At 65.9% G+C, this 57,671-nt stretch carries 32 protein-coding genes (2 of these 32 cut by a window edge); 18 read left to right on the top strand and 14 right to left on the bottom strand.

The window, feature by feature from the left end:
- The 4 genes from JW958_12170 to JW958_12155 all read right to left on the bottom strand — a co-directional run.
- Positions 1-408 carry the 5' portion of a DNA cytosine methyltransferase gene (locus JW958_12170; protein MBN1827010.1) on the bottom strand. 717 nt of this gene lie to the left of the window's left edge, so 408 of the gene's 1,125 nt are visible here — the first part of the coding sequence; the start codon lies at positions 406-408; its stop codon lies off the left edge, out of view.
- 306 nt (positions 409-714) lie between these two features.
- Positions 715-2,907 carry a hypothetical protein gene (locus JW958_12165; GenBank protein ID MBN1827009.1) on the bottom strand — a complete coding sequence of 731 codons (2,193 nt, stop codon included), beginning with the start codon at positions 2,905-2,907 and terminating at the stop codon, positions 715-717.
- A gap of 165 nt (positions 2,908-3,072) precedes the next feature.
- The gene (locus JW958_12160; protein ID MBN1827008.1) at positions 3,073-4,728 is read right to left on the bottom strand and encodes a glycoside hydrolase family 30 protein; all 1,656 of its coding nucleotides are present in this window, start codon (positions 4,726-4,728) and stop codon (positions 3,073-3,075) included.
- 160 nt (positions 4,729-4,888) lie between these two features.
- Positions 4,889-5,863, bottom strand: a complete 975-nt coding sequence (locus JW958_12155) for a T9SS type A sorting domain-containing protein (protein ID MBN1827007.1) — start codon at positions 5,861-5,863, stop codon at positions 4,889-4,891.
- Positions 5,864-6,523: 660 nt separating this feature from the next.
- On the opposite strand from JW958_12155, the gene JW958_12150 reads away from it, so the two are divergent.
- Both JW958_12150 and JW958_12145 read left to right on the top strand, forming a co-directional pair.
- Positions 6,524-8,419 (top strand): family 16 glycosylhydrolase, encoded by a 1,896-nt coding sequence (locus JW958_12150; GenBank protein MBN1827006.1) that lies wholly within the window; start codon positions 6,524-6,526, stop codon positions 8,417-8,419.
- Between the two features lie 53 nt (positions 8,420-8,472).
- Positions 8,473-10,113 (top strand): T9SS type A sorting domain-containing protein, encoded by a 1,641-nt coding sequence (locus JW958_12145; protein MBN1827005.1) that lies wholly within the window; start codon positions 8,473-8,475, stop codon positions 10,111-10,113.
- Between the two features lie 18 nt (positions 10,114-10,131).
- Here the strand turns inward: JW958_12145 and JW958_12140 are convergent, their stop codons facing one another.
- A complete protein-coding gene (locus JW958_12140) occupies positions 10,132-13,677 on the bottom strand; it encodes a hypothetical protein (GenBank protein ID MBN1827004.1) in 3,546 nt (1,181 codons plus the stop codon).
- Positions 13,667-14,731, bottom strand: coding sequence for a hypothetical protein (locus tag JW958_12135; GenBank protein MBN1827003.1), 1,065 nt, complete (start codon positions 14,729-14,731; stop codon positions 13,667-13,669). Before JW958_12135 ends, JW958_12140 begins: the two co-directional genes overlap by 11 nt.
- 620 nt (positions 14,732-15,351) lie before the next feature.
- Between JW958_12135 and JW958_12130 the strand changes: the two genes are divergently transcribed.
- Both JW958_12130 and JW958_12125 read left to right on the top strand, forming a co-directional pair.
- The gene (locus JW958_12130) at positions 15,352-16,716 is read left to right on the top strand and encodes a beta-glucosidase (GenBank protein ID MBN1827002.1); all 1,365 of its coding nucleotides are present in this window, start codon (positions 15,352-15,354) and stop codon (positions 16,714-16,716) included.
- A 20-nt stretch (positions 16,717-16,736) separates the two neighbouring features.
- Positions 16,737-19,922: a glycosidase gene (locus tag JW958_12125; GenBank protein MBN1827001.1), complete on the top strand. Its 3,186-nt coding sequence runs from the start codon at positions 16,737-16,739 to the stop codon at positions 19,920-19,922.
- An 83-nt stretch (positions 19,923-20,005) separates the two neighbouring features.
- Here JW958_12125 and JW958_12120 read toward each other — a convergent pair whose 3' ends face one another.
- The 4 genes from JW958_12120 to JW958_12105 all read right to left on the bottom strand — a co-directional run bounded on the left by JW958_12120 (position 20,006) and on the right by JW958_12105 (position 25,030).
- Entirely contained in the window at positions 20,006-21,487 is a 1,482-nt protein-coding gene (locus JW958_12120) for an MFS transporter (protein MBN1827000.1), read from the bottom strand.
- Between the two features lie 63 nt (positions 21,488-21,550).
- Positions 21,551-22,360: a glycoside hydrolase family 16 protein gene (locus tag JW958_12115; GenBank protein MBN1826999.1), complete on the bottom strand. Its 810-nt coding sequence runs from the start codon at positions 22,358-22,360 to the stop codon at positions 21,551-21,553.
- Complete coding sequence (locus JW958_12110) at positions 22,357-23,628, bottom strand: ROK family transcriptional regulator (GenBank protein MBN1826998.1); 1,272 nt, start codon at positions 23,626-23,628, stop codon at positions 22,357-22,359. The genes JW958_12115 and JW958_12110 overlap by 4 nt, the downstream gene beginning before the upstream one ends.
- A 34-nt stretch (positions 23,629-23,662) precedes the next feature.
- A complete protein-coding gene (locus JW958_12105) occupies positions 23,663-25,030 on the bottom strand; it encodes a hypothetical protein (protein ID MBN1826997.1) in 1,368 nt (455 codons plus the stop codon).
- 490 nt (positions 25,031-25,520) lie between these two features.
- Here JW958_12105 and JW958_12100 point away from each other — a divergent pair, with 490 nt between their 5' ends.
- From JW958_12100 to JW958_12085, 4 genes are all read left to right on the top strand, one after another.
- Entirely contained in the window at positions 25,521-26,219 is a 699-nt protein-coding gene (locus JW958_12100) for a hypothetical protein (protein MBN1826996.1), read from the top strand.
- A gap of 76 nt (positions 26,220-26,295) precedes the next feature.
- The gene (locus JW958_12095; GenBank protein MBN1826995.1) at positions 26,296-26,913 is read left to right on the top strand and encodes a hypothetical protein; all 618 of its coding nucleotides are present in this window, start codon (positions 26,296-26,298) and stop codon (positions 26,911-26,913) included.
- 73 nt (positions 26,914-26,986) lie between these two features.
- Complete coding sequence (locus tag JW958_12090) at positions 26,987-28,783, top strand: family 16 glycosylhydrolase (protein ID MBN1826994.1); 1,797 nt, start codon at positions 26,987-26,989, stop codon at positions 28,781-28,783.
- Positions 28,784-29,282: 499 nt separating this feature from the next.
- Positions 29,283-30,347, top strand: a complete 1,065-nt coding sequence (locus tag JW958_12085; protein MBN1826993.1) for a hypothetical protein — start codon at positions 29,283-29,285, stop codon at positions 30,345-30,347.
- Between the two features lie 134 nt (positions 30,348-30,481).
- Here JW958_12085 and JW958_12080 read toward each other — a convergent pair whose 3' ends face one another.
- Positions 30,482-32,566, bottom strand: a complete 2,085-nt coding sequence (locus JW958_12080) for a glycoside hydrolase family 97 protein (protein ID MBN1826992.1) — start codon at positions 32,564-32,566, stop codon at positions 30,482-30,484.
- Between the two features lie 150 nt (positions 32,567-32,716).
- On the opposite strand from JW958_12080, the gene JW958_12075 reads away from it, so the two are divergent.
- Positions 32,717-33,424 (top strand): isoamylase early set domain-containing protein, encoded by a 708-nt coding sequence (locus JW958_12075; GenBank protein MBN1826991.1) that lies wholly within the window; start codon positions 32,717-32,719, stop codon positions 33,422-33,424.
- A 177-nt stretch (positions 33,425-33,601) separates the two neighbouring features.
- Entirely contained in the window at positions 33,602-38,779 is a 5,178-nt protein-coding gene (locus JW958_12070) for a right-handed parallel beta-helix repeat-containing protein (protein MBN1826990.1), read from the top strand.
- Positions 38,780-38,808: 29 nt separating this feature from the next.
- Here the strand turns inward: JW958_12070 and JW958_12065 are convergent, their stop codons facing one another.
- A complete protein-coding gene (locus JW958_12065; protein ID MBN1826989.1) occupies positions 38,809-45,420 on the bottom strand; it encodes an RHS repeat-associated core domain-containing protein in 6,612 nt (2,203 codons plus the stop codon).
- Positions 45,417-47,603 carry a hypothetical protein gene (locus JW958_12060; protein ID MBN1826988.1) on the bottom strand — a complete coding sequence of 729 codons (2,187 nt, stop codon included), beginning with the start codon at positions 47,601-47,603 and terminating at the stop codon, positions 45,417-45,419. The genes JW958_12065 and JW958_12060 overlap by 4 nt, the downstream gene beginning before the upstream one ends.
- A 356-nt stretch (positions 47,604-47,959) precedes the next feature.
- On the opposite strand from JW958_12060, the gene JW958_12055 reads away from it, so the two are divergent.
- Entirely contained in the window at positions 47,960-49,396 is a 1,437-nt protein-coding gene (locus JW958_12055; GenBank protein ID MBN1826987.1) for a glutamine synthetase, read from the top strand.
- 99 nt (positions 49,397-49,495) lie between these two features.
- Here JW958_12055 and JW958_12050 read toward each other — a convergent pair whose 3' ends face one another.
- Positions 49,496-50,755, bottom strand: a complete 1,260-nt coding sequence (locus tag JW958_12050; protein MBN1826986.1) for a hypothetical protein — start codon at positions 50,753-50,755, stop codon at positions 49,496-49,498.
- 288 nt (positions 50,756-51,043) lie between these two features.
- On the opposite strand from JW958_12050, the gene JW958_12045 reads away from it, so the two are divergent.
- The 7 genes from JW958_12045 to JW958_12015 all read left to right on the top strand — a co-directional run.
- A complete protein-coding gene (locus tag JW958_12045; protein MBN1826985.1) occupies positions 51,044-51,739 on the top strand; it encodes a YggS family pyridoxal phosphate-dependent enzyme in 696 nt (231 codons plus the stop codon).
- A 36-nt stretch (positions 51,740-51,775) separates the two neighbouring features.
- Positions 51,776-52,375, top strand: a complete 600-nt coding sequence (locus JW958_12040; protein ID MBN1826984.1) for a YggT family protein — start codon at positions 51,776-51,778, stop codon at positions 52,373-52,375.
- 118 nt (positions 52,376-52,493) lie between these two features.
- Positions 52,494-53,156: a DivIVA domain-containing protein gene (locus JW958_12035; GenBank protein MBN1826983.1), complete on the top strand. Its 663-nt coding sequence runs from the start codon at positions 52,494-52,496 to the stop codon at positions 53,154-53,156.
- 61 nt (positions 53,157-53,217) lie between these two features.
- Entirely contained in the window at positions 53,218-56,382 is a 3,165-nt protein-coding gene (locus tag JW958_12030; GenBank protein MBN1826982.1) for an isoleucine--tRNA ligase, read from the top strand.
- A gap of 15 nt (positions 56,383-56,397) precedes the next feature.
- The gene (locus JW958_12025; protein ID MBN1826981.1) at positions 56,398-56,772 is read left to right on the top strand and encodes a TraR/DksA C4-type zinc finger protein; all 375 of its coding nucleotides are present in this window, start codon (positions 56,398-56,400) and stop codon (positions 56,770-56,772) included.
- A 29-nt stretch (positions 56,773-56,801) separates the two neighbouring features.
- Complete coding sequence (lspA, locus tag JW958_12020) at positions 56,802-57,293, top strand: signal peptidase II (protein MBN1826980.1); 492 nt, start codon at positions 56,802-56,804, stop codon at positions 57,291-57,293.
- Positions 57,241-57,671 carry the beginning of an RluA family pseudouridine synthase gene (locus JW958_12015; protein MBN1826979.1) on the top strand. It continues 616 nt past the right edge of the window, so the window shows 431 of its 1,047 coding nt (coding positions 1-431); the start codon lies at positions 57,241-57,243; its stop codon lies beyond the right edge, outside the window. Before lspA ends, JW958_12015 begins: the two co-directional genes overlap by 53 nt.

Genomic DNA, 57,671 nt, shown 5'->3' with positions numbered 1-57,671 from the left:
TGCGGAAAGGAGACCGATTACATTTTCAGCTACAACCATGGGGGGACGGCGCTGCATCTCATCCATCACACGTAGCCAGTGCCAAACAAGGCCGCTGCGCGCTTTATCGATCCCCCCCAGCTTCCCCGCCAAGGACAAATCCTGGCATGGAAAGCTTGCCCAAGAAAGATCAGCTTCCGGCAGATTAGAGCCTCGCACCTTCTCAATGGGACTTAGCTCGAATCCTTCGCGAGGGTGGTTTGCTAAGTAGACTCTTGCCTTTTTGGGACAAATATCGTTAGCCCATACGACGTCGAAGGATAAACGCAATCCTTCGGTCGCAAGACCAGCTCCAGCAAAGAAGTCGAGAGCCCTAGGCAATTTTACTGATCTCCGAGTTTCGAGCCTTTCCTTCGCAGTGATACACATCATCCCCACATCCCTTCTCTCCCAGACTGCGAGCCGACTACTTCACCCGCTGCAGTGTAACTCTAACAAGGAAGACCATCAATACGGTCTTCCTCATAGGCTCCGTCACCCGCTCTTCTTAAATCTCGATGACTTTTTCAGCTTCGGGGTAGATTCTTTCCGCCACATGGTGACTCTTCACATTATTTCGTAAAGGTTTAGTCAACCTCCACTAGACTCGATCGAGTACCAGATCCCCTCTCCTTTACTCTATGCGAAGATTACGAAAGAAATCATACGATATCATTCCCATCCTCCATCCGCCAGCTAGCGCGAATCGACGTAGACCTTGAGGTACGCGTTGGCGCCGCAGTCGTACGAAATCAGATTCTGCGTGTACAGTGCGTTGGTCTCTCGCCAGGTCACGCTCGCCCCGCAGGTGGAACTCCCGCTCGTGGAATAGGCGTACCGGCCCGAGGTCGGATCGATTCCGTCGTAGGAAAGGCCGCTATAATCGACGGTGTACTGGATGGTGACCGTGCCGAATCCCCAGCTGCTTTCATAGGACATCGTGTTGGACAGGTGGACGTTGATGCTGGCCGGGTTGTCGATGTAGGTGATCCGCACGTTTCCGGAGAACGTCCGTCCCAGGCTCTCGTAGGAGTAATTCCCGGAAAAAAGGCCGTTGCTGAAACTCCCGACTGCGCCGTTGAAATGGAGGGCCTCTTCCAGGTTCGCGGTGGTGGGACCGGTCTGGTCGCTTCTCTGGAACCGGGCGGTATCGAGGTAGAATTCCATGCTGCCGTTCAGAACGTCGGAGCCGGTCAACTCGATCAGAAGTTCCACGTCGTTCTTGCCCTGGTAGTTGGAGGCGGCGTCGTGCGTGCTGTTGGATACCAGGACCACCAGATCATATCCGGCGTCGAAGAGCGGCTTGGCGTCGGCCAGCGCCACCTGCCCGCTCCCTCCGGGGAACGCCTCGCCGACCATGGTGATCTCCGTCCCCTGCTTGTATTTGCAGACCAGGATCCCGCAATTCGCCGGATCATCGACGGTGAAGGAGAGGGGGGCGGTCGACAGCGTGCTCAGATCCCCCGGGAGGATCTTGAACAGTCTTCCCGAAAGGTCGTGGTACTCCAGCGTCGCGGGGATCACGTTGTTCGACGGATCGACGGTGAAGGTCGTGAAATTCGTCCATTCATCAAGGAATCGGAAATTCACCTGATTATCGTAATAGTGACCCAGCACGTAGGCGCCCAACACGCCGTGCCAGAACTGCGGGACCGGTTCGTTCAGGACCGAGAGGACCGCATCGACCGGATCGACCGCCTGCGAAGGCAAGACACCCGCCTGGATCTCTTCGAAGATGCTGCGGATCGCCTGCTGGCCGTACGCCTCGACGACGCCTTTCAGGATGACCGAGAGACCGTATCCGGTCCGCGCGTGGCTCCTGCCCGCGTATTGCCATCCGTCGAACGGGTACATCTCTCTTCCGTTGATGCTGTGAGGAACGTAGTTCGGCAGATTCGAGAATTTCTCCATGATCCATACGGAAGCCGCTTCCTTGAGCCACTTCTGTTCGATCTCGATATTGGGAGAAGAAAACTCGTACAGATTCTGGACCAGATGGAAGAACTCGTGCCCGCAGACGGCCCGCATTTTCGGATCGTCGTTCAGGATGCCGAGATCGATCTGGAAACTCCCGACCGGGATGTATTTCCGCAGCTCCTGGTCGGTCACGAGAGGATCGTTCTTCACCTTCGAGATCCTGTAGAAATAGGCGCCGTTGAACCGGGAGGAGGGTTTGGCCAGAACGGTCGGGGGGTCGGCGGCCCAGTCCCTTCCGGTCAGATCGTATCCCATCGCCGCGCAGGAATCGTAGGCCTCTTCGAAATGCTCGCCCATCTTCGCGCCCTGGGCGCTGTAGGCGAGAGGATAGCTCAGAATGAAATGCCCATTCGCCGAAGGCTCCTCCATGTAGCCGCCGAGAATGATGAAAAAGAACGTCTCGCCGGCGGATTGGGCCTCTTCCTTGCCGATCGCCTTCCCGGCGGCATCGGCGGGAAGCTCGTAAAGCAGATAGCCCGACGAGTCGGCAGCCTGGTCGGTATGGAAGGACGCGTGCACGCTGTCTTCGGTGGTGGCGTTCAGGATCCGTCCGACGGCGATGAGCGTGTCCCCCTCGATGGGGCCGCGGTATTTCAGCCGGAGCCGGATCGGTTCGTCGATGGTGCCGGGCAGACCGTCGATCCGATACATGGAGGAGATCCCGTACTCGCCGAAGTCCTCCTCCTCGTCCTCGACGGAGACACGGATCGTGTTCTCTTCGCGGAAGGCGCCGGCCGGCACGATGACCCGGATGCTGTCCAGGTCGAGTTCGCCCCCCGCCACCCCGATGGTCTTGCTCCCCAGAAGGTCGTCGCTCACCTCCGCGGGATCGTCATCTTTTTCCGGACTGAAGAGGTCGCAGGAGAAGAGAAGCAGGATCGGGAGCAGAGCGAGTACGCGAAGGAGCTTCATGATGTCTCCCTTGGAGAGTGGATGCCGGCAGCCGTTTCACGGGGGGGTACCTTCAATCTTCGCAAAGGGAGCCGGCATACATTCGTCTCGAACCGGCCCCTGTATAGATACCTCATACTATAGCTGTTGGATGGAATTGTAAGCAACACGGTCATATCTTTCTTTTCAGTCCATTCTTGGAGTGGGAGCCTCCAGAGGAACCCGCACGGTCTGGACCGAGTTGGCGGGGATGGTGATCGCCGCGTACCGGCCGGCGATTTGCAGGTGGTAGGGAATCGCATCCTTCGTGGTGTTCAGCACCTGCACGCTGAGAAGGCCGTCGCCGTTCACGGTGGCGCAGGCGCGCAGGGCGTCCGGGTCCAGGCCGTCCGTCTCGCGCTTCGTCCAAACCGCTTTGTCCCCGGGACGGATGGTCCGGCCGAACTGCGCCAGCACGTAATAGACGGGCGTGTAGTAGATCTCCCCGGTTTCCGTGTCGATCATGATCGGAGCGCCGCAGAAATTGCCCGCGTGGTTGGGACCGCCTTCCCGGTCCAGGACGATGTTCCAGTCCACCCAGCCGGCGACCCAGTGATCGAGGCAGACGATGATGTCCCGCGCGTAACGATGGACCGGCGTGTAGGCGGGATGATCCGCCGCGCCCGGTCCGGCCCAGCTCGCCGTGTACGCCCAGTCCGTCGCGCCGGCGTTCCACCAAAACGCGTCGTTGCCGAACCAGCCCGATTCCTTGTACCCGGCCGGATCGCCGATCCCGCCGGGGGCGTCGGTGCCCAGGTTGTCGATGCACCCCTCCGTATGGAGAATGACCCGGTCCGGGTGCCCGGTGTGCACTCGTTCCAAGGCGTCTTCGTATACCCGGAATGTGCTCGAATACCAGTGCACGGCCACGCCGAACACGTACCCGGCGGAACGCGGATCGCCGAAAATCGCTTCCGCCCACCGCACCAAACCGTCCCGATTCTGATCGTAGACGAGCAGCTTCACGCCGGCGTGCCGGCTTTCCCGGAGGCGGGGTCCCAGGTGGTGTCGGATGAAGTCGCTCTGCGATTCCGGCGAGAAATTCATGCTCTCCCAGTGTCCGCCGTTGCCGTGGGGTTCGTTCACCGGCGTGATCGCCCAGATGTCCACCCCTTCTCTCTCGTAGGCGGCGAGGTACTTCAGGAGATAATCGGCATAGGTCGAAACGTACCGAGGCTTCAGCGAACCCCCGGTCCCCTGCCAGTCGTTTTCCGGGGACCCCGGGATGGTCCAGGTCTCGATGTCCTTCATCCACGGGGGCGCCGTCCAGGCGGAGGCGATGATCCGCAGCTCGCCGTCCCTCTGTTCCCGCTTGATCGCGAGAGCCTCCCGGATCATGGGGAGGAGGTCGTAGCGGGAATCCTTGACACCTGGATAGTCCGCCCGGTCGAATCCGGCGAGGTCCGGGGCGATGGTGAAAGCCGACAGATCTCGATCGTCCGGTTCCGCGGCGTAGGAGTACTCGCCCTCCACCGTGAAATCGCATGACCCGATGTGGGTCCGGGTCAGAGTGAAATCGGCGCCCGACTCTCCGAAGATCCTCCGCATCACCTCCCGCCGGCTCTCCGGCTCCAGATGCGCCAGAACGAACGCGGAGGATTCCGTGAAGGAGGTGCCGATCCCGTAGATGGTCTGTTTGGTGCTGTCCGGGTAGACGGTGATCACGGTGCCGGAAGCGTCGCCCTTCCTAAAGGCCGCGTTCTCCATGGGGCTGATCTTGTCCCCTCCTTCGGAGGTGAGGAGGATCTCGCTCGTCGCGGCCGGTGCGGGGCCGGATTCCTTCGCGCCCGCGAAGGTCCCCATCACGGCCGCGCCCAACAGAACCGTCGTCAGGCGATGGATCGGGGCCGCCGAGCGATGGGATCGAAAAGAACGTCCCGGGCGTCTTGGACGCCCGGGACCACGGGAAGGGAAACAGATTTCGCATAGATGCGGCACGGGACTCTCTGTATCTCTCGATCTCCTACTTCACCAGCATCATCCGTCGGGTCAATCGATCGGTCGGGGTCTCCAGAACGTACAGGTACAATCCGCTGGAAGCGGATTCGCCCCGATCGGTCGTCCCATCCCAAGTCACGGAATGCTCACCGGCGCCGAGTTCTCCGTCGTGCAGCGTGGCGACCCGCCGGCCCGAGATGTCGAAAACGGCGATCTCGACGGCGCCCGCCCTCGTAATAGCAAAATCGATGCGGGTCGTCGGATTGAACGGATTCGGGCAGTTCTGGCTCATCCTCGATCGGGCGACGGTGGCGCCTTCCGGGACGTCGACCGTTTCGCCGCGGATCTCGATGTTGTCGTAAAATATGCCCGACGGTTCGTAAAGCGTGGCCAGGTTCATGAAGCCGAACTGCAGGAGCTGGCCGGCGAGACTCGCGTCGATCCCGATGCGGAGGCCGTAGCGCTGCCACTCGACGGGAATGGACGTCATGTCCACGGTGATGAAGTTGGTCAGGGCGTATCCGGAACCGGGGTCGAGCGTCTTGATGAACGCCGCCGCGGTCGAGCTTCCCGTGATGTTGCCCAGCTTGGCGTCGAACTCGAAGAACCAGCAGGTGCCCACGTCGCCGGCTTCGATCGTGTACTCCCGGTAGACGTTCGACTCGACGAGGTTGCCGCCGGCGTGATCGGTGTTCTCGTAATCACTGAACACGACGAGTTGCTGGGCTTCCTGGCTGGGGCCGCCCTCTCCGGTCACGATCTGGCAGAACGCGGCGTTGTGGTTGGGCGCCGCGAAGGGGCCGTATCCGTAGAGGTAGGACGTGTCCGGATCGAACACATTTCCATAGACCAGCCAGCCGTCATCGCCCAGCGCGTCGGGATCCGTCTGGATCAAACCCTCGAAGCTCTGGCCGTAGGACGTCACCGCGGCGCCGGCGGTGGAAACCATACAGCACAGCATCATGACCGTAAGGAATGCGGTCGCTCGAGCCAGCATCATGTTCACCTCCCGTTTCAGAATCCGATTCGTTTTCCGCCGACGATTCTCGACAGGCTCTTTTCGTAGAAGACCGTCTCCCCCGGATCGTTCTCGCGGAATCGATCCGGAGAAAGGACATTTCCCTTCCGTATCGCCTCGTGTATCTCCGGTCGTCGAACTCTCCGTCTATACGGAGTCTCGATTCGGCGCCCCGGAATGGATTCCCGGGCTCCCATATGGTGTATTTTCTGACGACCCACAACGAGTATACACTATGTTCGCTTTCCGAACAAACATATTTTTCCATCTTGTAACATATTGTTAATTAGTAGGTTGTACGCTAATCCGTCGGCGGGACCCTCTCTTTCTGACGGAGAGGGGGATGTGTCGCGCTTCCGATGCCGGTGCCGAACCGGCCGGTTCACGACCCGGAACGCGCGGTTCCAAAGGGAGGGGAGTGTGCCGACAATCTCGACTTCGCGATTCCCCGGACTAGGAGCGATATTAGATTAACAAATTGGATTGCAAAAAGTTCGCGGCTTTCGCCGTGGCGGGTATCCAATTATTTTCTTTGTACGGACGACGTACAAAGTGTATAATACAAATACAAAAAAACAGTCGTATGATTCGGCCCTGTTTCCACTTTTGTCGTTCACGCCCCACAGCCGGGAGCAGAACCAGATGGATTGCCAGAAAACCTTCTCACTCGTTGGAGGGCTCGTGCTCGCGATCATCGCGGGGATGAGCTTCGCGACTCCCGCCGCTGCGGCTTTCTCTCTCGTCTGGTCGGACGAGTTCGACGGTACCTCTTTGAATACCGCCGACTGGACCATCGACATCGGCGACGGATGTCCCGACCTGTGCGGTTGGGGAAACAACGAGCTTCAGTATTACCGGGCGGAGAACGTCGAGGTTTCCGGCGGGAACCTGATCCTCACGGCGCGCGATCAGTACTACGGCGGCCGATACTTCACCTCGGGCAAGGTCCACACACGGGACAAACGCTCCTTCCTCTACGGGAGGATCGAGATGAGGGCCAAGATCCCCACGGGAGGCGGCATGTGGCCCGCGTTCTGGATGATGCCGCAGGACGACGCCTACGGCGGATGGGCGGCGAGCGGCGAGATCGACATCATGGAGTCCGTGAACGCCACGACCTCGATCGGCGGAACGATTCACTTCGGCGGGAGCTATCCGGACAACACCTATTCGAGCGGATCCTATTCGCCCGGGGGGATCAACTTCGCCGACGAGTTCCACGTCTACGCCGTCGAGTGGGAGCCGGACGAGATCCGCTGGTACGTGGACGACGCGCTCTTTTCGACGAAGACGAGCTCCCAGTGGTATTCCGACGGCGCCCCCGGTGATCCAAACGCGCCCTTCGATCAGGATTTCTACATCATCATGAACGCCGCGGTCGGCGGCAACATGACCGGTTGCACGAGCACGAGCTGCGTTACGGCGGATCTCCCCCAGCAGTACCTCATCGACTACGTCCGCGTGTACCAGGAAACGGGGAACCTCGCTCCCACCGTCGCCGTCACCTACCCCACCGAGGGGGACAACCCGCCGGCGGGGGATATCACGATCGAGGCGGCCGCCTCCGACACGGACGGCGCCGTCGCGAAGGTGGAGTTCTACGAGGATCTGACCTATCTGGGCGAAGACACGACCGCTCCCTACACCCTGCTCTGGCCTTCCGTCCCGAGCGGGTGTTACACGATCAGCGCCAGGGCGATCGATGACGAGGGCGCCTACAGCATCGACGCCGCCGACGTGACCGTCGGCGCCGGGTGCGGCCAGGCTCCTTACCTCGGCGTTCCTTTCGCGCTCCCCACGCGGATCGAGGCGGAGGACTACGATGACGGGGGAGAGGCGGTCGCCTACCACGACCTGGACGCGGGGAACCAGGGGAGCGCCTATCGCACCTCGGAGGACGTCGACGTCCAATCATGCTCCGACGCGGGCGGCGGGTACAACGTGGGATGGCTCCGGGAAGGAGAATGGCTGGAGTACACCGTCGACGTTCCGGGCGCGGGCGAATACGAGATCGATGTCCGCGTGGCGTCCTATTCCGCCGGAGGCGAATTCCGCATCGAGTTCGACGGCGTCGACAAGACGGGCGCCGTCACCGTGCCGGTCACGGGCGGTTGGCAGACGTGGACGACCGTCTCCACGACGGCGACGCTCGAACCGGGCGTGCAGGTCATGCGGTTCATTCCCACGGTCGAGGGATTCAACCTCAACTACATCGAGTTCCGGGCGCCGACCGCGGTCGCGGCTCCTTCGCCGCCGCGGGCGTTCGCGCTGCACCCCAATACTCCCAATCCCTTCAACCCGTCGACGACCATCGCCTACGATCTGGCCCGGCCGTCCGCGGTCGATCTGGCGGTCTACGACGTGGCGGGACGGAAGGTACGGACCCTCGTTTCCGCGGGAAACCTTTCCGCCGGTCGTCACGAGGTCGTTTGGAACGGCCGCGGCGACGACGGTCGAGACGTCGCATCAGGGGTGTACTTCTGCCGGCTCCTTGCCGGAGGGTACTCGGAGACCCGGAGGCTCTTGCTGCTCCGTTAACTTGGCCGATCGTTGGTTCTCCGGTAGAATAGAAGTGTAAGGATTTCGCCTCGGTGTCGGCGCAAACGGCGGAGAAAGTGGTCTCCATGTCCGGATATCGCGCGTCTCTCTTCTTCTTGCCGCTTCTCTTTCTCGGTTCGTGGGAACCCGCCTTCGGCCAGTGCATCTTCTCCAATCCCAGTTTCGAAATCGGCGGTTCGGGGGGAGCCGTTTTCGGGGGATGGAATCAGTTCGGCGTGGTCGGCTCCTCGCCGAACGCGACCCACGGCTTCGCGGCGGCCCGCGTGACCGGACCGGACCTGGGCGGGTGGGACGTCTCCGGGTATTGGCAGGCGATGGACTCGGCCCCCGGCGACCGGTGGAACGTGTCGGTGCGGGTCTGGCACGAAGCCGGCCATCCGCTCCGCGGCCTCTCCACGGCGCTCGTGAACGTCGAGTGGCGCGATGCGGGCGGCTCGCTGATCGACTACGAATCCTACGCTCCCATCGACTCGTCGGCCACGGCCGGCGAGGTGCGGTATTTCGCCGTCACCAGCGGGCCCGCCCCGTCCGGCACCGTCGAAGCCCGCCTCCTCCTCGGCGTCCTCCAGAGCCCCGCCGATCCGGCGCCGGACGTCTATTTCGATCAGGCGACCTTCGACGAGATCGGCCCCCCGTCGATCGACGACATCCAATGGGACCATTTCCCCGGCGGCCGGACCGTCGACTTCAGCGGATATGTTTGGCGTGTCAAGGGTCCGGGATACTACGGGCCGGGACCGAGCGTTTTCTCCGATGATTCGAGTTCCGTCTGGACGGACGGGAACGGCCGTCTCCATCTGACCATCCGAAACGACGGCGGATCCTGGACCAGCACCGAGGTCGCCCTCGAGGACACCCTCGGATACGGCGACTACATCTTCACCACCGCCGGCTCGATCGACACGCTCGACGAACGCGCCGTGCTCGGTATGTTTCTCTGGCAGTACGGGCCGTGCTGGGATCCCGCCTACCTCTGGTGGAACCCCTACAACGAGGTCGACGTGGAGATCAGCCGGTGGGGAAATCCCTCGAACGACGTCGCCCAATTCGTGGCGCAGCCCTACGACTGGCCGGGAAACCTCAGCCGCTTCGACGCCACTTGGGGCGCCGGGGAACTCGCGAGCTTCGCCTTCCGCTGGCTCCCGGACCGGGTCGAGTGCCGGAGCTGGCGGGGCGGTCCGTCGGATGAAACGCCGCCCAACCTGATCCACTCCTGGATCTACGAGGGTCCCCACATCCCGCGCCCCGAGCAGCCCCGCGTGCACATCAACTTCTGGCAGTACGAGGGACCGCCCGGAACGGATCAGGAAGTGGTCCTTGATGCCTTTACCTTCGTTCCCGCCGGCGTGATCACCGGCGTGGTCGAGGAACCTGCGGTTTCTCCGCCCCGTCTTCCCGCGGCCCGGCTCTTCCCGGCGCGGCCGAATCCCTTCAACCCGAGCACGGCGATTCGTTTCGTGATGGAAAGAAGCGGTTTCGCCGAGATCGATGTCTTCGATACCGCCGGCCGGCGCGTGATCCGTCTCGTGAGCGGTGTTTTCCCCGCCGGGACGCATGAAGCGACGTGGGACGGCCGGGATTCGGAGGGGAAGAACGCCGCGTCCGGCGTCTATCTGTACAGACTCCGGACGGACGACGTGGTGGAGACCGGTCGGATGGTATTGGTGAGATAGCGCCGGGACGGTACGGACCTACGATCGGCCGCGGTACAAGCGGGAGCCGGGGACGCGGACTCGAACCTCGCGGATCGTCCCCCGGCGGCCGAGGAAGGCCCGGCTCGATTCCCGATCCATTCTGTTTCCCGCGAACTTCTCGGAGGAGCCATCGTCGAAGAGAACCCGGACCGACCCCTCGCCCTCGACCCTCTCGTACACTACGGGAACGCTGCAGAAGGTGAACGCCAGGGAGCCTTCGGCGAGATCGATCGTTCCCCGATTCCCTTGAACGTCGAAGTATTCGAAGGCGGCGGGCCGCTCGAGAAACTCGTCCGGACGGAGCAGAACGGGATCGAATCGGACCGTCCCCTCCTCGACGCGCACGCCCAGCTCGCCGAGCCGGGTGAGGATCTCCTCCTTCACCTGGCCGGTCATCCCCGGCTGCTTCGCCCCTCCCCCGGGCGGTGTGTGGGAATAGGGATCGGTGGGAAAGGCGCCGTACTCGACGACCGATTTCTCGAATCCGAGACCGCGTCGGACGCGATAGTACAGTGTCGCGAGGGCATCCCGGACCGGTTCGGGTGACGATTCGCGCTCCGCCCGGAAATACGTCTCCTGCACGGCGAGGAGGAGTTTCGCGACCATGTGCCAGTAGATGCAGCCCAGTCCCTCGTAGGCGTACATCGTCCCCGAGCGGCCCGTGTAGGAGTGATGGAGGAAAACGTCCTCGAACAGCTCCACGATCCTGTCCCTGTCGCGCGCGACCTCCGCCGCCGCGCCCTCCCCTTCCGCGAGCGAGTCCACCGCCTTCCCGACGTCTTCCGCGTTCCGGAAATCGCCGTGGAAACGGACCACGCCGTCCTCGTCCCGCGCGACAATCGTCCCGTCCCCTCGATCGAGGAGATCCCGCAGGAGCGGGATCGATCGGACCGCTCCTTCGGGAACCCGGTTCTTCTCGAGAAATCCGGGCAGTTTCCTTTCGGGATAGAGGAGGAAGCTCTTCTGATCCGGCCGGTAGAGGGAGCTCCGGAAGAGGTTCTCGAGAATCTCGATCCCCTCGGTCGGATCGGGCAAGCCCGAGCTGAGCGCGGCCACCTGTCCTTCGAGCATCACCGGCAGATGCCGGATACCCGCTTCTCTTCCGTCCGTTGAGAGGTCAAGGAGGTTGTAGGAGTGATAGAGACCGTCCTCCCGGCGGTTCGCCCGCATCGCCCGGTCCAGGAAGTATCGGGCCGTCCGGAGTAGGTTGATCGTTTCCGAAACGGAGAGATACCTCTTCCCGGAAAAGCCGTTTTCGTAGACATCGCGCCGATACTCGGAAAAGGCGTTTCCGAGGCCGTCCATGATCCTCTTCCGGTCGCCGTCGAAGATGCCCTTTCCGTCGAGGAGCCGGTTCTCCCGCACGAGCACTCCGCGGATCTGGCGGAACCAACCGGCCACCTCCGTCGATACCGTCACGGTTTCCGCCGACACCCCGGCGAGGATCCCCTCGAGGAACGCGACGTAGCGGCGGAGATAGGCGGTCGTGACGACCGAGAGTCCGTCGCCGACGAGGGCGTTGTTCGCGTCGTTCCACTCCGGACGCTGGGTGTTCATCCAGACGCCCCCGTCGGGTACGAAGTTGGAGAGCTTCGAGAGGAGCGGGACGAGCAGCTTCTCGAAGAGGTTGACGTGATGGACGGCGCCGTCCGGGCCTGTCAGGAGCCTGCCGTCCGCTCCGCGCGATCGGACCCGCTTCTCGATGCGGGACGCGAGCGCCGCGTCGTAATCGATGGTCGCCCGTGGATCGTGGAGGATCTCCTCGTACGGACGGATACGGTAGGGGACGTCCGCGTAGCTGAAGATGTCCCGCTCCAGGAGCGATTCGAGGGTGCCGGGCGAGTAGCGCGTCGCCGCCTCGAGAAACTTGAGGAGATAAATGATCTGGTGATCCCCCCAGTATCCGATGTGGGCCCACGGATCGTCCGGGTCCGCCGTTTCCCAGTCGATGCCTTCCCGTGTGATCCGGTACGGATTGAACCCGTCCACAGTCGAGGCGTTCACGAACTTCGCGATGACCCCGGGGAGAAACTCGGGGAAGGAGGCGCAGAGGGCTTCCCAGTTCTGGAAGATGTCCCGCCAGTTCCCCTCGTAACGGAGGGAACGGTCGCCGTCCCGGTTCCGGACCCGGATCGAAAACTGGTTCCACGGCCGGCTCGGGTCGCCGTGCCGCCGCCCGAAATGGAGAGGGAGGTATTCGTGGCAGAGCCTCTCCACGTCCGGATCCCCCGTCTTCTCCGCTTCGCGGAGAAGATCGGAAAAGGTGATTCCCTCGGGGAGAGAGCGGAGGAAGGCGGCGCTCCGGCCGGCGGCCTCGCGGTTCCGGGTGCGGAAGAAATCGGCGAGGTCGTCCACCGGTATCTCGTGATTCCTCGTGAACACGCCCCCCCGCATGTTGTTGAAGAGGACGTTCGCGAAGTGGTGGGCCGTCGTTTCGGCGCGCCCGGTGAGCTGAATTCCGTCGGCGCTCCCCACGTTGCGGCACAGGTTTTCCTCGGCCTTCCCGATCTCCTCCTCGATCTTCCCGCCGAGACCGTTTTCACGGAGGATCCGGTTCCGGATTTCGACGATCCGCGCGTGGCTCCGGCCGGCGTCCACGGCTAGATGCCACGTTTCGGACGCCCCCGGCTCCAGTTCGAGGAACCCGGTCAGGATGTAGTTCCCGCGGTGACCGTTCCGAACGGTCTCCTCCGGAAGGGTCTCGCCGCGGCGGAACGCGGTGAACGCTTCCTCCGAGAGATGGGCGCGGAAATCCTCGAGCCCGCGGCGCCAGACCGTGTTCGCCCGGAGCACCTCCGCCGCCTCCGGGCGGTCGACGATTCCCGCGGTGAGGGAGTAGATTGCGAGACCCGACCGGGGGTCCAACTCGGATTTTTTGTATGCGTCCACGAGAACGCTGGAATGTTGAAACATCGTGTGATGAGCGCCGTAGGGAAGGATGTTCCTGAGACCGTCGAGCAGCTCGACGCGGATCGCCGCGGATCCGATGTTCTCGATCGTCGCCGTGCGGATCCATCCGAACGCGTCGCACGCCGCCCACCGATACCGGAAGACCAGACCGATCCCGGGCTGGATCTCCTCGAAGAGGAGCTTGTTCCCGACGAAGTTCTTGTACAGGTTCCGGTGAACCGGGAACTCGTCCGGCGTTCGCTCGTCGAACGGCCGCCACGTGAGCGGAGCCTTCTCTTCCCGAAACAGGCGGATGATCGTGATCGGCCCGGTGTGATGGGCGGAGTCGTGGAGCTTGTCGACGGTCTCGTAGGGAAAGACGCTCCCCTCGGGATCCACCCGACCCGCCGTGAGTCCTCCCCCGGAGGTGACGAACATCCAAAGATCGGTGTCGCTCGCGAGGGTCATGAGAAAGGGGGGCATCCGATGGAATGCGCCGATCCGGTAGTAGAGTTCTCCCTCCCGCTCCACGAAACAGCCGGAGGGAGTCTCGGGGGAGAGGGGGGCGGCGGCGTCCCGCGCTTTTCCCGCCGCCGTTTCGGCGAGGTGGCGGTACCAGGGACCCTTCGGGCGATGGAGGGGTTCAGGATTCATCGGCCACCGCCTTCTTCGGAGTCCGATCGGCCCGGTACACGCCCCAGTGCTTCTCCACTTCCTCCGGATACTCGCCGCCTTTCCAGTTCTCGTCGAACGCCTCGAAGAGGAAGAAGGGAATCCCCTCTTTCTCCGACCACGCGGTGAGATTTCGGATGAAGACCTTCTGCTCTCGCTCGCCCGTCTTCCCTTTGATGAGCCGGGCCTGCTCCCCCTCGTCGTGCTTCGCCGTCGCCCATCCCGTCTCGCCGAGAAGGATCTCCCGGTCCGGGTGGGCCGCCCGGATCTCCTCGAGGATCCCGCGCAGCCAGTCGACGGCGTCCTCGAGGAGCACGCCGTTCCAGAGCGGATGGGCGTAACAGTTGATGAAGTCGATCTCCTCCGCCATGGCTCTGCTTTCCGGCTTGTTCCAGTAGTTGTAGTCGTCCGCGGTGGTGACGGGGACTTCCGCCCGCGCCCGCGCCTCACGGATGTAACGGATCAGGATCTCCGCGGGCGATCGATGGGAGGACCAGAAGACCTGGGTCTCGTTCCCGACGCAGAGGGAAGTGACGATCTCCGGGTAGGCGGCGGCGAGACGGATCCCCGATTCCATTCCCCGGCGGTTCGCCCCGGCCGCGGCGGGATCCCTCTCGAGGAGGACACCCTTCTCGTCCAGCCTCTCCTCGGGGGCGACCCAGATCCCGAGCATCACCTCCAGGTCGAGCCCTTCCTCTCGAATGAGTTCGAGCACGGTCTCCGCCGGAGGCGCCGATCCGTAGAGCCGGATCATCCGCCAGTGACGGGCGAGGATGCCAAGATCCTCCCTGATCTGCTCGCGGGAGGGGGCCGCCCCTCCGGGACGCTGCCCGTCACGGTGGGGGCCGTAGCAGACGGCTTTTCCGAGCAAGAGATCTCCCCGCTCGGCGACGAAAGGTCTCACGACGAAGGGCTCCTCCCGCACGGGCTCAGTGGGCCGTGTTTCGGCCGCGCCCGCTTCCGCCCGGATCCCGGGCGTCCAGGCGGCGACGGAAAGAAAGGAGAATAGCAGGGAGAGGAGGATGCTTGATCTCAAGATGTCTTTCCTTCCGGTCTTCCCGCGGAGGGCGTTCCGTTCCTCGGAGGTTTCAAAACCGGGAATCGGTGCGACCTGTCCGCGGCGGCGCCACACTGCTTTCCCGTCCGACCGGGAAGCCGGGACCGCATGTGTCTCCAAAAACACGTAGGCGGATTCCCGAGCCGATCGAGCGGCGGTAGCCCGTTATTCCGTCTCGGGCCATGGCGCGTGCTTTTTCTCCGCTTCCCCCATCCCGTCTGATGTTTACTTCTTTCCGACTCTCGCCGGGGAAGCGGCCCACGATGGCCGCCCGAGCCGATCGGAAGACCGCCCTCTACCGCGAAGACGGCCTATCCTGAATCGGATTAAGTGCTTCCGAATGATCGCCGGGGGTTCCGCGACCGCTCCGGCGGGGCTCTTCGGTCGAATCGAGGGTTCGGACCTTCGAATGTCGGTCCGACCCGAAAGGGGTTTCAATGATCCCTTGACAGAACTGCCTCTATGATACACTATGTTCGGGAACCGAACAAAGAGTTTTTTGACGGAGGAGTACTTTTAAGCACCGGAGGTTCGGATATGTTCCGGGACCGCGGTCACGGCCCGGCGGGTCATCCGGAGCGACCGGCGGCGGTCCGGTCATGAGCCGCCGTTCCTTCCCCGAGGGGTTTCTCTGGGGGGTCGCCACGTCGGCCCAGCAGATCGAGGGCTCGCCGAGCGCCGGTGGTCGGGGGGAGTCGATCTGGGACGTTTTCGCGTCCGTCCCCGGAAACATCGAGGACGGATCGAACCCCGGGACTGCGTGCGATCACTACCGGCGTTGGCGGGAGGATCTGGAGCTGATGAAGCGGCTCGGCATCGGCGCCTACCGCTTCTCCGTCTCCTGGCCCCGCGTCTTTCCCGACGGAGGGGGAACGCCGAACCCCGCCGGTCTCGATTTCTACGAAGCGCTGGTCGACGGATTACTTGAAGAGGGAATCGTCCCCTTCCTCACGCTGAACCATTGGGATCTTCCCCGGGCCCTGCAGGATCGGGGGGGCTGGCCGGAGCGGAGCACCGTGGGGGCGTTCGTCGATTACGCCGCCGCCGTCGCCGAACGGCTCGGCGATAGGGTCCGCCACTGGACCACCCACAACGAACCGTGGTGCGTCGCCACGCTCGGCTACGAGGAAGGAGCGCACGCGCCGGGCCGGCGGAATCCGGAGGAGGCGCTCCGGACCGCCCATCATCTGCTCCTCTCCCACGGGCGGGCGGCCGCCGCGATCCGGCGGATCGTTCCGGAGACGGAGGTCGGCATCGTTCTCAATCTCTCGCCCGCCTGGCCCGAGACGGAGAGCGAAAGGGACCGGGACGCGGCGCGCTGGTTCGACGGATTCTTCAATCGTTGGTATCTCGATCCCCTCTTCCGGGGGCGCTACCCGGAGGACGCGATCGCCGACCGCGTCGCCCGCGGCCACCTGCCCCCCGGCGGACTCCCCTTTCTCCGGGAGGGGGATCTCGAGGAGATCCATAGTCCCCTCGATTTTCTGGGCGTCAATTACTACAGTCGAACCATGCTGCGGGCCGACGAGAACGGCCGGCCGGTCGGATTCGCCGGCGCGCCGGAGGAGGAACTCGACCTGATGGGGTGGGAGGTCTTTCCCCGGGGTCTCCACGACATCCTCCTCCGCGTGCACCGCGAATACGGGCCGCCGGCGGTCTATATCACCGAGAACGGAACGGCCCTCCCGGACGAACCGGACGGGGAGGGATGGATCCGGGACGAGCGGCGCGTCGATTACATGAGGCGCCACCTGGCGGAGGCGCACCGGGCGATCGAGGCGGGCGTCCCCCTGCGGGGATATTTCGCCTGGACGCTCATGGATAATTTCGAGTGGGGCCACGGCTACACGAAACGCTTCGGCCTCTTTCATGTCGATTTCCGTACGGGCGAGAGAACGGCGAAAGAGAGCGCCCGGTGGTATCGGGACGTGGCGGCCGCGAACGCGGTCGACGGTCGCGACTGATCATCCCTGAGGAGGTACCCGTGAACAGGAATCGTAGAATCCGGGTCGCCGCGTTCCCGCTGGCGGCCGCCCTGATGTTGTTTCTCTTTTTAGGCCCCGCCTCTCCCGCCTTCGCCGCCGACCCGTCGGGCGGGACCTCGGTTCGCGTGGTGTCCGACTACGAGGGGCAACGGCTCCTGGTGGAGGGCGAGGAGATGATGGTCTTCGGCATGAACTGGGGGTACATGCCGATCGGCGAGAATTACAATTACAGTCTCTGGAATCAGCCGGACGACGTGATCGAGGCGGCCCTCGCCCGGGAGATGCCCCTTCTCCGGGAGATGGGGGTGAACGCGATCCGCCAGTACGCCGGGATTCCGCCCCGCTGGGTGCGCTTCATCTACGAGCGCTACGGCATCTACACCGTCGTCAATCCCCTGGTGGCGCGGTACGGCTACACCCTGGACGGCGTCTGGATTCCGATGGTGGACTATTCGGACGCGCGTCTCCGCGCCGCCGTGAAGGCGGACATCCGCGCGCTGGTGGAGGAGTTCCGCGGCGTTCCCGGCGTGCTGATGTGGCTCCTCGGAAACGAGAACAACTACGGGCTCTCCTGGAGTTCCTTCGAGATCGAGGCGCTTCCCGCGGGGGAGAGGGACGCCGCGCGCGCGCGCTACCTCTATTCGCTCATGGGGGAGATCGTGGACGAGATCAAGCGTCTCGATCCGCACCGTCCCGTGGCGATGGCGAACGGCGACGTGCAATACATCGACATCATCGCCGAGGAATGCGAAAACCTGGACGTCTTCGGCACCAACGTCTACCGGGGAATCTCGTCGCGCGACCTCTTCGACGTGGTCAAGAAGAAGATGAACATCCCGGTGATGTACACCGAGTTCGGCGCCGACGCCTACAACGCGAAGGAGATGCGCGAGGACCAGGAGATGCAGGCGCGCTATCTCATCGGCCAGTGGGAGGAGATCTACGAGCAATCCTCGGGGAAGGGGCGCGCGGGGAACGCGATCGGCGGTTTCATCTTCCAGTGGAGCGACGGCTGGTGGAAGTACGGTCAGGAGGACCGTCTCGACATTCACGACACCCACGCGTCCTGGCCGAACGGCGGGTACGTCGAGGACTACGTGGAAGGCGAGAACAACATGAACGAGGAGTGGTGGGGGATCACGGCCAAGGGCCCGTCCGACCACCGGGGCCTCTACGAAGTCTATCCGCGGGCGGCCTACTACGCGTTGCGGCGCGCCTTCGCGCTCGATCCCTATGACCCCGGCACCGACCTCGGGAAGATCCGGGCCCACTTCGGCGGCATCCACCCGGCGGCGGCGGCGCTGGAGGCGCGCGGAGACGGGGCGGCCCTCCTCGCCGAGAAGCGCGAGTGGGTCCACCTCTCCGGCTTCCGCGCGGAGTTCGAGACCTACAACACCGGCGGCGAGCGGACGAGCACGCCGCCGAGTTCCGCGACCCCCGGGACGAGCTACCCCGCCTTCCGCGGATTCGACCAGCTGCAGTCCTTCTACGCGGAGTTCGAGGCCCGTCCCGCGGAGAACGTGACCGGCATGTTCTCGGTCAACATCCTCGGAAACGTGCCGGACAATCCGATCGACGAGATCTTCTACGAGAACCGCGGGCGCTCCCGGACGGTCGCGTCGGAGGACGGGGAACTGGATGTGGGCTCCCTGGAGAGGGTCAAGGTGTACCAGGCGTCGATGAGCTGGGACGACCGCCACTTCCTCCTGGACGGCTTCTACCGGACCGGGCACCTGCACTGGCAGTTCGAGGGGGACTTCTTCGGCCTCTACCGGAACGCCTATTACGGGAAAAACATCGACACCTATAACGGCATGGCGCCGGTCGGTTTCGAGCTCGCCGCCAAGGGGAGCCTCGAGGGGCTGAAGGTCGCCTACGGTCCCCAGCTCTGGTGGGGCGCCAACCCGGCGGTCCTCGTCAAGTACCGGCGCAACGTCGGTCCCCTGGACGCGACGGTGGTCTACCACGAGGACATCGCGAAGAACGAGTCCGCCACCTCCTCCATCGCCGTCCCCCTGCCGGAGACGCGGAAGCTCTCGCTCCAGTTCGCGACGAGTCTCGGCCCCTTCGGCGTCGAGGCGGGCGGGCTCTGGTCGGGGAACACCAAGGTGGGGGAGCAGTTCCAGATCGCCGAGGAGACGGCGACGGGCTACCGGGTTCTGCGCGACGAGGTGGTCGACTCGGACACCTACGGCGGCAAGGTGAAGCTCACCCTGGAGAGGGGGCGGTGGCACTGGTACGCGCAGAGCGCCTACATGGGGGTCGTCGCCGACGCGGGGCCGACGGAGACGATCACCTTCACCGGTTGGGGCTTGAAGGATTCCGGTTCGGGGAACCAGTCGAACTTCCTGACCGGTCTCGCGGTGAACATGGGGAACTTCCAGATCGGGCCGAACATCCTCGTCCAGAAACCGATCGTGGGACCGATACCGGGGGACGTTCCCGCCCCGGGCCGGCCGCGCAACGTGCGGGACGATCCCTTCGCGGTGCTGGGGAACCGGGAGATGTTCGGCGCCGAGCTGATGATCGCCTACGATCCGACCCCCGCCACATGGGCGTGGGCGTGGGACAACGTCGTCCGGGAGGACGCGCGGTTCGCCGCGAGTCTCGGGATCGTCTACCGCGACATGAAGACCACCCGCGACGCGACCATCTACATCGCCGAGGACGGCGTCACGCAGTACGCGCACGCCGGCGCGCCGCCGGCTCAGGAGCTCTGGGAGACCCAGCTAGGGATCATCTCCAAGATCTCGCCGCGCACCCGATTGGCCGTCGGGATCTACGCAGGCACGGCGGAGCCGAACGGCTGGGATCCGGACGGCGAGGATTCGACGCTGAACCGCGTCATTCACCGTTACGGGATCGGCGCCCGTCTCGATCACGGACCGTTGGCGTACGTCGCGTACGTCCGGATCGACGACTTCGGTCCCTATGACTACCACCACGACTTCAACCTGACCTATCCGCTCCAGCTCATGGGCGATCTGTCCTACAACCTCGGCGCGCCGGCATGGTTCGACCTTCCCAATACCCGTGTCGGGATTCGGGGAACGTGGCGCTCCTTGAACGTGCATTCCAACCGCTACTGCCCCGGCCTGGACGCGGAAGGGGAGTGCGATCCGACCATCGACGCGGACGACGGGAGCGAGTGGGAGATCCGGACCTACGTGCACCTCTCCATTTGACGCGAACATTCGCGGCGTAAAAGAAGCCGGGGCCGGTCGAAACCGGTCCCGGCTTTTCCTCGCCCGAGAGGGCGCCGGCGCTCCTATTCGGCGGCGTCCGGTTCCCCGGCCGGCGCGACCCGGCCCCGCCGGCGCTCCAGTTCCATGCGCACCTCGTAGGCCTTCTCCTCGGTGATCGGGAATGTCGTCACCACCCAGATGGCGATCGCCGATGTCACCATGGGGATGCCCGCGTCGAAGAGGCGCAGGAGAATGATGGTCCGCGCCGCCTGCGCCCCCTCGTAGGCCACGTCGAACCCGGTCGCGTTCAGCAGGTAGCCGCCCCCGGCCAGCGCCGCGGAGAGGCCCAGCTTCACGGTCCACCAGAAGATGGACCCGAACATCCCCTCGCGGCGCTGATGGGTCTTCAGCTCGTCCGTGTCCACCACGTCGGCGACCATCGAGGGCATCAGCGTGAAGAGTCCGCCGAGGCCGAAGGCCATGAGCGGCGCCGGCACGATCACCAGCCAGGGATGGTTCGGGTTGTAGCAGATCCACTTCAGCCCGTAGCCGACGATGGACACGCCGGTGGAGACGAAGAAGGCGCGCCGCTTGCCGATCCGCGTGCCGAGCCAGGTGATGAAGGCCACCACGGCGAAGGTGGAGACCGCCCCCACCGAGCCGGCCCATCCGGCGTACTTGGCCCCCTCGGTCTGGTCGCCGGTGCAGACGTAATAGATGATCACGTAGAAGGCGAAGGACGAGATGAGAATGAACCCGTTGAAGATCAGGAAGGTGGCGGCGCAGAGCTTGAGGAACGAACGGTTGGCCAGGGTGACGCCGAAGCCATGGAAGAACTCGGCCAGGTTCTGCTTGAGACTCCGCCCGGTTCCGGACTCCGCCTCGGCGAGGGCCCGCATGCGCTCGCGCAGGAAGATCCCCGGCAGGATTCCCAGGCCGATCGCCACCACGGCGATCACGACCGCCAGCCCCGCCGCCCCGGCCACCTGGTCCGGTTCGCCCGCGGCGTTGCGGAAGAACGTCCCCGAGTTCATGATCCAGAGGAACCAGGGGGAGACCACGTAGGCGAGCTGGGCGATGAAGTTCTGCGTTCCCATCAGCCGGGTCCGCTCGTGGTAGTCGGGGGTCAGCTCGTATCCGAGGGCGACCCAGGGGGTGGCGAACACCGTGTACCCCATGTAGAAGAGGATCGAGCCGGCGAGGAACCAGACGAAGTAGAAGGTCTCGCTCCGCCCCTCCGGGAGCTGCCAGAGAAGGGCGAAGAGCAGGCCCGCGGCGATGGCGCCGCCGAAGATATAGGGGCGGCGACGGCCCCAGCGGCTCCGGGTGTTGTCGGAGATGAATCCCATGAGTGGATCGGTCAGGGCGTCGGTGAAGCGCGGCAGCGCGCCGAGCAGGCCCACCAGCACCGGGTTCATGCCGAGCCCCAGGTTCAGGACGATCATCATGCCGCCGCTCGCCGCGGCCAGCAGGTTGTTCACGAAGGCGCCGGCGGCGTAGGTCAGCTTATGGGGGAACGGAATGCGGTCTTCGGGAGCGGTCGGGACGTGGGAGGGAGGGCTCATGGGATCACCTCGATCGGCCGTCCGGATCTCGCGATCCGCGCGGCGGCGCCGTCGGGGGCGGGATCAGGAATCGGACCCGTAGACGCGGACCCAGTCGACGAGCATGGTCTGCGGGAAGACGGTCGATGCGTTCGGCGGACCGACATAGTTGCCTCCCACGGCGACGTTCAGGATGATGAAGAAGGGGTCGTTGAAGACCCAGCGCGTCCCGGCGGGAAGATCCCCCGGCCGGATGGTCTGATAGTCGTCGCCGTCGACGGACCAGGTGATGCCGTCCTCGTCCCAATCGACCGCGAAGACGTGGAAGTCCTCGTCGAAAGATCCCTCGGACAGTTCATAGGAGGCGGAGCGGGCCGAGCCTCCGGAGTAGCCGGGGCCGTGGAGACTGCCGTGGACGACGCGCCGTTCCTGCCCACGGTACTCCATGATGTCGATCTCCCCGCACTCCGGCCAGCCGACCGTTCCGATGTTCGCGCCGAGGAGCCAGAAGGCGGGCCAGAGCCCCTGTCCGACGGGGAGCTTGATGCGCGCCTCGAAACGCCCCCGCGTTTTCTGGAAGAGCCCCTGGGTCTTGATGCGCGCCGACGTGTAGGCCCGCCCCCGGTACTCCTCCTCCCGGGCGATGATCGCGAGACGGCCCTCCCCGTCGAGCGAGACGTTCTCGGAACGGTTCGTGTCGTACTCGAGCTGGGCGTTCCCCCAGTCCGTGCCGATGTCGTAGGTCCACTTGGCCGGGTCCGGCGACCGGCCGGCGGCGCCGTCGAACTCGTCCTGAAAGACGAGAGACACCTCCGTCGGGTCCGTCCCGCAACGCCCTCCGAAACAGAGGATCCCCGCGAGCAGGACGCAGGCCGCGCGGAGACGGGCGCTCATCGGGCCGCGTCCTCCGCCGTCTTTTCGGTTTCGACCGCGATCGCCGGGAAGAGCCGCGAATCGGAAAGGGCGGTCTTGAGCACGAGGGTGGCGGCGCCGACGGCGACCGACCGCGGTCCCAGTTCGCTCGCCCGGATCTCGGCGGCGGCGACGGAGCTGATCAGGGTTCGCGTTTTGATCATCTCCCGGAGTGGTTCGAGGAGGGGTTCGCCCACGCGGGCGAGATCGCCCGCGATGACCACGAGGGAAGGATTCATGACGTTGATGAGGCCCGCCACGGCGATGCCCAGATGCTCCGCCGCCTCGCGCACGATCCGGAGGGCGAGAGGATCGCCCGCGAGGGCGCCGTCCTCGATTCCGCGGACCGTCGGTCTGTTCGAAGAGAGCGGGCTCTCCGGGTATTCGGGACGAAGCGCCGCCGCCCGGGCGACGAGCGCCGGTCCGCCGACCAGGGTGGCGAGGCAACCCCGGAGCCCGCAGATGCATCGTTCTCCGTGCGGGTCGATGGCGAGGTGGCCGATCTCGCCGGCGACGCCGGTGGCGCCCCGGTAGATCTCCCCGCCGATCACGTGCCCCGATCCGATCCCCGTCGCCACCTTGATGTAGGCGAAATCGTCGACGCCGCGGCCCGCGCCCCACCAGTGCTCGGCGAGGGCGCCCAGGTTGGCGTCGTTGTCGACCAGCAGGGGGACGCCGTAACGCTCCTGGAGTTCCTCGAGACCGAGCCGTCCGTCCCAGTCGGGAAGAACGACCTTCGACAGGGCGTCCGGCCGGGACGGATCGATGGGGCTCGGAACGGCGACGCCGATCCCGACGAGCGGCTTTCCCCCGTGCGGCTCCGACGCGAGGCAGGCGGCGACGAGATCGGCGATCAGCGCGCGGCTCCCCGCGGGATCGGTGCGGACCGGGTGGTCCCGCGACTCCCAGGCGAGCACGTTCCCCCGGAGGTCGGTGAGCGCCGCCGCCACGTGATTCGCGCCCATCTCGACGCCGATGATGACGCACGACTCGTCCTGGAACTCGAGAACGATCGGCCGTCGTCCCCCGCGGGACTCCCCGACTCCCCCCTCGGCGACGAGCCCGGTGGGGAGGATCTCACCGACGATCTCCGACGCCGTGGACCGGGAGAGGGCCGCCCTCCGGGCGATCTCGGCCCGCGAGATCCGTTGTTCCCGCCAGATGAGACGGAGCACCGCGTCGGCGAGAGGCCGGGGGCGATCCGGTTCGGTCCGCCTGATCCCCTTGCGCAATCGATCTTCGCTGTTCAATCGTTGGTCTCCTACGCCGCGCCTTCCGCCCAGCCTACTTGTGGAAGTAGATGTTGTCCACGAATACGGTCCTCGCGTCGGTCGAACTCAGGACGAGAAAGGCCAGATGGTCCCGCGGCACGGCGAGCGAGAAATCGTCCAACGGAATCTCGAGGGAAGACCAGACACCCGGCGTGAAGACGGGCGTGGTGGTCCCGTCGAAGGCGAGCTCCGCTTCGCCGGCGTACTGGCCCGCGGCGTTCCGCGCGATGATTTTCACCTTGAAGTCGGTCCCCTCCGGCGCCCACACATCCAGATGGAGGTGGGTCATGTCGGAGGCGTCCACGGTCACCGTCGAGAAATCGATCCCTACGAAGTTGAGTTCCGTGTAGAGCTTGACGCTGTCCCCCTGGATGGTGAAGTCCTCCACCTGCGCGGTGGACCACGCCCAGAAGGTGTTCCACATGTCGACGGTGATGTCCAGGTAGGCCTCGCTGAAGAGGGAGGTCACGTCGACGGCCGGCACGGTGGGGGTGGGCGCCGGCGTCGGCGGCGGCGCGAGGGCGGTGACGGCGATCGATCCGGCCGCGTCGATCGTATCCAGCTTCGCGGTGATCAGAGCGCTCCCGCCGCCGACGATGGAGATCACTCCGTCCGAGACGGTCGCCACCGCTTCGTTGGAGGAGAGGTAGTCGAAGTACGCCGGCATGTGGGTCACCGTCACGTCTTCCCCGTTCACGTCGAAGGTGACACGCGTGCTGTCCGGGTCGGCCTTCGCTCCGACGAAGACCTGCAAGGTATCGGTGGCCAGCGCAGGACGCGGATCGGAGATGAAATCGAGGCTGTCGAACAACACCTCGTCGAACCAGATCGTGTAGCCCGTCCCCTGCTCGTATCCTTCCGCGAAGAAGAAGAGTCCCCCTTCCAGGGCCAGCCTTTCGGGGAGCGGGATGGGGATGATGACCCACTGCCACTCGGTGGTCAGCGGGATGGCGTGCCTCTCCGCCGTGTAGAGGGAGGTCCCGGTGTTGTCGTTTCCGAGACCCGCCACGTCGAGGGCGGCGTCCATGCTCGCCTTGGCGTAGAAGGTGAGGGCGTTGTAGCCTCTGAGATCGCGGACGTTGAAGGTGGTGAACGCCCCGCCGGCGTAGGTCCCGTCCACCGCCCCCGGGCCGGGAACGGTCACTTTCAAGGAAGCCGTCCCCGATCGCGGATTCTCCGTGTCGATGTCGACGGCGTCGGTCTTGGATCCGAGGAACGCTTGGAAGTCGACGGCGTCGCCGAAGTCGTCGTCGAAGACAACGGGATCGGTGCTCGCCGCGGCGAACGGGAGTCCCGTCGTGTCCCTCTCGGCGCAACCCGCGAGAGCGAGGACCACGAAAAGGAGCGCTCCGACCGCCCAGTTCCGGTTTTTCGGCTTCATTTCACGCCTCCGCGATCGATTCGGGATACATTGGTAGAGGATCCGGCCGATCCTCTTGCTTTGTTCGGACTCCGATCAAAGTATGAATGAGAGACGAGATTCTGTCAACAAGCAAGGAACCCCGCACCCATCGGGACTCACCGGTCGGATCCCACGCCTCCGCCGGAGGGGCGCCTCCGGACGTCGGTAAGGTTCTCTTCGTCGCGGTCTGCGTAAGGATTCCCCGGGTTCCGTGGCGGTTCCAGGAGGGGATCGCGCTCTTTTTTCCTCTCATAATCGATTGCAATGATGGAAGTTAAAAATCTTGGTTCGGTAACCGAACAAAATGCTTGATTCGGAGACCGAACATAGTCTATACTACACCCGTTGGATAACACCAGAGGATACCGCCTTCGAGGGCGAGGGGAGAACTCCGAAGAAACACCATCTCTCGATGGCTGGAGATAGAACGAGGAGTCAGAGAAACGATTCTCAGGAAGGAGTGGAAAGAATGAAGACCTTTGCTATCGTGCTTCTGTCGGCTCTGCTGATCCCGGCGATTTCTCTCGCGCAGACTACGTACAGCCAGGACTTCGAGAGCCTGCCTCCGGTCGACGGTTCGCTCTCCGGCGATGGCTGGCTGAACTACGGAAACGTCTTCGATCCGGGTGGCGGCTACATCGGCGGGTACGGTCCCTATTCCGCCGTCAACAACGTGGGCAACTGGCAGGACATCGTCACCGGTGAGGGCGGCCCGGCCCAGGGCGCCCAGCAGATCGTGGTCTACAGCGACTACGCCAACGGTGAACACGGCAACGGCAACTGGGTCGAGACGAACCTCTACCAGGAGTGGACCGTTCCCGCCGGCGCCTCCGGCGTTTGGAACTTCACCTTCGATGCCAAGATCGGCAACCTGGAGGGTAGCTCCACGGCGCTCGCCTTCATCAAGACTTTGGACCCCAACGCCGGTTGGGCGATGACCAATTTCATCACGGCGGACATGACGACCACACCGGTCACCTGGACGGGCTATCTGCTCAGCATCGACATTGCGGGCCTGGACAACCAGATTCTGCAGATCGGTTTCTCGACGACGGCCACGAATTATGAGGGATGCGGCGTCTTTTACGACAACGTGAATTTCGCCCCCGACGGATCCACCGCGGTCGAGAACGAGAGCTGGGGCGGCGTGAAGTCCCTGTTCCGGTAGTTCTCCCGAAGGAGGAACCTCCTTCATCACGGAGAGGGCCCGGGACTCACCGGGCCCTTTCCATAGAAAGGAAATCATGAACTCTCGCAAGATGATCTTGACCGGATTGGCGGTCGCGTTCCTGGCGTTCGCGATCCCCGGCATCTCTTCCGCGGCGAATATCCTGGTGAATCCCGGTTTTGAAACGGGCGACCTCACCGGTTGGCAGGTTTTCGGAGTGAGCCCCAGTTCCAACGCGACCGTGCAGTCCGGCGATAACGGGCCCTCGGCGCCCGGCGACTACAACACTTTCCTGGACAACCAAGCCCAGGCGCTGGCTCTCGTTCTGAAGCAGTCGACCGCCGTCGGCACCGCCGGTCCGGGGACGGTGTACTACTCCTTCGATCTGAAGCTGGATCAGGCGGATTTGGGCGGCGTGCTCTTCGTTCAGATCTTCGCGGAGCAGGAAGGGATCGGCGTCATCGGCGGCACCGGCCTGATGGGTCCCTACTGGCCGTGGGGCGCTTGGACGAACTTCAACGGTTCCTTCGAGGCGCCGGCGGGCACGGACTTCCTCACCATTCAGTTCGAGGCCGTGACCGGCGCGACGGTCGGCTCCAATTGCCGTGCGCACGTGGACAACGTCAGCCTCGATCAGGGCACGACCGCCGTCGAGGCGACCAGTTGGGGCGGCATCAAGTCCATGTACCGCTAGTGCGGCGTCCATTCATTCACGGGGCCGCCTTCTTCCGTAAGAGGGCGGCCCTTTTTCGTACCGGGGAGGTATCATGAAAAAGCTCATCCTCTTCGTCGCGGCGATGATCGTATCCGTCAACGCCGCCCACGCCCAAATCGGCGCGCTGATCTGGGAAGAGGATTTCGACGATCTGGACGACTGGCTCAAGATCACCGGCAACGGATACTGGGGCTGGGGAAACGGCGAACTGGAGTACTACAAGGAAGAGAACGTCGAGATCGCGGCGGTTTCGGGAGAGCCGGGGAACACGGCCCTCCGCATCACGGCCAAGGAAGAGAGCGGCCCCGGGATCGTCGATCAGTGGGGGAATCCCCTCCACTACACATCCGGGAAGGTCATCAGCAAATCGTTCGTGAGCGTCCGCTACGGCATGATCGAGGCGCGGGTCAAGATACCGGACCTCGACCTCGGTGGTTGGCCGGCGGTGTGGCTCTTGGGAACCGCCAACTACGCTTGGCCCCGCAACGGCGAGATCGACATGATGGAGATGGGGGGGAAGCAGGTCTACCGGGATCTGCACGACACGCACAACGGCGGGAACGGGCTGGACAACTCCACGGTCAACGAGTCGGCGGGCGCCAACGCCATCTTCTATTCCGACGCCGCCGTCAATCCGGGGAATCCCTCGGGCGCGGCCAGTCTTTCCTGGGATCCCGATGACGAATACTGCCGCCCCTACTTCAGCTACGCGCCCCCTCTCGTGGAGCGCTTCCTGACGTACCGTTTGTATTGGGACGAGAACAGCCTGCGGTTCACCGTCATCGATGACTCCGTCGAGTACGACCTGTACGATTCGCCCTTCTCGATCGACGAAGAATCCGATGAGTTCCGGAGCCCCTTCTACCTGATCGCGAACCTCGCCGTCGGCGGGGCGTTCACCGACGCGTACAATCTCGGCGATCCCGGGAGCGGCGCGCCGGTTTCGATGCCCTTCCCGGCGGAGATGGTCGTCGACTACATACGGGTCTATGAATGGAACGGCCAAGGCGAGGTCCATCTCGGCCCTCCCGACGCGGAGAGCGGCGCCTTCGGGATCTTCACCGACGAAACCCCGACCAACGGAGGTCTGGAGGCGGGCGTCTCCTCCGAGATCTACGTGTGGGAGGGTACGCTGACCGACGGATCCATTCCTCCTTATGAGGGTCCCAACGGCATCTCCTGGCAGACGACCGGTCTCGGTTGGTTCGGCGCCGGCATCATGTCGATTCAACCTCTGAACCTGTTCGGCTTCGGCGACGGACATATCAAGTTCATGATCAAGATTCCGGCGGGCGTCACATTCAAGATCGGGATCATCGATACTTGGGGCAACCAGTCCTATGTGACCTTTCCGGCCTATCAGACGACCTACGGTCTGGTCCGCGACGGCGAGTGGGGGCAGGCCGCGATTCCGGTCGACGACATCCGGGGGCTCTACATGGACCTCCGCATGCTGAGCTACTCCTTCGTCATCCTCGAGGAGAACGGGACGGCCTGCGAATTCGCATTGGACGACATCTACTGGGACGCGGGAATCGACACGGGTGTCGAGGAGGCCGAGGCCGCCGGTGTGCGCCGGTTCCTCCCGATCTCGAACGTCCCGAATCCATTCAACGCCTTGACGGAAATCCGATTCGATCTTCCCTCGGGCGGTCCCTACGAGATCGTGATTTTCGACGTCGCCGGGCGAAGGGTGGCCGGGTTCCGCGGGATCGGAAACTCCGGTACCAACACACTGCAGTGGAACGGCCTCGACGATTCGGGCCGGCCGGTGAGCTCGGGGGCCTACTTCTACCGCCTCGAAGCGGGGGAGCGCCGCGAGACGAGAAAGATGACGCTGGTGAAGTGACGGGTTCCGATACGGGCGGCGCTTCGTCTTCGATCGGCCGGAATCGGCGGAAGACGAACCCGCGGGGAAGACGGAGACCGGAGATCACTCGGTCAAAAAAAGGCGGCTTGGGTTTTGCCCAAGCCGCCGAATCATAAGAAGTGGGATGCCCTAATTAAAGAGCTTCTTGATCGATCCCCAGGAGGAATCTTCAATCCCGACCGGGCAGGTGTAATAGTAAGTCACAACGACCCCGGCGGACGCGCTGGTGTTGAACGGGGCTTCGCGGTTTTGGCGTTGGTCGCCGCCTTTTTTTTTCGTGTTTTACCGGATATTCAGGGCTCGCTCCCTCGAGGATTTCCCTTTCCCCTCATCGGGCTCTCAACAAACGTGTTGCCGCAACCCCCTGTCTGTTATATGATATAGAGTAACTTTTCGGATCGAATTCCCCCCCCCAGCCGTGTCACTCAACGGGCCGCGCCGAGAGCATCCATGCCGCGCAGCCGATGGAGGTGCATTCATGCGCAGAGGTTATCTGATCACCGGCGGTCTTCTGATCGCGATGGCGTTCGCGGCGAGTGCTTTCGCGGATTGTTGGTGCGGAAACGGCTACAGCGATCCCAACACCAACTTCGTGGAAGCGCAGGTCTGGCCGGGCGATCCGGACGGAATGGGGACCCTCACGTCGATGGACTTCATCTACACCACCGACAACACCGATCCCAAAAATTCGGGGACGGCGGTGACCGAGCCGGGGACCTTCTATCAGTACAACAGCAACAACGACTGGTACCAAGCGTGGCTGACCGCGGTGGGCGGCGACCTGGTCCGCTGGTACGTGGTTTCCACGAGCAGCGACGGCAGCGTCTGCGAGTCCGATGAGTTCTCCTTCACCTCCGGCGTCGCTCCTCCCGAGGTTCCGAACCTCGTCGGCGATTGTGAGAGCGAACTCGGCGGCGGCGACTGGAGCAACGGCGACGCCCTGACCGACATGGCCGATCCGGAGATGGACGGCATCTATAGCGTGACCCTCACCGCGACCGCCGACTTCACCGCGGGCGGCGGCTCCGGTTACCAGGTGGTCGGCGTGAGCGGCAGCTGGAGTCCCCAGTATCCGGGCGATTCCAACATCCCGATCAGCTTCGTCACCAGTGACGTGGTTGAATTCTTCCTGGACACCAACCCGATGGTGGGTTGGTCGCCGGAGTCGAACGCGGCTTACGACGGCAGTCTCCTCGCCGCCGGCCACACCTGGGCGGCGGTCGGTGATTGGCAGGGTTGGGATCCCTCCAACGTCGCGACGCAGATGGCCGACATCGGCGGCGGCGTCCTCCGGGTGCAGGTCTACTTCGACTCGGGCATGCTCGGAACGCACGAGTACAAGTGCGCGGCCAACGGCGGCTGGGATCTCCAGGCGGGCGTGAACGGCTACGGCAGCAACTCCGGCACCTGGTCTTTCGAAGTGACCCAAGAGGGCTGGGTGGGGTTCTATCTCCACGAGTCCGGCCGGATCAAGGTGGTCTTGGACGACGTGACCGCCACCGAGAACGCTACCTGGGGCAGCGTCAAGACGCTCTTCCGGTAGTCGGCGATCCGAACATTCGCATACGGGAAGGGGCGGGATCACTCCCGCCCCTTTTCTTTTGTCTCGACGCGGATTGGATCAGGGACAGTCACCTACCCTCATTAAGCCCCGGTTTCATGATTCATTTCAATCCGTCAACGGTTCTTATGGAATCGAATCGCCTGGCCGCCGCCGGGGGCGAGGTCGATCCGCATCACCGTCTCGGCGTTCACTTTCTCCCGAGTGATGGAGAGCGCCTCGGGATTGCCGCGGTAGTCGGCGCCGGGGGCGTCGGCGTAGACGTAGGCCGTGTAGGCCGCGCCCGGGTCGAGGAAGCCCAAGGGGACGAGGAGCACACGCGGGTCCTCGTCGGTGAGGCTCCCGAGGTACCAGTCGTCGCCGCCGCGCTCTTTGCGGGCGACGGTGACGTAGTCTCCGATCGCGCCGTTCAAGAAGCGGGTTTCCTCCCAGTCGACCGGCACCTCCCGGATGAATCCGAAGGCGGGATTTCCCTCGTAGTTCTCCGGAAGGTCGGCGGCCATCTGCATCGGGCTGTAAATCGTCACGTAGAGGGCGAGTTGCTTCGCCACCGTGGTGTGCACCCGGTTGTCCGGCTTGTACGGCTCGATCAGCACGTCCATGATTCCCGGCGTGAAGTCCATGGGGGCCGAGAGAAGCCGCGTGAAGGGGAGGATCGCCGTGTGTTCCGGCGGATTACCGCTGCTCCAGGCGTTGTACTCCTGGCCGCGCGCCCCCTCGCGCGTCATCATGTTCGGCCAGGTGCGGCGGATGCCGGTGTCCTTGATCGGCTCGTGGGCGCACACCATGATCCGGTGCTTCGCCGCCGCCTCCACCGCCTTCCGATATTGTCGCACCATGTACTGGCCGTGCTGCCACTCCTTGGCGATCTCCCGCCCCGCCCCGTCGTAGCGCCGGATCCCCTGCCCCTGGCTCACGTACCCGGTTTTCACCGCCCGTATGCCCAGCCTCTCGCACTGCGCGAAGGCCGCCTCCATCCGCCGCTCGAAACCGGCCACGTCGCCGCCGTTCTCCAGATGGCCGATCAGGGTGACCCCCTTTTCGCGGGCGTAACGGGCGAGTTCCTCCAGGTCGTAATCCGGCGTGGGAGTCGTGAAATCGAAGGCGCCCGTCTCGAGCCATCCCTGATCCCAGCCGGTGTTCCATCCTTCCACGAGCACGCCGCCGAAGCCGTTGGCGGCGGCGAAGTCGATGTAGCGCTTCGTGTTCGCCGTGGTCCCCCCGTGATTCGGACCGGTCGTCCAGGTTTCCTTTCCGATGTGAAGGGACCACCAGATCCCCACGTATTTCATCGGCTCGATCCAGGAGACATCCTCGATACGGCACGGTTCATTGAGACACAAAATGAGAGAGGACTCCGCCAGATCCGCCGGGCTCTCGGCGATCTGGATGGTGCGCCAGGGGGAGCGGAAGGGGGTCTCCGCCTTCACCCGGTCGCCGTCGGACCAGGGGACGAGGTCGCAGGCGAGGACCGAGCCGGGCTCCGGATCGAGGGTCATCGCCGCGTAGTCGGTCAGGTTCGCTTCGTGGAGGGCGACGAGGAGGCCGTCCTCCGTTTCCAGCGTGAGGGGCGTGTGAACCGCGCGGAGAAGGGGATCGGCGGCGAGGCCGCTCAACCGGGTTCTTTTATAGAGGTATTCGTAGCGGTTCCCCGCGTAGGCGGGGATCCACCAAGCGGCGGGGTCGCCGGGGAAGACGAATTCCGTCCCTTCGTCGAGCAGGGCGAAGCGGCCGAGCCCCGGTTGCGCCGGCCAGGTGAAACGGAAGCCGAGGCCGTCGTTGAAGACCCGGACGGTGAGGATCATGCGGCGTCCCGGCGGGGCGCTCTCCATCAGTTCCACCTCCAGTTCATGAAAGGCGGCGCGGATCGATCGGCATTCTCCCCACGGTTGCTCCCAGGCTTCCTCGCCGGAGCGCTCGGCGGCGTTCTCCACGTGGAAGCCCTCGTTCATCGGCGGCGCGTCCCGCAGGACGAAACCGAGACGGGAGCGGTCGATCACCACGCGTTCGTCGAAGAGCACGCGGTAGAAGAGGCGCCCCCCCTCGTCGAGCTCGAGGGTGAAGCGGATGCGGCCGTCGGGCGAGGACGCCGCGGGCGGTTCCCCGAGGGCCGACGCCCCGCCTGCGGCGACGAGAATCGCAAGAGCGAGCGAAAGGAGAAAACCGCGCGCGCGTGGCGCGGCGGCGGCGCGGATCGTCATCGGCATACCCTCCCCGTTTGAGTACGCGACCGATCGTAGCACAGGGCGCGCCCCCCTTGACAACGATCGCCGCGGCTTGACCCCCGGCGCGGACGCGCCGTATGCTCACCCCGGTCGGAATGGTCCGACCCCCACGCCGGGAGGTACGCCGTGGCCGCCGCTCTTCGCACCGCGCGACTCCGTCTTTCCATCGTCACCACCGTCGCCCTTCTCGCCGCGGGCCTCTTCTCCACCGTCGGCGCGACCAAGGTCACCTTCCGTTTCCGCCCGCCCGAGGACGCCCGCTCGGTGACCGTCGCCGGCTCCTTCAACGACTGGAGCACCACGGCGAACCCGCTGTTCGATCCGGAAGGGGACGGCGTGTACGAGGTTCAGTTGGAGATCGCCCCCGGGGAGCACCCTTACAAGTACGTCGTGGACGGGAACCGGTGGATCACCGACTTGGCGGCGCCCAAGTTCGTCGACGACGGCTATGGCGGACAAAACTCGGTGCTGATCGTCACGGGGGACGCGCCTCTCTTCGCCGGCGAACCGGGCGGGGGCGCGGCCGTGGAACCGTCCGGCACGGCGGTCACTTTCCGTTACAGGCACGAGGGAGGGCACGCCAACGCCGTCTCGGTGGCGGGGAGCTTCAACGACTGGAACGCCGCCGCCCATCCGATGAGCGACCCGGACGGCGACGGAATCTGGGAGACGACGATCCACCTCATGCCCGGCGAGTACGCCTATCAGTTCGTGGTGGACGGCGACGACTGGCGCGGCGATCCCGCCGCCCGACGCCGCGAACCGGACGGCTTCGGAGGTGAAAACGCCCTCCTCACCGTCCGCGAGGAGCCGATGACGGCGGGGGAACGATAGGTCTCTCCCCGCGTACGCGAAGCGCCCCGGCGATCAATTTCGAGAGGCGGACGTCGTGCCGGCTTCTCCTCTTCTCCGCGCTCATTGACTTCTCTTGAATTCGTATGTTAAAATCCCTACGCGGGTTACGCTATTCCATCTCATTGCCGTCCTTACCTGTTTCGAGGAGGTGCCCCCGTGCGATCCCTCTCTCCTCTCTTCGTTCTCCTTTTCCTTCTCGTCTCCACGGTTCCGGCCGTCGCCGGCGATAATCCGGACGCCCGGATCTTCATCGAGTTCGAGAATGACTCCAACTATATCGAACCGGGGACGAACACGATTTTCAGCGGGACCGTTTATCTGACGGGATTCGGTTCGGGCGGCGGCGTGTCGGGTGTCGCGTTCCGTTTCGACCGTGCTTTCGATGCCATTCCCATCTCCTTCACTCCGACGAACAGCGGTCTCCTTATCGGTGACGTCGAGGTCGAGGGGTGCGCGATCGCCTGGCCTTCCTGTCTCTACCCGGACGGGAATGGGCGGGTCGCGGTGATGGATTTCGAATATTTCTACAGCGGAGGAGGGGGGAATCTGCGTGTCCTCCCCCACACGACCCATGGAGACAGCCTGTACGACTGCGACACCGACGTGGATCGGTGGTGCGTCACCACGCGGCCTTCCGGGCACGGCGGCGTGAACGCCTCCCCGCCTCCGGGCGGATGCGCGGGCTGGCCGACGGCGTGGAACGTGCCGTCCAACGCGCCGACCATCCAGGCGGGGATCGACTCCGCGGCGGTGGGGGACACGGTGGTCGTCGCGGCGGGGACCTACTATGAGCACGACGTCACCCTGAAGTCCGGCGTGATCGTCACGGGCGCCACCGGTGATCCGACGGACGTGGTCGTCGACGCCGATTCCCTCGGCCGGGTCTTCTACGCCATCAGCGTGAACTCCGCCACACGACTCGCCGACCTGACGCTCACCGGCGGACACGCCGTCGGGACCGGGCTGGACGAGCAGGGGGGAGGCATGCTCTGCCGCTCCACCGGCGCGATGACGATCGAGAACTGCGTGATCTCGGGGAACGCGGCGGACGGCGAGGGGGGCGGGTTGAAATCGTGGAACGCCGACCCGCGGATCATCTCCTGCCGTATCCAAGAGAACTACGCCGGCTCGGGGGGGGGCGGCGTCAACCTGCAAGGAGACAGCGCCTCGGTCGTCCATTGCGTCATCACCGGCAACAGCGCGTACTGGGGGGGCGGAGGGGTCTACCTGTCCGGCGGCGGCGCCTACCTCTCGGACTGCACCATCGCGGAGAACACGGTCCTTCTCGGCGGATTGGAAACGGGGGGCGGCGCCTACTTCGGGCTCTCCTCGCGCCCGAACGCGGTGGACTGCGTCTTCGCCGGGAACACGGCGGACCAAGGCGGGGGCGTCTACTGCTACGCCGCCTCGGGGGGGCTCACCGGCTGCACGCTGGCGGGAAACACGGGGGAAACCTACGGCGGCGGGATTCTGATCGAAAACGGAAGTCCCTTCCTCACCAACTGCACGATCGTTTGGAACGACGCGCCCACGGGAGCGGGCGTGCTCACCGCCGACACCTCTCCTTCCATCGCTCTCACCATCATCGCCTATAACCGAACGGGGGAGGCATTCGCCTGCTTGGGATCGGGCTTCCCGATCCTCTCCTGCACGGACGTGTACGGCAACGACGGCGGGGACTGGACCGGCTGCATCGCCTCGTCGGACAGCGTGAGCGGGAACTTCTCGGCCGATCCCCTCTTCTGCGGCGGCGTCGAGAACCCTTTGGATTCCCTCTCGCTGCAAGGGATCTCCCCCTGCGCCCTCGACACCTGCGGCACCGGAAGCGCCTACGGAGTGATCGGGGCCCGTCCCGTGGGTTGCCGGCCCGTCGTCGTCTGGACGGGAATGGGGGACGGTAGTTCCTGGAGCGACACGGCGAATTGGGATCCGAACCGCGTGCCGACGGCGTCGGACCACGCCTATCTTCCGGGGGATCTGTCGAACTACGTCGTTCTCCTGAACGAGAGCGCCGTCGTGCTCGAACTGACCATCGACTCCTCCTTTTCCTATAGCCCGACGCTCACCCTCGGGAGCGATACCTTGACGGTGCTCGAGGGAGGGGAGAACTCCGGCGAGATCTTCGTGAGCGACGGGGCTTTCTTCGAAGTCGCCGCCGGGGGCACTTTCGTGAACGAGTCCGGAGGAACGGTGATTCTTTCCGACGGCTCTCTGATCGGCGACGGTTTCTTCGTGAACGGCGGCACGGTCCGCAAGAGCGATCCGGAGAAGTCGAGGGGCTTCGGCGCCATCGCCGTCGATTTCGACAACCGCCGTGACGATCCGGGCGACGGGGCGATCGTGGTCGAAGGGGGGGTGCTGGTCATCGAGGGCGAATTCACCAACGCCGGTTCCCTGGTGGTGCACACCTCGGCGATGGCGCTCTTCGATCCCGGCGACGGGGCGTTTCGCGCCGGGAGCTACGCCAACGGCGACGACGGCGTGATCGTCATCGAGGAGGGGGCGGAGCTGCAGATCGACGGCGCCGGTACTTCGTTCGTGAACGAATTGGGGAGCCTGGTCGTTCTCGAGGGAGGAGACATCACCGGAACGGGCACCTTCGTCAACTACGGCCGCGTGGAAAAGCGCGATCCGGTCTTGAAGAGCCGCGCGATGAGCCGCATCACCGCCCTTTTCGACAACATGCACGACGATCCGGGCGACGGGGCGATCGTGGTCGATGAGGGGGTCCTCTCCATCGAGAACGAGTTCGCCAACGCCGGCTCCGTCCTGGTGAACACCAACGCCCAGATGCTCCTCGATCCGGGGGACGGCGCGTTCCGCGGCGTATTCTTCGACAACACGAACTACGTCCGCCTGCTGGAGTCCTCGAGCCTCGGGATTCTCGGCGCGACGACGGTGCTGGAGAACGGGGCGGGCGGGCTGATCCTTCTGGAGGGGGATGGCGCCGTCAGCGGAGACGGATTGCTCCGCAACTACGGGACCTTCCGCAAGGAGGATCCGTCGAAGGGGGCGAGGGCGATCGCCAACCTCGCCGCCGATTTCCACAACCTCTTCGACGACCCGGGGGACGGGGCGATCGTGGTGGCGGACGGGACCCTCAACATGCAGGGGGAGGTGGTGAACCACGGTACGGTGACCGTGGACAGCGGCGCGACCCTGGCCGTGGCGGACACGTCGGGTGTGAAGGCCGGCGGGGGGACGCGCGTCTCCGGGTCTTTTCTGAACACCGGCACGGTGACCGTGGCGGAGGCGGGGACCTTCACCACCGAAGGAAACGTCTCCAACGGGACCCTCGGCGATTGGGATCTCTCCGGCACGCTGGAGGTGCGTGCCGGCGCCCGGTTCGACAACTACGGTTTCGTCGGCCTCGACACGGCGGCGGTGGTGGTCAACGACGGCGTTTTTGATCTCAAGGAAAACGCCGTCCTCGAAGGGAGCGGGCTCTTCGACAGCGACGGCGGCGACTTCTACGGGAACGGCGTGATCCGTCCCGGCTGCTCGGCGGGGGTCCTCACGTTCTTCGGCGATTTTCTGCAGTCCGCCACGAGCGAGCTGGAGATCGAGATCGGAGGGACCGCGCCGGGAGCGGCCTACGATCGGCTCTTGGTCGAAGGCGGCGCCGTTTTCGACGGGGCGGTCTACGTGACCCTCACCGGCGGTTTCGAGCCGACGGAAGGGGACTCCTTCTCCGTCGTGTCCGTGAGCGCCGGGTTCCCCGTTCGGAACGAGTTCGATTGCTTCTCCGGCCTGCAGACCTCGGGCGGCCTCTTCCTCGAGCCGGTGGAGGCGGCGGACTTCTTCTCCCTGGTGGCGCGGGACAGCACCACGGGGAACGCCGCCCCCTCGGCGGCGCAGGACGCGGCCGAAACGAACGCGGTCACGCCGATCACCCTCCACGTGCTCACGAACGACACCGACGGCGATCTCGATCCTCTGCGAATCGCCGAGCTCTCCGACGCCCTCACCGCCGGAGACGTGAAGATCGACCCGGGGGACACCACGCTCACCTACACTCCCTCACCCGGTTTCGCCGGCCTCGATTCGCTCACCTATCGGGTGACCGACTGCCAAGGAGGGGTCGATTCCGCGCTGGTCGTCGTGACCGTGTACCGGGCGCCGCGGATCTGGGCCGTGCCGGGCGACGCGCCCACCATCGCGGCGGGTCTCGATTCCACTCTGGCCGGGGACACGGTGGAGGTGGCGGCGGACACCTATCACGAACACGATCTGGTGATGCCGTCGGGGGTGGTGTTGCGCGGGGCGACCGGTGATCCGGAGGACGTGATCATCGACGCGGACTCCCTCGGCCGGGTGCTCTACTGCGTCGGGCTCGACTCCTCCACCGTCGTTTCGGGGCTGACCCTCTTCGGGGGATACCATGTGAACGGCGCCGGCATGTATTGCAGCGGATCGGACATGACCATCCGGAGCTGTATCTTCAGCTGGAACGTGGCGTCCGGGGGGGGCGGGGGGCTCCGCGTCTACGAGTGCGACCCTCTGATTCGGGATTGCGTGTTCGACGTGAACGATGCGCTCTCCGGCGGCGGGGTCTCCTTCGTGCGCTCCTCCTCCCTCATGGACAGCTGCGAGATCGTCTGGAACGATGCGGTCTCGGGAGGCGGGGTTCACCTGCACGAGTCGGAGCCTTCGATCCGGAGCTGCACGTTCACGGAGAACGAGGCGACATCTTCCGGCGCCGGCATCTTTTCCTACTCCAGCGAGCCGGTGCTGACGAACGTCATCCTCGCCTTCAACGACGGGGGCGCGGCGGTGTACTGCTCCGGAACGGGCGGGCCGACTCTCGACTGCTGCGACGTGTACGGCAACGAGGGAGGGGACTACGTCGGTTGCCTCTCCGGAATGGAGGGGACGGACGGCAACTTCTCCGGCGATCCTTATTTTTGCGGTGTGAAGAAAGGCGCCGATCCTTTCCTGATCGACGCGGCATCCTCCTGCGCTCCCGATCAGAATCCGTATTGCGGACTCGTGGGCGCCCGTCCGGTGGGATGCGCCTCCCAGACGGCGGTGGACGGACCGGCGGAGGAGCCGCCCGCCGCCTTCCGTCTCGAAACGAACCGTCCCAATCCCTTCAACCCGGAGACCGCGATCCGATTCGCGGTCCCGAAGGCGGGACGGGTGAGCCTCGTCGTCTACGACGTGAGTGGGCGCAGAGTCGCCGTTCTCGCGGACGGACCGTTCGACGCGGGCGACTTCGAAAGAGTGTGGCGCGGCGTCGACGATACGGGACGGCCGGTCGGATCGGGGATCTACTTCGCCCGCATGCGCGCGGAGGGCTTTCAGGCGACCCGTAAGATGGTGTTGGTCAGGTAGGGGAATTTTTCCGGTCGCGTTCCCCCGGCCTACTCCCGCATCGCTCCGGGCGGCGCTTTGTCGACGATCGGCGTCACCCGCAGGCCGAGCGCGGCGCCCGGTTCGGGAATCGTGAAGCCCCAGGTCTCCACGGTCCCTTCCGGAGGACCGCCCGCCACGTCCAGGATGGTCACGCCGTCGAAGAGGATCGTGAGGCAGTAGGTGCCGACGTCGTCCGGCGCGCTCAGCACGTGAAGGGTGACGGAGTAGGAACCGGGATCGAGGTCGATGTTGAAGGAGGTCTCGGCGCCGCGGGGGGTCACCCCCGACTCTCCGGTGCTGAGCCTCACCAGAAAGATATCGTCCGGCTCGGAGCCGCAATCGGAGACCAGAATCGTCGCCCGCCCCTCGCAGCAGCCGGCGTCGCACTCGTCGATCTTCCCGTCGCCGTCATTGTCCCAGAGGTCGCCGCAGATCTCCACCGCGTCCGGCGCGCCCCCCGCCGTCCCGGCGTTCACGTCGTCCCGGTCCGCGCCCGGCTCGGCGGATTCCTCCCCACGCCGTCTCACGTTTTCCTCGTCGCAGCCGTAGTCGTCCCGGAGCGAGGCGAGCATCTCGGTTTGCCGCCCCTCCATTTCGCCCGCCCGGGCGAGCGCCCCGGCGTAGGTCGCGTCCGCCGCCGCCGCTTCCGCCGGGTCGAGACGGTCCAGCACCCCCGCCAGGAAGGCGTAGGCGTCGGCCAGGTCCGCCGTCGCCCGCCGGTGCTCGCCGAGGATTCTTTCCGACTCGGCCAGGAAGTAGCCCAGGTTCCGCTCCTCGCAGGCGGCGGCGCCCGATACGCGGAGTTCCTGCTCGAAGGCGCCGGCGGCGACGCCGTACTCCTCGTGGAGTCGTTCCTCCTCGCCGGCGGCGGTCCGGAAGAGATCGAGGGCGGCGAGGAAGTCGATGAGGGGATCGTCGTCCACGTCGGCGATCGCCTCGTCCAGGCCGCCGGTCTCGGAACCGCCTTCGGTCTCTTCCGCGCCGTCGCACTCCCGCGCCCGCTCGAGCAGATACTCGTCGGCGCCGACCCGGTAGAGGGCGAGCGCCGTCGCCCCGTCGATTCGTTGCATGAGATCGATCCGATCCGATAGGGCGGCGCAGTTCCCCGCCGCCGCGCGAGCCTCTTCCATCACGGGCCGGAGATCCGAGACCAGGTTCTCCGCGTCCAGCTTCGCGTTCACCGGCCCCTCCGGGTCGAGCTTCGAAGGATCGCAGCGCTCGATGTCGATCTGCGTCCGGAGACCGGTCCGGATCCTCGAGAGTTCACTCCGGAAACGTCTTCGCTTCGCCTCGTCGCCGGTTTGTCCCACGCCGGCGTCGAGGGCGTCCTGGAGGATTCCCGTCCGGCGCCGGATCTCCGCCGCCATGGCGTCGGCGCTTTCCCGGAAGGCCCGCGCCTTCTCGCTCTCGGTGAGGAAAGCGGCGGCCCCGTCACCGGCGATCCCGAGATCGTTCATCAATCGATCGTTCACCCGCTCCATCATGGCCAGGGCCTGAACCACCGCGCCCGCCCCCTCCGTCGGCATCGTGACTTCCCCGCTCCGCGCGCGCGCCGCTTCCGCATCCTCCTTCATCTGCGCCGCCAGGCGGGTCGCGATCTGGTACAGCTCCTCGATCCGGCCCGCGTCCTCAGGACCGGAGCATTCCTCGGCGATCGCCTCCGCGCCGTCGAGGGAACGGTTCACCGTCTCCTCCATCCGCCCGACCCGGGCGAGGAGATCCGTCATGTCGCCGGAAACCTCCGCGTTGGAGGCGCAATCCGGCGCGCGTTCTGCGATGACCGCGGCGATGCCTCCCACCGAGGCGGCGTCGGTTCGCATCCTCGCGACCGCTTCCTCCGCGTTCTTCGACGCGGTTTGCGCCCTCTCGCACGCCACGGTGGCGAGGGAGGCGGTGTCCCAGTAATGCTCCAGTTCCGCCTGCAACGCGGCGAGCAGACTCTCGTCGAGGGCGAGGATGTCCCGGGCCTGGCGTTGCTGCGCGCCCGCCGCCACCCGTTCGTAGACATGGGCCCAATCGTCCCCCGCTTCGAGCAGGGCGTCCACGGAGCCGTAAAGGCCGATGGCGGCGAGGGCGGCGGCCACGGCGGGGAGGGCGCCCCCCGCGATCACGGGAAGCGCCATCGCGCCGATCGCGCCGATGGAGATGGCTATTCCCAGGCCGAGGATCACCGGTTTGAGACAGTCGGCGCGGCTCCCTCCCGCGTCCCGGCATGCGTTGTAGTTGAGCTGCATGGACATCAGCCCGACGCCGGTCGCGACGCCGCCGGTCACGCGCGACGCGGAGAGGACTCCCTCGCCGACGGCGGAGGGGGAGGGGCGCGTCGGACCCCGGCCGCCCGGGCGCGGGCGAAGCCGCGGATCGGCGGTGGTCGGCTGGCGGGAGAATTGCTGTTCCGCCGTTCCGGGCCGATGCGCGCCGGTCGGGCTTCCTTCGCCCATGCGCGGTCCGTCGCCCGTCTGGATCGTTTGGTTCGCCGCGCCGGTTCGGATCGTCGGCCCTCCCCGGCCGAGGCGCGCCCCGTCGCCGGTTTGTATCGTTCGCCCCCCCGCGTTGGATCGAATCGTCGGTCCCCCGGCCGGAGTCTCCGCCGCGTCGACGGGGATTCGCGAACGGCCCGCGTCGCCGCCGGAGCGGTAGTACCGCGACCAGTTCGGATCCTGCTCCGCCAGCCCCTGCCGCCATTCATTCACCATCGCCTGCCGCCCCCCCCGGTTCCAGGCGGTCGCGCTTTCCAGGTTCTGTTGGTACTCCGACTCGAGGATTCGGAAGCCCTCACCCGGCGCGCGGCCCCGCTGCATCCACATGTCCCTCTCCACGTTCCAGTTCACGTCGTCGAGGCTGAAATCACCGCGCAGCTCGTAGTCCCGCATCATGCGGAGGCGCCAGAGGCGGCGCCCCTCTTCGCCTGTGAATCCGCGGGGGATCTCCATCGTGCCGAAGGGATCGGTCCAGCGGGTCGGGGCGTTGCGCGCGTAGACGTAGGGGTTCAGGCGTTCCGGCGGCGATTCCGGGTCGAAGGCGGGATCGGGGGAGAGGAAGCGGCCGATATTCGGATCGTACCAGCGGGCGCGGAAGTCGTAGAGGCCGGTGGCGTCGTCGTAGGGGCGTCCGGTGAAGAGAAGGGGGAGGTCGGCGTCGCCGGAGCGCTCGATCGGGCGGCCGAAGGCGTCGAGCGTCCAGGCGGCGACGACCGCGCCGTCGTCGTCGGTGGCGAGGATCGGCGTGCCGAGACCGTCGGCGTGGATGTGGATGCGCTCGTCCCCCCGAACCCAGAGGAGGGGACGGTCGACGCCGGGGGCGTGGACGACGCGCGCGATCAGCTCTCCCTCCGCGTCCAATACGGCGACCCGGTTCGGGCCGTCGGAGAGGAAGCGGAACGAGCCGCCCGGTCCTTCGGTGGAGACGCGCGTCCCCTCCGGACCGTAGGCGTGGCGCACCTCGCCGCCGTCCGGCAGGATGACCGAGACGAGGCGGCCCTCCGCGTCCCATCCGTAGCGCGTCGTCCCCTCCGGTCCGCTCTTCCCGGCGAGGCGCCCCGCGCCGTCCCACCGGTAGGAGACCTCCCCGGCGCGGACGAGCCGGCCGGCGCCGTCGTACCGGTACCGGACCTCCCCCTCTTCGGTTTCGCGGGCTTTCCGGTTCCCATCCCGGCCGTAGGCGTAGCGGATCGTTCGTGTCGGGGCGGCCTCCTCGATCAGGCGGCCCGCCTCGTCGTAGGCGTAGGATCGGACCGAGCCGTCCCCGTCGACGACACGCGCCGGATTGCCGGCGTCGTCGTACTCGATCCGCCGTGAGGCGAGGATGGATCCGTCCGGTCCGGCGTAGGAGATCGAGGCGAGCCGGCCGATCGGATCGTAATCGCGGGAGGCGGTCACTCCGTTCGGCCAGGAGAGCTCCGTCACCCGGTCCTTGACGTCGTAAGAGAAACGTACCGCCCCTCCGCCGGGGACGCCGATCGAGGCGAGCCGCCCGTGCTCGTCGTAGCGATGAACGAAGGTTTCCCCGGCGGCGTCGACGGAACGGATCACGCGGCCCGCGTCGTCGTAGCGCCGGGCGAGGCTCCGCCCGGCGGCGGGGAAGTCGATCCGCGCGAGGCGCCCCTTATCGTCGTAGGCGTACTCCACCGGGCGGGCGCCGTCGTCGGCGGAGACGAGGTCGCCGGCGTCGTCGTATGCGAAACGGACCGACCGGTCGCCCGCGTCGCGCCGGAGAACCCGTCCGGCGGCGTCGTAGGACCAGACCGTTCGATGTCCCGCCCCGTCCACCGCGGCGGTCAGCCGCCCCGAAGGATCATAGGTGAACAGTTCCGTCCCGCCGAAGGGGGTCGATATCCGGACGGCGTTCCCCGCCGCGTCCCTTTCGATCCGAACCGTTTCTCCGCCGGGGAGGCGTGTCTCGACGAGGCGGCCGGCGGCGCCGCGCCGGTACCGCGCCTCGGCGCCGTCCGGGGCGACGATTTTCTCCGGCGCGCCGAGCGCCCCATAGGCGATCCGGGTGACCGCGCCGAGCGGGTCCGTCCTCTCGACCACGCGGCCCGCCTCGTCCCGGCGGTACCGGACCGTCGCGCCTCGCGCGTCTGCCGCTTCGATGAGGAGACCGCGCGGATCGAACCCGCGGTGGAGCAGTCCGCCCAGGTTGTCACGCACGACGACCGGATGGCCGAGGGGGCCGTACTCCGTGTCGACCACGAGGCCGGCGGCGCTCTTCTCGCGGACCAAACGGCCGAGGGCGTCGTAGGCGAAGCCCGCATCGTTCCCCCGATTGTCGGCGATACGGGCGATCCGTCCCTCCCGGTCGTATTCGGCGCGGACCACGAGTCCCTCCGGGTAGGCGATCCGCGCCACCCGGCCTTGCTCGTCGTACCCGGTTCGGACCGTACGCCCGCCCGGTCCGGTCGCCGCGACCCGCCGCCCCGATTCGTCGTAAGCGAAGGTTCTCTCCGTGTCGCCGGGACCGATGATCCGAACGGGGGCGCCCGCTTCGTCGTACTCGGTCCGGACCGCGCCCCCCGTCGGACCGGTCTCTTCCGTCACCCGTCCCGCCGCGTCGTACGCCGCCCGGTGGACGGCGCCGAGCGGGTTCGTTTCACGGATCAAGTTACCGGCGGCGTCGTAGGCGTAACGGACCGTTCCGCCCGCGGGACCGGTGATCTCGACGAGGCGCCCCGCGGCGTCGTAGGCGTAGCGGGTCGTTCCGCCGCCGGCGTCCGTCTCCTCGATCAGACGGCTCCGCGCGTCGTACCGGTAGCGGATCGTTCCGCCCCCCGGCTCCTCGATCCGCGCGATCCGCCCGGCGTCGTCGTAGGCGTATCGTGTCGTCGCTCCGGAGGGATCGGTCTCCGCGAGGAGCCGCCGCGCCTCGTCGTAGGTCCAGGCGGTCGTCGCGCCGCCCGGGCCTTCGGCGCGGATCACGTTTCCCCTCTCGTCGTAGTCGTACAGGATCGTTTCGTCGAGCGCGTCGGTGATGGAGAGGAGGAGGCCGTCCTCCCGGTAGGCGTAACGCTCCTCCGGCAGGCCGCGGCCGGAGCGGGATCGGAGGAGGCCGTCCGTATAATAGGAGAGGGCGAGGAGGGTGTCGGCGCCTTCCCGGAGGAAGACGAGGTTGCCCCGCTCGTCGTAGTCGAAGAGAGTGCGGGAGCCGTCGCCGAAGAGAACCGACGCGGGCCGCGTCCCGTCTCCCTCGTAGGCGAAGCGGACCGAACCGCCGCAGCAGGCGTCCATCGCGACGAGCCGTTCCCGATCGTCCCACGCGAAGCGCGTCGTTTCGCCGTCCGGCCCGACGGTCTCCGTCGGCCGCCCGGACGGGTCGGTTCGGAGAATCGTCCGTCCGCCGAGGGGACCGGTCCGTTCCACGCCGCCGCCGGGGAGCGGGGCGATCCCCGTGATCCCCCCCGTCGGGTCGATGACGCGTCGGGCGCCGGTCTCGTCGTCGTACTCGATCTTCTCCGTCGCGCCGCCGGCGAAGCGGCGAAGGGTGAGCCGTCCTTTTCCGTCGTAGCCGAATTCGGTCTTCCCCTCCGCCGGATCGTCCACAGAAGCGATCCGCCCCGCTTGGTCGTAGGCGTAACGGACCGGCGGGCCGCCGTTCACGCGCACCTCGGCCAGTTCGCCGTCCCGGTAGCGGTAGAGGACCGCGTCCCCCGCCGAGCTTCGCACCTCCCGGAGGAGCCCGTCGCGCTCGGTTCGGAAGAGTAGGTGCGCGCCGCGCGGACCGTCGACGCGGACGATTCGTCCTTCCCCGTCGCGGGTGATCCGCGTCTCGTTCCCGTTCCGGTCGATCACGCGGGCGAGCCGCCCCTCGGCGTCCCGCTCCTCCCGGAACGACACGCGGTCGCCGCCGGCCGCCAAGGGACCCGCGCCGTCGTCGTCCCATTCGAGCCGCCAGCGCGATCCGAGAAGCCCCGGCGTGCGGTCGCCCGTCGCTGGTTCCCGCCGGAGCGCGAGGTCGATCGCCCCCGCCGGCAGAATGAGATCGGTCCGGGCGAGACCGGGCGGGGCCGACTCGGCCGGTGATCCTTCTCCGGCGACGGGCGGCGCCGCGAAGGGGAAGGGGGACCCGATCCAAAGCGATGCCAGGAGAGCGATTAAAACTTTATTACAAAACGAACGATATCTCATTGGTATTCCCCTCCCGCCCCCGCGAGGGGGATCGCGCCCGAGAAACGATAGCGGCAGCGGAGCGCGAACTCGGAACGGTTGAAATCCTGGGGCGAGCCGGCGTCACCGACGCGGGTTCGATGCAGTTCGAGGCGAAGCTCCAGCGCAAGATCGGGCCGGAGTGCGTAGGCACCGTCGATCCTTACGTCGAGGGAGCGGGTCGTTTGGATCGGATCGCCGTTGTAATAGAGTCCCTGATCGAAGCGGACCGCGGCGCGTCCCGACGCCCGCGGCGCGGGGACGATTTCCGCCGATGCGCGGACCCCCCATCGGACCTGATTCACCGTGTTCCGGAAGAGAAAGTCCGTCTCGCCGAGAGGGGTGACTTCCGAGAGGCTGTCCGGTAGCTCGGCGACCAGGTCGTCCGCCTTCTCTTGGAGGCGGTGGCGCTCGCTATCCAAGAAGAGGGAGTGTCCGATCGATCCGCCGATCTCCAGTGAGCGAATGAGAAGGGGGGAGGGTCGGAGGCGGCGTCCGAGGAAGAGGTGGAGGTCCGCCCTGTGCGGCTCCCGGGTGGTCTGAAAGGCGTTCACCACGTCGCCGAGCGAGGTATACACATCTTCCGGCGAAGGGTTCGCGCCGGTGTCGCCGACGGTGTCGTAGTCCGCCTGTTCGACGTACCCCTTCGCGGTAAAACCGAATTCCCGCACCCAGCCGCGCCGGACCGGCGTGCGCCGGTCGCTCCAGGAGAAGGCGACGAAATCGAAGGCATCCTCCCACCGGTGTCGCCGGTAGAACAAGCGCCAGGCACTGTTGCGACGCGTCCCCTCGCCGAGCGCGCCGGCGGTCCCGTCGGAGCGGCCGGCGATCCCGTAGTCTCCGTACCCCGCCTCGTCCGCGTTCGGGTAGGTGATCACCGACGCCTCCGGTCCCACGTACCCCCGGGAGCGTGGACCCCGCCGGGGAAAACGGAGGTGTCCGCGCAATCGGTCTTGATCGGCGGATTCATCATCGGCGTAGCGGAAGCGCTCCCAAGAGGCGTGCGCCTCGGCCCCTCCGTCCCTCTCCGACGTCCGCCAGGTGAGTGTGGGGTGGAGAATGGTAAAATCCCCCTCGTCCGCTTCGACGTCGTGTCCGATCCGGGCGAGTGAGGCGAGGAGACGCCCGGCGCCCACGCCCACGTCTCCCTCCGCGCGGAGAGTGGTGACGCGGAAGTCCCTCGTATCCGGATCGACGCCGGAATGGGAACGGCCACGCCTCTCCGCGCCCGCGCGAAAACGAGGTCCGGGACCGTCATAGCCGATCGCCGCGTGGAGCCTCGTTTCTCCGTAGCCCGCTTCTTCCACCTCGTCGTCGTCGTAGCCGCGCCTCGACACGCCCCCTTCCACGTTCCAACCGGCGGGAAAACGGTGTCGTGCGGCGAGGGCGACCCGGCTGAGGGTGATCTCCCTGCGAACGACACGGGACTCCCGGCCCATCTCGGCGAGCAGCTCCGTCCCGTTCGGGAGAACACCGTTCGCTCGGACGAACCCCTCGAAGAGGGTGCCCGACGCCTTCTCCGGGTCGGGCGTCGCGTTCGGGCGATCGTAGGAGGACTTGCCCAGACCGGTTCGGATCTCCCCGGTGATGCGGACCGGGCGCCCGGCCCCCTGCTCCGCGGCGGGCCGCGTCCCGGGAGTGGGGATCTCCGGCGCGGGCGGTTCGCCGTAGCGGTCCGTCGCCTCTTCCCAGAAACGGTTCACGTATCGACCGTAAGCGCGGAGGCGCTCGGATGCCTCACGCATTCTCGCCCGCTCCTCCTCAGCGCCCCCATCCTCGTCTCTCTCGAGGAGGTCCATCGCCGCCCTCTCCAACCCTTCCGCCTCTTCCCGAACGGCCCGAAAGAGTCGCACCAGACTCGTCGTCCGGGCGAGTTCCGCGCGCGCCGTTTCACGGGAGGAGGGGCTGAGCGATTCGGGCGGATAGGCATCGCTTGTGTGCTTGATATCCATAAGAATGCCGCGACAGAGGGCGCCCGCCTTGGAAACGGAACGTTCGAAGAGGGCGACAGCTTCCTCCTTATCAGCGGTTTCGCCGGCGACGGCCGAAGAGACCGGGAAGAGAAGCACCGGCAGAATGAGGAGAACCGGGATGCGGAGGGACAGAGAGGGGAAAAGAAAGCCGCCGCCGGAGAGTCTGCTCTTCGCGCGAACGAGGGGGGACATGGAACATCCTTCCGCCCGCCGCCTGCGGCTCGGGAGAGAGGGTTCGGTCTTCAATCAACGGGATTGTAGCGATTGGAACCGTTGGTAGAGAAGGGAAAAGGGGAGTCGTCTCGAAACGGATATCCGCCTTCCCGGCGCCCCGGTGATTCCGTGCCCCCTTCCCGGCCGTTGCCATCGTGGGGGAAAAGAGTGTATGATTTTTCGGTCGGCGTTTCCGACGCCGGTCCGGAGGAGGGGCGCGTCCCCTCCTTTTTACCCCCCGCCGGGGCGGTCCCTTCGCCCCGCGATCAAGCCGCCGGGGACACGATCCCCGCAGCCGGCGCGGCCCGCGGGCGCGCCGGGCCGGAGGAGCGACGATGAGCTGGACCGAATGCCCGGGCGACCCCGCCTCCACGAATCTCCGCCCGCAGGTGGGGGAGCGGGGTCATCCTGCCGGATCCCTCCGGCGACTGATCGGTAAACCGCCGGAGTCGTGGCGGGCTTCGGACCTGGTCGAGTTGGTCCGCGATCGGGGGATCCGCCTGGTGAGCCTGATGCACGCCGGCGGAGACGGTTGGCTCAAGACGCTCGACTTCGCCCCCCGGAGTCTCTCCCATCTGGAAGACGTGCTTCTCGGCGGGGAGCGCGCCGACGGATCGAGCCTCTTCGCCGGGAGCGGCATCCGCGCCGGCGCGTCGGACATCGTTCTCCGCCCGCGCCTACACCGCGCATTTCTCGACCCCTTCTCGCCCCTGCCGACGCTGACCGTCCTCTGCGGGCACGCCGGACGGGACGGCGGTCCTCTCCCCGAATCGCCGGACACGATCCTGCGCAGGGCGGACCGGCGACTGCGCGAAGAGATCGGCATCGAGCTGCACGCGCTGGGCGAAGTGGAATATTTTTTGGGTAAAGAACCATCCGAATTGGACGCGTACGGCGCGCCGGACTGGGGATACCACGCCACAGCGCCTTTCGTCTTCGGCGAGGACCTGCGCCGGCGCGCCATCGGCCTCCTAGGCGAGATCGGCGTGCCGATTAAATACGGCCACAGCGAGGTGGGATACATCCCCGCGAAGGAGGAGAACGATCGGATCTGGGAGCAGCACGAGATCGAACTCGGTCTAGCCCCGCTCCCGGAGGCGGCGGAGAACACGGTGCTCACCCAATGGGTCCTCCGCAACCTGGCGCGGCGGAGCGGCATGATCTGCAGCTTCGATCCGATCGTAAGGAAGGGACACGCCGGGAGCGGTTTCCACTTCCACTGTTGCCCCATGCGGGGCGGCGAGGTCTTCGCCGGGCGGGACGAAACGGGCGAGCTGCGGGAGCCCGCCAAGTGGTTGATCGCAGGTCTGGTCGAGGCGGGGGGCGCGCTGATGGCTTTCGGCAACCGGTGCCTCGGATCCTTCGTGCGGCTCACCCAGGGGAAAGAGGCGCCCAACACCGTCTTTTGGGGGGAGTTCAACCGAAGGGCGCTTGTCCGCCTCCCCATCGTCGCTTCCGCCGAGGACGACCGGCAGGTGGGGATCCCCACCGTGGAGTTCCGGCTCCCGGACGGGTCCGCCCAGCCCTACTTGATCCTCGCGGGGATCGCCCAGGCGATGCGTTACGGCCGGGACGCGGAGGATCTGGAGGGGGTGCTCGCCCGCACCTCCGTGGACAACGCCGACGGGGAGGGGGAGGATGGACGGACGCCGGTCCCCCGTAACTTCCTCGAAGTGGCCGCCGCGCTGGAGTCGCTTCGCGGGATCTTCGAGGCGGGCGGCGTCTTCCCGCCCCGCATGATCGACCAGGTTCTCGCTACGCTTCGCCCCTAGAGCGGGACGAACAAGCGCGTGCACGGAGCGGGTCGCCCTCGCGCGGCGATCCCCCCGCGCGCGTATTTCTTTATTTGTTTACCTTTTGAGTCGTAGCGATCAGTCCCAGGACGCCGCGGCGGCGAGCGCCGCCGTTTCCCCCTCGAACGCATCGGGGGGGAAGAGGACCGGCAGCAGATCGTTCAGAAACTGCCTTTTCTTGTAGGCGTTGTGGCTGGCGAAGTGACCGTCCTGCAGGGTGCGGAGATACTCCTCGATCGGATAGATCTGGATCTCCACGGAGAAGAGGTAGGGGGTTTCCTCGATCGGGTCCTCGGTGAGCACGCCCATGATCTGCTTCAGCACACGGAAGGCGGAGGAAGACTGGGGATTGAGACGGGACCGATCCCGCTCTCCCCGGAGCGTGTCCACGCGATCCCGCCAACGGAGAGGCCCGCCGGAGACGCGGATCATCCGCCGCTCCAGCGCATAGGCCTGCCGCCGGTCGCCGACGATGAACATGGCGCCGAGCAGATCGGGCACCATGCTCGGATCGGCGATGCCGCGCCGGATCATCTTGCTCACGATCGATCCGCTCCGGCGGCCGAGTCGGGGCCAGCGCGGTTTTTCGGAGAGGGTGAGCGTCCCCTCGTCGGCGAGGAGGCTCGCCGAGGGGATCGCCTCCCGCTTGAACCGGCAACGGTAGTGGTAGATGTCGATCGTCGGGTCGCCGTTCCGCGGCGCCAGGCGGCGGACCGGAAAGCGCCACACCGGCGCGTCTCCGCCGGCGGCGATGCCGGTGCGGAAAAGACCTTTCCCGCCCGAACCGTCGTCGAAGCCGCAGCAGATCTCCACCTCCCCTTCCTCGGCGAGATGAGACCAGAGTTTCTCCCGTAGGATCGACTCGAATTTCTTTTTATGGCGCATGCCGTCCCGAACGGTGCGGCAGTGGTCCACGTCGAAGAGCAGTTTGGCGAGCACCAGCTTCCGGACCGCCTCGTAGCGGCGACGCCTGTTCCCGGCCCGAAAACTGTTCTCCAACAGGCCGAGCATGTCGTTGGTGTCGCGCGTTTCCGGCAAAGGACGGAGGGGGATCGCGTTTTCCTCCGGCACGAGGCGAAGTAGGTCGTCCAGGTAGTCGTCGGCGTCGTGACAGTAGCGTTCGATCACCGCGCGGGGATCATCATCGCCGTCCTCGGCGGGGAGGGAGTAGGCGCGAATCATCCTCTCGTACTCGGCCGGGTCGTCCCGGATGGAGCGATAGGTCGAGAGCCATAGCCGAACGAGTTCGGGTCTCCGCCGGTGCAGGTTCGGGTCCAGGAACGGGTGAACCTGATAGGCGAGTGGCGTCTCGAATCTTCCGGGATGGGGTGCCGTCATCGTTCGCTCTCCGCCTCCGGTTCTTGCACACCGGAGTCGGTCTTCGGTTTCTCCGTCCTTCGAATTTCCGCGCGGCGCGCGGCGCGAAGCCCCTTCCGGCGTTCCGTGATCCGGATCTCTCGAACGCGGTAGGAGGCTCCCGGCGCCGTCCGACGCTCTCGCCGTACCTCATTGTACCCGTCGTCGGGAGAAACGAAAACCCCCCCCGGCCGGCCGCGCCCCGCCTCCATCCCATTTCCGTTGCGGCTGTTCCGGCAAGGTGTTACGCTGCCGGACCGGAGGAAACCGATGCCCGCGATCGCCGAAAATCTGCGCCTCGTCCGTGAAAGAATCGCCGCGGCCGCCACCCGGGCGGGCCGAGACCCGGAGGGGATCCTCCTCCTCGCGGTCTCCAAGCGGATCCCGGCGGAATCGGTCAACGAGGCGATCCGCGCCGGCGTGCGGGCGATCGGTGAAAACCGGGTGCAGGAGGCGGAGGCGAAGTGGCCCGCGCTGATCACCGGTCCGGAGAGGCACCTCGTCGGGAGGTTGCAGAGGAACAAGGCGGGGAAGGCTGTGGAATTGTTCGACCGGATCCAGTCGATCGATTCGCTTCGTCTCGCGGAGGCGGTCTCCCGCCGCTCCGAGGCGATCGGGCGGCGCACGCCGATTCTTTTGGAAGTGAATATTTCCGGCGAAGCGAGCAAGGCGGGGGTGACGCCGGCGGTATTGCGGGATCTCGCGGCGGGTGTCGCCCCTCTCCCCGGCCTTCTCCTGGAAGGTCTGATGACGATCGGACCGCTCACCGGAGACGAGGGAGCGATCCGGGACGCCTTCCGGCGGATGCGCGGCCTCTTCGAGGATCTCCGCGACCGGCCCGTCCCGGGGGCCCGGATGGAGATCCTCTCCATGGGCATGTCCGATGATTTCGAGATCGCCGTGGAGGAGGGGACGACCCTGGTCCGGGTGGGAACGGCGATTTTCGGCCCGCGGCCGCCCGCCTGATCCGGCGCCCGGGGGCGCGGAGGAACGGAGGATCCGATGCTTCTGCTGAACACCATTTCCAGTCTCTTTCACATGTTCCTGCTCTACGGAACGCTGGCGCTCATCCTCCTGATTCTCTTCCGGATCTTCGTGCCGCCGGCCCGGTTCCGTTACGGCACGGGTTCCGTCCTCTATCGTATCGGCAGAATCACCGACTTCCTGGTGTCGCCGATCTACTCCCTGATGCCTCCGGGAACCCACGCGGCGGTACCGGCGATCCTGGCGATCTTCGCGGTCATCCTGATCGGCTACTTCGCGGGAAACGTCTTCGACGACGTGGCGATCCGCGGCATCGGCGGATTCATGGTCAGTCTCGGCGCGGGGCGCCCGATGGCGGCGATCGGGTTTCTCCTCTACGGTTTCGTCTCGCTCTACGTCATCATCCTGGTGATCCGGATCCTCTTCTCCTGGATTCGCGTCGGCTATCTCGGCGCCGGCCGTTTCACACGCTTCGTCTACGAGATCACCGAGCCCGCCCTCGCCCTTTTCCGCTCCGTTCTGCCGCCCATCGGCGGTTTCGACCTCTCGCCGATCCTCCTCTTTTTCCTGCTCCAGTTCGTCAAGCAGGGGATCTGGATGATCTTCATCCGCGGATAGGGTATATTCGGCCGGGGATCGATCCCGCCGCCGAACCCCGATTTTCCTTGGAAGGAAGCGGGGGATCGTCTATTCTGAGCGATCATTTGAACTCCATATGGGCAGGAGGGCTTCGCCCATGAAGATCTCTCCCCTCGACATCCGAAAACAGACCTTCCGCAAGGCGCTCCGCGGCTTGGACGAGCAGGAGGTCGGCGGTTTTCTCGAGATGGTGGCGGAACAGGTGGAGCGGCTGGTTCAGGAGAACCGGGACCTCCGGGACCGCATGAACACCCTTGAGGTGCAGCTCGAGAACTACCGGCGCATCGAGGAAGCGCTCCGCAACGCCCTGGTCACCGCCGAGAAGGTGGCACGGGAGACCAAAGCGAACACGGATCAGGAGGTGGAGCTGCGGATGAAGCAGGCGGACCTGCGCGCCCAGCGCACGATCCAGTCCGCTCGGGGGATCCTCGAGGGGGTCCGCAACGACCTCACCGATCTGGCGAAACAGCGCCGCGATTTCCTGGCCCGGTTCCGGCTGCTCGTGGAGACGCAGCTCAAGATGCTCGACCTGAAGCGCGTCGAGTACGAAGGGGACGAAGACCTGCGCCGTCTCGACGAGATCCAGCGCGCTCTCTTCGACGAGATCGAAGCGGAGGGGGAGCGGATCGAATCGGAGGCGGTTGAAACGGTTCGGGGCGCGGTGGGGGAGGTGGACGGGGAGCGGATCCCGGATCGGGAATCGGTCCCCGGGGAATCACCCGCGTCCTACGCCCCCGAACCCGTCGACGAAGAACGCTAACCGCGCCGACCCCGCCGCTCCGCGAACCGGAACGCGTGGGGACCGGCCTGTCGATCGAGTCATGAGCGAAACAAAAAGCACCACCGAGAAGAACGCCCGGTCGGTCCCGGAGCGGGAAGAAGCGATTCTCCGTTTCTGGAAGGAACGCGGGATTTTCCGGAAGAGCCTGGAGCGGGAGGCGGCGTCGAGCTTCGTCTTCTACGAAGGCCCGCCGACGGCGAACGCCCATCCCGGTATCCACCACGCCACCGCCCGGGTCGTGAAGGACCTGGTCTGCCGCTATCAAACGATGCTCGGCCACCGCGTCGTCCGCAAGGGGGGATGGGACACCCACGGCCTCCCCGTGGAGATCGAGGTGGAGAAGGAACTCGGTTTCAACGGCAAGGGGGAGATCGAGGAGTACGGCATCGAGAAGTTCAACGAGAAGTGCCGGTCCCGCGTCTTCCGTTTCGCCGATGAGTGGGAGCGCATGTCCGACCGGATCGGTTACTGGGTGGACATGAAGGCCCCCTACATCACGTGCACCAACGACTACATCGAATCGGTCTGGAGTCTGCTGCGGCGTTTCTGGGACGCGGGCCTGATGTACTTGGGGCACAAAGTGGTCCCCTACTGCCCGCGCTGCGGCACGCCGCTCTCGAGCCACGAGGTTTCCCAGGGGTACGCCGACGTGGTCGACCCTTCGATCACGGTGCGGATGCGCGACGCCGACGACCCGGAGAGGAGCTTCCTCGTCTGGACGACCACTCCTTGGACGCTCCCCTCCAACGCGGCGATCGCCGTCGCCCTCCGCGAAACCTACGCCGAAGTCTCCTGGAAAGGGGAACGGCTGGTGCTCGCCGAGGCGCGGATTCCCCACGTCTTTTCGGAAACGCCGCGGATCCTCCGCCGTTTCTCGGGCGCGGAACTGGTCGGGGCTCGCTACGAAAGGCTCTTCCCCTTCGCGGCGGAGGACGAGAAAGCGTGGCGGGTGATCGGCGGCGATTTCGTCAGTCTCGACGAGGGGACCGGCATCGTGCACATCGCCCCCGCCTACGGCGAAGACGATTACCGGGTCGGCCGGGAGGAGGGACTCCCGGTGATCAGCCTGGTCGACCACACCGGGCGATTCATGGACGCCGTGGAGCCCTGGGCGGGCCGGCCTGTGAAGGAGGCGGACCCGGACATCATCGAGAACCTCCGCGGCCGCGGCCTCCTCTTCGCGGAAGAGGACGTGACGCACAGCTACCCGCATTGTTGGCGTTGCTCCACGCCGCTTCTCTATTACGCCCGGGAGAGCTGGTTCATCCAAACCACCGCCTTCCGGGACCGCCTGATCGAGGAGAACGCGAAGATCGATTGGTTCCCGCCGGAAGTGGGGGCGAACCGGTTCGGGCGCTGGCTCGAGAACAACGTGGACTGGTGCCTCAGCCGGGACCGCTTCTGGGGGACGCCGCTGAACGTCTGGATCTGCGGCGCCTGCGACCACAGGACGAGCGTGGGGAGCGTGGCGGAACTCCGCGAGGCGGCGACGGAGCCCCTTCCGGAGCCGATCGACCTGCACCGGCCCTACGTGGATCGGATCGAGCTCGCGTGCCCGAAATGCGGCGGCGTGATGCGCCGCGTACCGGAGGTGATCGACGTCTGGTTCGACTCCGGCGCCATGCCCTACGCGCAGTACCACTTCCCGTTCGACGGGAGCGGGATATTCGAGGACCAATTCCCCGCGCAGTTTATCTGTGAAGGGCTCGACCAGACCCGCGGCTGGTTCCACAGCCTGCTCGCCATCTCCACCCACGTCTCCGGCGAGAGCTGCTACCGCAGCTGTTTCAGCATCGGGCTGATCCTCGACGAAGAGGGGAAGAAGATGTCCAAGTCGAAGGGGAACGTGGTCGATCCCTGGATGATCTTGGAGAAATACGGCGCCGACGCGCTCCGCTGGTATCTGCTCTGGGCGGCGCCCCTCTGGCTCCCCCGCCGGTTCAGCGTCGAGGCGCTCGGCGAGGTGGGCCGCCGCTTCCTGGACACGCTCCGGAACACCCACTCCTTCCACCGGCTCTACGCCGGCCTGGACGGCTGGCGGCCCGACGCGGCGCCCGCCGCCGGCGCGGACCGCACCGTGACGGACCGCTGGATCCGCTCCCGACTCCATTCCACGGTGCGTGAGACCCGGGGGTGCTTGGACCGCTACGACCTCACCCGCGCCGCGCGGGCGGTGCAGGACTTCGTCATCGACGACCTCTCCAACTGGTACGTGCGCCGGAACCGGAAGCGCTTCTGGAAGGGAGAACTGGACGGCGACAAGCGGGCTGCGTTCGAAACCCTTTTCGAATCGCTGGAGACGGTGTCCCGCCTGATCGCGCCGATGGTCCCCTTCGTGGCGGAGGAGATCTACGGCGACCTGGCGGCGGGCGCGCTTCCCGGCGCCGCCGAGTCGGTCCACCTCGCCCCTTATCCGGAGGCGGACGACGAGGCGGTCGATCCCGCGCTGGAGCGTGTCATGGGGATCGCCCGCGAGGCGGTGACCCTCGGCCGCTCGGTCCGCACCCGCGTCTCCATCAAGACCCGCCAGCCGGTCGGCCGGATCGTGATCGCCCTCCCCGAGGGGGAATCGACCGACGGCTTCGCGAGCGTTCGGGAGACGATCCGCGAAGAGCTGAACGCCCGGGAACTGGAGATCGTCGCCGGCGCCGATCCATGGATCGAGCTGGTCGCCAAGCCGGTTTTCTCCGCCCTCGGCCCCGAATTCGGAAAGCGCGCCGGCCGTGTGGCCGAGACGATCCGCGCTCTTCCGAGCGACGTGATCCGCTCGATCCGTGACGACGGCGCCGCGGACGTGACGGTGGACGGCGAGAAGGTCGCCCTCCGCCCGGAGCACCTCGAGATCGAGGAGCGAGGCGCCGGCGACTTCGAGATGGAGCGGAGCGAAACCGCCACGGTCTTCCTGAACGTGAGTCTCGACGAGGACCTCCTTCAGGAGGGTTTCGCGCGGGAGATGGTCAACAAAATCCAGTTTATGCGTAAAGAGGCCGGATTCGAGGTCGTCGACCGGATCCGCGTGACCTACCGCGGCGGCGAACGCCTGATTCGCGCCATCGACCGGTTCGCGGACCAGATCCGCACCGACACGCTTTCCGATGTCCTCGCCGTCGGCGACGGTGAGGGGGAGAGCGCGCGGGATTGGGATTTGAACGGCGAACGGACCCGGATCGCCATCGAGAGGGTTCCCTCGAACCCGGAGGGATAGAAAGCGGGGGAGTCTGTGAACAAGAAGGAACTCGATCATTTCGAGAAGCGGTTGGTGGAGGAGCGGGAGAAGATCCTCCGGGACATGCAGGATCACGAAGAGGCGGCGGGGCTGACCCAGCGGGACGCCTCGGGAGACCTGTCGGCCTACTCGTTCCACATGGCGGATCTGGGCACCGACGCGAACGAGCGCGAGAAACGGTTCCATTTCGCCTCCCGCGACACCCGGCTTCTCTATCACATCGATCGCGCCTTGGACCGGATTCACGCCGGCACCTTCGGAGTCTGCGAGAGCTGTGGGGGCGAGATCAACCCGAGCCGCCTGGAGGTGGTTCCTCACGCGCGCCTCTGCTCCGCCTGCAAGGAGAAGGAGGAAGAGGCGAAAAAGTGAGTCACTCCGAACGCGGGAGCCTTTGGGCGATGCTTCTCGTCGCGCTCGCTTCCGTTCTCCTCGATCAGGCGGCGAAGGGAGTCGTGGAGCGCTCACTCGCGCTCGGCGAGTCGATCGACGTGATCGGCGGTTTCTTCCGCCTGACCCACGTCCAGAACCCGGGCGGCGCCTTCGGCCTCTTTCGCGGCGCCGGCGCCGCCTTCACCGCTCTCTCGACGGCAGCCGTGGTCCTTCTTCTCGCGGCGGCCTGGCGCTATCCCGCCGCCGGCCGGAGCCGGATCGCCTACGGTCTGGTGCTGGGCGGCGCACTCGGGAATCTGATCGACCGGATCCGCCTGGAGCGGGTGGTGGATTTCCTCGATTTCGGCGTCGGCGGCCTGCGTTGGCCGGTGTTTAACGTGGCGGACATCGCCGTGGTGGTCGGGGTCGGCCTGTTTCTCTTGATCTCGCTCCCGAAGGGAGACGCCCATGTCCGAGAGCCCCGGCCTGAAGGGGGAGGTGAAAGCCCTCCGGGTCCCTGATGGGGAGCCGGTCCGTCTGGACGTGTTCCTCGCCGAGCGGGGCGTGGTTCCTTCGCGCGCTTTCGGCCAGCGCCTGATCCGGGAGGGGCGGGTGCTCGTCGACGGGAAGCCGTGCCGGCCCGGGCGGGCGCTTCGCGGCGGGGAGAGGGTCGAGGCGGAGGTGCCGGCGCCGCAACCCTCCCGGCTCGAGCCGGAGGCGATCCCGCTGGACGTTCGTTACGAGGACGACGACCTCGTGGTGGTGAACAAGCCGGCGGGGATGGTGGTCCATCCGGGGGTGGGGGTGCATGAGGGAACGCTTGTCCAGGCGCTTCTGCACCACTGCGGCGCACTGGCCGACCTGGGCGGCGACACCCGTCCGGGAATCGTGCATCGCCT

The organism is Candidatus Eisenbacteria bacterium, assembly GCA_016930695.1.
In the GTDB taxonomy this organism is placed as follows: domain Bacteria; phylum Orphanbacterota; class Orphanbacteria; order Orphanbacterales; family Orphanbacteraceae; genus JAFGGD01.
The sequence above is the reverse complement of the archived record's forward strand: the minus strand, read 5'-3'. Positions and strand labels throughout refer to the sequence as shown.

Excerpts from the sequence above, each read along its gene's own strand:
- JW958_12050 (MBN1826986.1), bottom strand. The coding sequence starts at position 50,755 with ATGACGGCACCCCATCCCGGAAGATTCGAGACGCCACTCGCCTATCAG.
- JW958_12060 (MBN1826988.1), bottom strand. The coding sequence starts at position 47,603 with ATGTCCCCCCTCGTTCGCGCGAAGAGCAGACTCTCCGGCGGCGGCTTT.
- JW958_12165 (MBN1827009.1), bottom strand. The coding sequence starts at position 2,907 with ATGAAGCTCCTTCGCGTACTCGCTCTGCTCCCGATCCTGCTTCTCTTC.
- JW958_12120 (MBN1827000.1), bottom strand. The coding sequence starts at position 21,487 with ATGAGCCCTCCCTCCCACGTCCCGACCGCTCCCGAAGACCGCATTCCG.
- JW958_12030 (MBN1826982.1), top strand. The coding sequence starts at position 53,218 with ATGAGCGAAACAAAAAGCACCACCGAGAAGAACGCCCGGTCGGTCCCG.
- JW958_12090 (MBN1826994.1), top strand. The coding sequence starts at position 26,987 with ATGAAAAAGCTCATCCTCTTCGTCGCGGCGATGATCGTATCCGTCAAC.
- JW958_12105 (MBN1826997.1), bottom strand. The coding sequence starts at position 25,030 with ATGAAGCCGAAAAACCGGAACTGGGCGGTCGGAGCGCTCCTTTTCGTG.
- JW958_12080 (MBN1826992.1), bottom strand. The coding sequence starts at position 32,566 with ATGACGATCCGCGCCGCCGCCGCGCCACGCGCGCGCGGTTTTCTCCTT.
- JW958_12055 (MBN1826987.1), top strand. The coding sequence starts at position 47,960 with ATGAGCTGGACCGAATGCCCGGGCGACCCCGCCTCCACGAATCTCCGC.
- JW958_12115 (MBN1826999.1), bottom strand. The coding sequence starts at position 22,360 with ATGAGCGCCCGTCTCCGCGCGGCCTGCGTCCTGCTCGCGGGGATCCTC.
- JW958_12035 (MBN1826983.1), top strand. The coding sequence starts at position 52,494 with ATGAAGATCTCTCCCCTCGACATCCGAAAACAGACCTTCCGCAAGGCG.
- JW958_12100 (MBN1826996.1), top strand. The coding sequence starts at position 25,521 with ATGAAGACCTTTGCTATCGTGCTTCTGTCGGCTCTGCTGATCCCGGCG.
- JW958_12045 (MBN1826985.1), top strand. The coding sequence starts at position 51,044 with ATGCCCGCGATCGCCGAAAATCTGCGCCTCGTCCGTGAAAGAATCGCC.
- JW958_12150 (MBN1827006.1), top strand. The coding sequence starts at position 6,524 with ATGGATTGCCAGAAAACCTTCTCACTCGTTGGAGGGCTCGTGCTCGCG.
- JW958_12095 (MBN1826995.1), top strand. The coding sequence starts at position 26,296 with ATGAACTCTCGCAAGATGATCTTGACCGGATTGGCGGTCGCGTTCCTG.
- JW958_12160 (MBN1827008.1), bottom strand. The coding sequence starts at position 4,728 with ATGGGGACCTTCGCGGGCGCGAAGGAATCCGGCCCCGCACCGGCCGCG.
- JW958_12155 (MBN1827007.1), bottom strand. The coding sequence starts at position 5,863 with ATGATGCTGGCTCGAGCGACCGCATTCCTTACGGTCATGATGCTGTGC.
- JW958_12140 (MBN1827004.1), bottom strand. The coding sequence starts at position 13,677 with ATGAATCCTGAACCCCTCCATCGCCCGAAGGGTCCCTGGTACCGCCAC.
- JW958_12130 (MBN1827002.1), top strand. The coding sequence starts at position 15,352 with ATGAGCCGCCGTTCCTTCCCCGAGGGGTTTCTCTGGGGGGTCGCCACG.
- JW958_12085 (MBN1826993.1), top strand. The coding sequence starts at position 29,283 with ATGCGCAGAGGTTATCTGATCACCGGCGGTCTTCTGATCGCGATGGCG.
- JW958_12040 (MBN1826984.1), top strand. The coding sequence starts at position 51,776 with ATGCTTCTGCTGAACACCATTTCCAGTCTCTTTCACATGTTCCTGCTC.
- JW958_12065 (MBN1826989.1), bottom strand. The coding sequence starts at position 45,420 with ATGAGATATCGTTCGTTTTGTAATAAAGTTTTAATCGCTCTCCTGGCA.
- lspA (MBN1826980.1), top strand. The coding sequence starts at position 56,802 with ATGCTTCTCGTCGCGCTCGCTTCCGTTCTCCTCGATCAGGCGGCGAAG.